The sequence below is a fragment of the Pseudomonas sp. SDO55104_S430 genome, from assembly GCF_054070595.1.
On sequence record NZ_JBSVXG010000004.1, the window covers coordinates 1 to 57,671 of the forward strand.

General features: G+C 62.1%; 47 protein-coding genes and 1 pseudogene (1 of these 48 running past the window's edge). 21 read left to right on the plus strand and 27 right to left on the minus strand.

Annotated elements, in window-relative coordinates; all coding sequences use genetic code 11:
• Window positions 1-131: 131 nt before the first annotated feature.
• Genes ACW9JE_RS01275 through ACW9JE_RS01285 form a run of 3 tightly spaced genes read right to left on the minus strand, consistent with a single transcriptional unit; the run spans window position 132 to window position 4,341 of the window.
• The gene (locus ACW9JE_RS01275; RefSeq protein WP_457431589.1) at window positions 132-1,295 is read right to left on the minus strand and encodes an iron-containing alcohol dehydrogenase; all 1,164 of its coding nucleotides are present in this window, start codon (window positions 1,293-1,295) and stop codon (window positions 132-134) included.
• 35 nt (window positions 1,296-1,330) lie between these two features.
• Window positions 1,331-3,106 (minus strand): acyl-CoA dehydrogenase C-terminal domain-containing protein, encoded by a 1,776-nt coding sequence (locus tag ACW9JE_RS01280; RefSeq protein WP_457431590.1) that lies wholly within the window; start codon window positions 3,104-3,106, stop codon window positions 1,331-1,333.
• Window positions 3,103-4,341 (minus strand): 3-hydroxyacyl-CoA dehydrogenase NAD-binding domain-containing protein, encoded by a 1,239-nt coding sequence (locus ACW9JE_RS01285; protein WP_457431591.1) that lies wholly within the window; start codon window positions 4,339-4,341, stop codon window positions 3,103-3,105. Before ACW9JE_RS01285 ends, ACW9JE_RS01280 begins: the two co-directional genes overlap by 4 nt.
• An 81-nt stretch (window positions 4,342-4,422) precedes the next feature.
• Between ACW9JE_RS01285 and ACW9JE_RS01290 the strand changes: the two genes are divergently transcribed.
• On the plus strand, window positions 4,423-5,340 hold the full coding sequence (locus ACW9JE_RS01290) for a LysR family transcriptional regulator (protein WP_457431592.1): 918 nt from the start codon (window positions 4,423-4,425) through the stop codon (window positions 5,338-5,340).
• Between the two features lie 100 nt (window positions 5,341-5,440).
• Window positions 5,441-7,402 (plus strand): alkyl/aryl-sulfatase, encoded by a 1,962-nt coding sequence (locus ACW9JE_RS01295; RefSeq protein WP_457431593.1) that lies wholly within the window; start codon window positions 5,441-5,443, stop codon window positions 7,400-7,402.
• Window positions 7,403-7,419: 17 nt separating this feature from the next.
• Here the strand turns inward: ACW9JE_RS01295 and ACW9JE_RS01300 are convergent, their stop codons facing one another.
• Genes ACW9JE_RS01300 through ACW9JE_RS01310 form a run of 3 tightly spaced genes read right to left on the minus strand, consistent with a single transcriptional unit; the run spans window position 7,420 to window position 9,387 of the window.
• A complete protein-coding gene (locus ACW9JE_RS01300) occupies window positions 7,420-7,713 on the minus strand; it encodes a DUF202 domain-containing protein (RefSeq protein ID WP_457431594.1) in 294 nt (97 codons plus the stop codon).
• Window positions 7,706-8,092: a YidH family protein gene (locus tag ACW9JE_RS01305; RefSeq protein WP_457431595.1), complete on the minus strand. Its 387-nt coding sequence runs from the start codon at window positions 8,090-8,092 to the stop codon at window positions 7,706-7,708. The genes ACW9JE_RS01300 and ACW9JE_RS01305 overlap by 8 nt, the downstream gene beginning before the upstream one ends.
• Window positions 8,092-9,387, minus strand: a complete 1,296-nt coding sequence (locus ACW9JE_RS01310; protein WP_457431596.1) for a DUF1329 domain-containing protein — start codon at window positions 9,385-9,387, stop codon at window positions 8,092-8,094. The genes ACW9JE_RS01305 and ACW9JE_RS01310 overlap by 1 nt, the downstream gene beginning before the upstream one ends.
• Window positions 9,388-9,674: 287 nt before the next feature.
• On the opposite strand from ACW9JE_RS01310, the gene ACW9JE_RS01315 reads away from it, so the two are divergent.
• Complete coding sequence (locus ACW9JE_RS01315) at window positions 9,675-10,628, plus strand: LysR family transcriptional regulator (protein ID WP_457431597.1); 954 nt, start codon at window positions 9,675-9,677, stop codon at window positions 10,626-10,628.
• 30 nt (window positions 10,629-10,658) lie between these two features.
• Here ACW9JE_RS01315 and ACW9JE_RS01320 read toward each other — a convergent pair whose 3' ends face one another.
• The 3 genes from ACW9JE_RS01320 to ACW9JE_RS01330 form a co-directional block, all read right to left on the minus strand.
• Complete coding sequence (locus tag ACW9JE_RS01320) at window positions 10,659-11,915, minus strand: MFS transporter (RefSeq protein WP_457431639.1); 1,257 nt, start codon at window positions 11,913-11,915, stop codon at window positions 10,659-10,661.
• Between the two features lie 109 nt (window positions 11,916-12,024).
• Window positions 12,025-13,188: an acyl-CoA dehydrogenase family protein gene (locus ACW9JE_RS01325; protein ID WP_457431598.1), complete on the minus strand. Its 1,164-nt coding sequence runs from the start codon at window positions 13,186-13,188 to the stop codon at window positions 12,025-12,027.
• Between the two features lie 13 nt (window positions 13,189-13,201).
• Window positions 13,202-14,749 carry an AMP-binding protein gene (locus ACW9JE_RS01330; RefSeq protein WP_457431599.1) on the minus strand — a complete coding sequence of 516 codons (1,548 nt, stop codon included), beginning with the start codon at window positions 14,747-14,749 and terminating at the stop codon, window positions 13,202-13,204.
• Window positions 14,750-15,038: 289 nt separating this feature from the next.
• Between ACW9JE_RS01330 and ACW9JE_RS01335 the strand changes: the two genes are divergently transcribed.
• Together ACW9JE_RS01335 and ACW9JE_RS01340 are read left to right on the plus strand one after the other, a co-directional pair.
• A complete protein-coding gene (locus ACW9JE_RS01335) occupies window positions 15,039-16,892 on the plus strand; it encodes a DUF1302 domain-containing protein (protein WP_457431600.1) in 1,854 nt (617 codons plus the stop codon).
• An 81-nt stretch (window positions 16,893-16,973) separates the two neighbouring features.
• Entirely contained in the window at window positions 16,974-18,221 is a 1,248-nt protein-coding gene (locus ACW9JE_RS01340) for a serine hydrolase domain-containing protein (RefSeq protein ID WP_457431601.1), read from the plus strand.
• A gap of 199 nt (window positions 18,222-18,420) precedes the next feature.
• Here the strand turns inward: ACW9JE_RS01340 and ACW9JE_RS01345 are convergent.
• Window positions 18,421-18,848 (minus strand): annotated as a pseudogene (locus tag ACW9JE_RS01345) (TOBE domain-containing protein).
• A 75-nt stretch (window positions 18,849-18,923) separates the two neighbouring features.
• Window positions 18,924-19,589, minus strand: a complete 666-nt coding sequence (locus ACW9JE_RS01350) for a M24 family metallopeptidase (RefSeq protein ID WP_457431602.1) — start codon at window positions 19,587-19,589, stop codon at window positions 18,924-18,926.
• 104 nt (window positions 19,590-19,693) lie between these two features.
• Between ACW9JE_RS01350 and ACW9JE_RS01355 the strand changes: the two genes are divergently transcribed.
• From ACW9JE_RS01355 to ACW9JE_RS01365, 3 genes are all read left to right on the plus strand, one after another.
• The gene (locus ACW9JE_RS01355) at window positions 19,694-20,377 is read left to right on the plus strand and encodes a TetR family transcriptional regulator C-terminal domain-containing protein (RefSeq protein ID WP_457431603.1); all 684 of its coding nucleotides are present in this window, start codon (window positions 19,694-19,696) and stop codon (window positions 20,375-20,377) included.
• Between the two features lie 85 nt (window positions 20,378-20,462).
• Complete coding sequence (locus ACW9JE_RS01360; protein WP_457431604.1) at window positions 20,463-20,954, plus strand: MarR family winged helix-turn-helix transcriptional regulator; 492 nt, start codon at window positions 20,463-20,465, stop codon at window positions 20,952-20,954.
• The gene (locus ACW9JE_RS01365) at window positions 20,947-21,705 is read left to right on the plus strand and encodes a class I SAM-dependent methyltransferase (RefSeq protein ID WP_457431605.1); all 759 of its coding nucleotides are present in this window, start codon (window positions 20,947-20,949) and stop codon (window positions 21,703-21,705) included. Before ACW9JE_RS01360 ends, ACW9JE_RS01365 begins: the two co-directional genes overlap by 8 nt.
• A gap of 85 nt (window positions 21,706-21,790) precedes the next feature.
• Here ACW9JE_RS01365 and ACW9JE_RS01370 read toward each other — a convergent pair whose 3' ends face one another.
• Both ACW9JE_RS01370 and ACW9JE_RS01375 read right to left on the minus strand, forming a co-directional pair.
• Complete coding sequence (locus ACW9JE_RS01370) at window positions 21,791-22,267, minus strand: DUF5615 family PIN-like protein (RefSeq protein ID WP_457431606.1); 477 nt, start codon at window positions 22,265-22,267, stop codon at window positions 21,791-21,793.
• Window positions 22,264-22,893 carry a DUF433 domain-containing protein gene (locus ACW9JE_RS01375; protein ID WP_457431607.1) on the minus strand — a complete coding sequence of 210 codons (630 nt, stop codon included), beginning with the start codon at window positions 22,891-22,893 and terminating at the stop codon, window positions 22,264-22,266. Before ACW9JE_RS01375 ends, ACW9JE_RS01370 begins: the two co-directional genes overlap by 4 nt.
• A 186-nt stretch (window positions 22,894-23,079) precedes the next feature.
• Here ACW9JE_RS01375 and ACW9JE_RS01380 point away from each other — a divergent pair, with 186 nt between their 5' ends.
• From ACW9JE_RS01380 to ACW9JE_RS01390, 3 genes are all read left to right on the plus strand, one after another.
• Window positions 23,080-23,709 (plus strand): alpha/beta fold hydrolase, encoded by a 630-nt coding sequence (locus tag ACW9JE_RS01380; RefSeq protein ID WP_457431608.1) that lies wholly within the window; start codon window positions 23,080-23,082, stop codon window positions 23,707-23,709.
• A gap of 132 nt (window positions 23,710-23,841) precedes the next feature.
• Complete coding sequence (locus ACW9JE_RS01385; protein WP_457431609.1) at window positions 23,842-24,378, plus strand: dihydrofolate reductase family protein; 537 nt, start codon at window positions 23,842-23,844, stop codon at window positions 24,376-24,378.
• A 200-nt stretch (window positions 24,379-24,578) separates the two neighbouring features.
• Window positions 24,579-25,025 (plus strand): NUDIX hydrolase, encoded by a 447-nt coding sequence (locus ACW9JE_RS01390; protein ID WP_457431610.1) that lies wholly within the window; start codon window positions 24,579-24,581, stop codon window positions 25,023-25,025.
• Between the two features lie 20 nt (window positions 25,026-25,045).
• On the opposite strand, the gene ACW9JE_RS01395 is transcribed toward ACW9JE_RS01390, so the two are convergent.
• Window positions 25,046-25,579 (minus strand): AAA family ATPase, encoded by a 534-nt coding sequence (locus ACW9JE_RS01395; protein ID WP_457431611.1) that lies wholly within the window; start codon window positions 25,577-25,579, stop codon window positions 25,046-25,048.
• Between the two features lie 247 nt (window positions 25,580-25,826).
• Between ACW9JE_RS01395 and ACW9JE_RS01400 the strand changes: the two genes are divergently transcribed.
• Window positions 25,827-26,267 carry a hypothetical protein gene (locus tag ACW9JE_RS01400; RefSeq protein ID WP_457431612.1) on the plus strand — a complete coding sequence of 147 codons (441 nt, stop codon included), beginning with the start codon at window positions 25,827-25,829 and terminating at the stop codon, window positions 26,265-26,267.
• 316 nt (window positions 26,268-26,583) lie between these two features.
• On the opposite strand, the gene ACW9JE_RS01405 is transcribed toward ACW9JE_RS01400, so the two are convergent.
• From ACW9JE_RS01405 to ACW9JE_RS01435, 7 genes are all read right to left on the minus strand, one after another.
• A complete protein-coding gene (locus tag ACW9JE_RS01405; protein ID WP_457431613.1) occupies window positions 26,584-27,915 on the minus strand; it encodes an LLM class flavin-dependent oxidoreductase in 1,332 nt (443 codons plus the stop codon).
• A 45-nt stretch (window positions 27,916-27,960) separates the two neighbouring features.
• Complete coding sequence (locus ACW9JE_RS01410; protein ID WP_457431614.1) at window positions 27,961-28,722, minus strand: ABC transporter ATP-binding protein; 762 nt, start codon at window positions 28,720-28,722, stop codon at window positions 27,961-27,963.
• Window positions 28,723-28,747: 25 nt separating this feature from the next.
• On the minus strand, window positions 28,748-29,533 hold the full coding sequence (locus tag ACW9JE_RS01415) for an ABC transporter permease (RefSeq protein ID WP_457431615.1): 786 nt from the start codon (window positions 29,531-29,533) through the stop codon (window positions 28,748-28,750).
• Window positions 29,533-30,435, minus strand: coding sequence for an ABC transporter permease (locus tag ACW9JE_RS01420; protein ID WP_457431616.1), 903 nt, complete (start codon window positions 30,433-30,435; stop codon window positions 29,533-29,535). Before ACW9JE_RS01420 ends, ACW9JE_RS01415 begins: the two co-directional genes overlap by 1 nt.
• A 13-nt stretch (window positions 30,436-30,448) precedes the next feature.
• A complete protein-coding gene (locus tag ACW9JE_RS01425) occupies window positions 30,449-31,552 on the minus strand; it encodes an ABC transporter substrate-binding protein (RefSeq protein WP_457431617.1) in 1,104 nt (367 codons plus the stop codon).
• A gap of 33 nt (window positions 31,553-31,585) precedes the next feature.
• The gene (locus ACW9JE_RS01430; RefSeq protein ID WP_457431618.1) at window positions 31,586-32,497 is read right to left on the minus strand and encodes a TauD/TfdA dioxygenase family protein; all 912 of its coding nucleotides are present in this window, start codon (window positions 32,495-32,497) and stop codon (window positions 31,586-31,588) included.
• A 296-nt stretch (window positions 32,498-32,793) separates the two neighbouring features.
• Window positions 32,794-33,567 carry an AraC family transcriptional regulator gene (locus ACW9JE_RS01435; RefSeq protein ID WP_457431619.1) on the minus strand — a complete coding sequence of 258 codons (774 nt, stop codon included), beginning with the start codon at window positions 33,565-33,567 and terminating at the stop codon, window positions 32,794-32,796.
• Window positions 33,568-33,679: 112 nt separating this feature from the next.
• Between ACW9JE_RS01435 and ACW9JE_RS01440 the strand changes: the two genes are divergently transcribed.
• The 3 genes from ACW9JE_RS01440 to ACW9JE_RS01450 all read left to right on the plus strand — a co-directional run bounded on the left by ACW9JE_RS01440 (window position 33,680) and on the right by ACW9JE_RS01450 (window position 36,372).
• Complete coding sequence (locus ACW9JE_RS01440) at window positions 33,680-34,891, plus strand: MFS transporter (RefSeq protein ID WP_457431620.1); 1,212 nt, start codon at window positions 33,680-33,682, stop codon at window positions 34,889-34,891.
• 63 nt (window positions 34,892-34,954) lie between these two features.
• Window positions 34,955-35,629 (plus strand): class I SAM-dependent methyltransferase, encoded by a 675-nt coding sequence (locus ACW9JE_RS01445; protein WP_457431622.1) that lies wholly within the window; start codon window positions 34,955-34,957, stop codon window positions 35,627-35,629.
• A gap of 128 nt (window positions 35,630-35,757) precedes the next feature.
• Entirely contained in the window at window positions 35,758-36,372 is a 615-nt protein-coding gene (locus tag ACW9JE_RS01450; protein WP_457431623.1) for a dihydrofolate reductase family protein, read from the plus strand.
• Between the two features lie 179 nt (window positions 36,373-36,551).
• Here ACW9JE_RS01450 and ACW9JE_RS01455 read toward each other — a convergent pair whose 3' ends face one another.
• Window positions 36,552-37,013: a metallophosphoesterase family protein gene (locus ACW9JE_RS01455; protein ID WP_457431624.1), complete on the minus strand. Its 462-nt coding sequence runs from the start codon at window positions 37,011-37,013 to the stop codon at window positions 36,552-36,554.
• A 366-nt stretch (window positions 37,014-37,379) separates the two neighbouring features.
• The gene (locus ACW9JE_RS01460) at window positions 37,380-37,697 is read right to left on the minus strand and encodes a fe2+ zn2+ uptake regulation protein (RefSeq protein WP_457431625.1); all 318 of its coding nucleotides are present in this window, start codon (window positions 37,695-37,697) and stop codon (window positions 37,380-37,382) included.
• A 112-nt stretch (window positions 37,698-37,809) separates the two neighbouring features.
• On the opposite strand from ACW9JE_RS01460, the gene ACW9JE_RS01465 reads away from it, so the two are divergent.
• Window positions 37,810-38,076 carry a FecR/PupR family sigma factor regulator gene (locus ACW9JE_RS01465; protein ID WP_457431626.1) on the plus strand — a complete coding sequence of 89 codons (267 nt, stop codon included), beginning with the start codon at window positions 37,810-37,812 and terminating at the stop codon, window positions 38,074-38,076.
• Between the two features lie 5 nt (window positions 38,077-38,081).
• Here the strand turns inward: ACW9JE_RS01465 and ACW9JE_RS01470 are convergent, their stop codons facing one another.
• From ACW9JE_RS01470 to ACW9JE_RS01485, 4 genes are all read right to left on the minus strand, one after another.
• A complete protein-coding gene (locus ACW9JE_RS01470) occupies window positions 38,082-41,210 on the minus strand; it encodes a multidrug efflux RND transporter permease subunit (RefSeq protein WP_457431627.1) in 3,129 nt (1,042 codons plus the stop codon).
• Between the two features lie 12 nt (window positions 41,211-41,222).
• Window positions 41,223-42,368, minus strand: coding sequence for an efflux RND transporter periplasmic adaptor subunit (locus ACW9JE_RS01475; protein WP_457431628.1), 1,146 nt, complete (start codon window positions 42,366-42,368; stop codon window positions 41,223-41,225).
• A gap of 67 nt (window positions 42,369-42,435) precedes the next feature.
• Window positions 42,436-43,857: a diaminobutyrate--2-oxoglutarate transaminase gene (locus ACW9JE_RS01480; protein ID WP_457431629.1), complete on the minus strand. Its 1,422-nt coding sequence runs from the start codon at window positions 43,855-43,857 to the stop codon at window positions 42,436-42,438.
• Window positions 43,858-43,987: 130 nt separating this feature from the next.
• The gene (locus ACW9JE_RS01485; protein ID WP_457431630.1) at window positions 43,988-46,048 is read right to left on the minus strand and encodes a TonB-dependent receptor; all 2,061 of its coding nucleotides are present in this window, start codon (window positions 46,046-46,048) and stop codon (window positions 43,988-43,990) included.
• A gap of 268 nt (window positions 46,049-46,316) precedes the next feature.
• On the opposite strand from ACW9JE_RS01485, the gene ACW9JE_RS01490 reads away from it, so the two are divergent.
• The 5 genes from ACW9JE_RS01490 to ACW9JE_RS01510 form a co-directional block, all read left to right on the plus strand.
• Window positions 46,317-47,294, plus strand: coding sequence for a TauD/TfdA family dioxygenase (locus tag ACW9JE_RS01490; RefSeq protein WP_457431631.1), 978 nt, complete (start codon window positions 46,317-46,319; stop codon window positions 47,292-47,294).
• Between the two features lie 7 nt (window positions 47,295-47,301).
• Window positions 47,302-50,736 carry a condensation domain-containing protein gene (locus ACW9JE_RS01495; RefSeq protein WP_457431632.1) on the plus strand — a complete coding sequence of 1,145 codons (3,435 nt, stop codon included), beginning with the start codon at window positions 47,302-47,304 and terminating at the stop codon, window positions 50,734-50,736.
• Window positions 50,737-50,753: 17 nt separating this feature from the next.
• Window positions 50,754-51,800 (plus strand): TauD/TfdA family dioxygenase, encoded by a 1,047-nt coding sequence (locus tag ACW9JE_RS01500; protein WP_457431633.1) that lies wholly within the window; start codon window positions 50,754-50,756, stop codon window positions 51,798-51,800.
• 115 nt (window positions 51,801-51,915) lie between these two features.
• On the plus strand, window positions 51,916-54,978 hold the full coding sequence (locus tag ACW9JE_RS01505) for a non-ribosomal peptide synthetase (protein ID WP_457431634.1): 3,063 nt from the start codon (window positions 51,916-51,918) through the stop codon (window positions 54,976-54,978).
• Window positions 54,979-55,029: 51 nt separating this feature from the next.
• Window positions 55,030-57,671, plus strand: the 5' end (the start) of a protein-coding gene (locus ACW9JE_RS01510) for a non-ribosomal peptide synthase/polyketide synthase (RefSeq protein ID WP_457431635.1). The gene runs 11,314 nt beyond the window's last position; only the first 2,642 of its 13,956 coding nucleotides appear in the window; the start codon lies at window positions 55,030-55,032; the stop codon falls past the right edge of the window.

The following is a 57,671-nucleotide window of genomic DNA, read 5'->3' on the forward strand; positions in this document are numbered from 1 at the left end:
CGCGGGGTACACCTGACACACCGCGTTGCCCGATTTCACGACTGCTTCGCAGCCGGACGCAGGCTGCGCCAGCTGCTACAGGTTTCGAAGATGACGTTGTTCACGTGTTCATAGTGGTTACCCGCAACCCATCAATACGCCGCCTCATAAATCCCTAGCGCATCGGCTTCGCTGACTTCACGCGGATTGTTCACCAGCAGGCGCTGCTGTTGCATGGCGTCCGCTGCCAAGCGGGTCAGGCTGTCTTTGGTGACTGCAGTGTCTCGCAGTCGATCCGGCAATCCGCAACGAGCACCCAGTTGCGCGAGTTCTGCAACGAACTGTTCAGCCCGAGCATCACAATCCCCCGCTTTGAACCGCTCGCCCAGAATCAGCGGCGCCAACTCGGCATAGTCCGCTGCCGCGACGGGCAGGTTGAATTGCAGCACGTGGGGCAGCACCAACGCATTCGCCAACCCGTGGGGAATGTGGAAGTGCCCGCCCAACGGATAGGCCAGTGCATGCACCGCCGCCACCGGCGCATTGGCAAACGCCTGGCCGGCAAGACAGGCGCCGAGCAGCATGGCTTGGCGAGCGGCCAGATTGCTGCCCTCATGTACCGCCTGGTGCAGATTGCCGGACAACAGCCGCAGCGCCTCCCGAGCCAGCAGGCTCGACAGCGGATTGCGCTTGAGTTTGCTGGTATAAGCCTCGATGGCATGCACCATGGCATCGATCCCGGTCGCCGCTGTCACGGCCGGCGGCAGACCCAGTGTGCAGGCGGCATCCAGCACCGCCAGATCCGGTAGCAGCAACGGCGAAACGACGCCCATCTTGGTGGTGTCGCCGGTGGTGACGATCGCGATCGGCGTGACCTCGGAACCGGTCCCTGCAGTTGTCGGCACCTGGATCAGCGGCAGGCGCCGCCCGCGTGCCTTGTCGACGCCATACAGTTCGGCGATGGACTGTGCGCAATCGGGACTGGCCAGCAGCGCAACCAGTTTGGCGACGTCCATCGAGCTGCCACCGCCGAAACCCACGATCAGGTCCGCGCCGATATGCTGCGCGCGTTGCGTGGCGGCCAGTACGCAGGCCTGACTCGGGTCGGCCGATACTTCGCTGAAAATCGCCACCGCGACCTGCGCCTCGGTAAAGCCCGGCAACACGTCATCCAACAGACCCAGGCGTGCGATTCCCGGATCGGTGACGATCAATACACGTCGCGCGCCACGCTCGCGGCAAAGGCCGGCCAAGCGCCGGGTGGAGCCGGCTTCGCAGAGAATCTGCGCGGTGGTGGCAAAGCTGAATGGCTGCATGGCAGCGCCTCCTTATTATTGTTATGGGTCTGCAATCAACAGGCGAAGTCGCAGGCCGGCATGGCCATCAGGCAGTCGGCGCCGCCGAGCAACGCCTCGCGATGTGCCGTGGCCCGTGGCAACACGCGGCGCCAGTAGAAATCGGCAGCGTGCAGCTTGGCCTGGTAGAAGGCTGTTTCGCCGCTGCCATTGGCCAGCTCGGTGCTGGCTCGCAGCGCCGCCTGCAACCAGAAACCGGCCAGCAGGATGTAGGCAGAGTAGGCGAGAAAATCCACCGAGACCGCGCCGATTTCCTGCGGCTCTCGCTGGCAGGCTTCGATGATGGAAGCGCCGAGTGCACGCCATTCTTCGAGTCGTCGGGCGACCGCCACAGCCATCGCCTGCAGTTCGACGTGAGCGCCAGCCGCGTCGACGTGCCGGCCAAACTCCTCGATCAGCGCGTTCAGCTCCGCGCCACCGTCACCCAGCAGTTTGCGGCGAACCAGGTCCAGCGCCTGGATACCGTTGGTACCTTCATAGAGCTGGGTGATACGGCTGTCGCGCATCAGTTGCTCCATGCCCCACTCGCGGATGTAGCCATGGCCGCCGTACAGCTGCACGCCGAGGCTCGCGACTTCCTGGCCGACATCGGTGAAGAAGGCCTTGACGATGGGGATCAGCAGCGCGGCGCGACGGGAGGCCGCGCCGCGGATTTGCGGGTCCTGCGCGGCGTGTTCGAGGTCCAGTTGCCGCGCCGTGTAGATGCCCAGCATCCGGCAGCCTTCGGTGAGGGTTTTCTGGGTGAGCAACATGCGTCGCACATCGGGGTGGACGATGATCGGATCAGCCGGCTTGTCCGGCGCCACGGCACCGGTCAGCGAACGCGACTGCAAGCGTTCGCTCGCGTAGCGCAAACCACCCTGGAACGCCGCCTCGGCGATGCCCAAGCCTTGCAGGCCGACCTGGAAACGGGCGTCGTTCATCATGGTGAACATGCAGGCCAGTCCTTGATTGGCTTCGCCGATCAGCCAGCCTCGCGCACCGTCGAAATTCATCACGCAAGTGGAAGCGCCCTTGATCCCCATCTTGTGCTCCAGCGCCCCACAGCTCAGGGCGTTTCGCTGCCCATCAGGCATCACCTTGGGCACCAGGAACAGACTGATGCCCTTGACCCCTGCCGGTGCATCGGGCAAGCGGGCCAGTACCAGATGAACGATATTGTCCGTCAGGTCCTGCTCGCCGCCGCTGATGAAAATCTTGCTGCCGGTAATCTCGAAGCTGCCATCGACATGGGGCTGCGCGCGAGTGCGCAGCAAGGTCAGATCGGTGCCGGCCTGCGGCTCGGTGAGACACATGGTTCCACTCCACTGGCCGCTGACCATCTTGCCCAGCCAGGCTTGCTTGAGCGCTTCGCTGCCATGGCGATGCAACGCCAGCACCGCACCTTCGGTGAGCCCCGAATAGATGCGAAAGGACAACGACGCCGCCATCAGCATTTCATGGAAACTGGCCGACGCCATTTGCGGCAGCCCCTGCCCCCCGAACTCCACGGGACCGGTCATGCTTGCCCAGCCGTTGTCGACGTACTGACGATAGGCCTCCTTGAAGCCGTCCGGGGTGCGGACATTGCCCTGCGCAAGCAGACAGCCCTGTTCATCGCTGTTGCGGTTAAGCGGCGCGATCACTTCGCCGGCGAATCGCGCCGCTCCTTCGAGAATGCCATCGAGGGTGTCGCGGTCCAGGTCGATGCCCAGTTGTTCGCAGTGACCGCAGACGTCGAACAGTTCGTGCAGCACGAACCGCACCTCTCGCAACGGAGCCTGATAGTTCATGCCAGTTCCCCCGCCACTTCACCGAAATGTTTGTTGCGGGCGCTCAATTGGCCGATCAGCGCCGCAGGGCGCCAGTGCTCACCCAGCACCTGCTGCAAACGTTCGAGGCGAGCGCCAATCGCGTTCAGCCCTTGCGAATCCGCCCAGGCCATCGGCCCGCCGATCTCGGCGGGGAAACCGTAGCCATTGATCCAGACCTGATCGATGTCATGACTGTTGGCAGCGATGCCCTCTTCAAGGATTTTCGCGCCTTCGTTGATCAGCGCGAGCAGGCAGCGCTCGAGAATTTCCTGCGCGTCGATGGCGCGGCGGCGATAGCCAAGGCCATGGGAAACCTTGAGCACCAACGCATCGACCTGCGGATCGTGCTCGGCCTTGCGACTGCCGGGAGCGTAACGGTAGTAACCCTGGCCGGTCTTCTGTCCCAGGCGACCGAGTTCACACAGGGCATTGTCGATTTGCACCAAGGGAGCCTCCATGCCCTGGCCGGCCAGTTGACGGGCGCGCCATTCCAGATCGATGCCGACCACGTCGTACATGCGAAATGGCCCCATGGCGAAACCGAATTGCTGCAGCGCCTCGTCCACCTCGTACGGCAGCGCGCCTTCGAGCAGTAATTTGCGCGCTTCGGCAACATAGCTGCGCAGCATGCGGTTGCCAATGAAGCCCGGGCAATTGCCGGCGATCACCGCCACCTTGCCGATGCGCTGGCCCAGGGCCTGCGCCGCGTGCAGCACCGCGCTGTCGGTGTGCTTGCCGCGCACGATTTCCAGCAGTTTCATGATGTGCGCCGGGCTGAAAAAGTGCAGGCCCAGGACCTGCTCTGCACGACCTGTCACGGCGGCGATGCTGTCGATGTCCAGTGCCGAGGTGTTGCTGGCCAGAATCGCCTGCGGCTTCAGATGAGCATCCAGTTCGCGGAAGATCGCCTGCTTGATTTCCAGATTCTCGTAGACCGCTTCAATCACAAGGTCGGCGTCGGCCAGGCTGGCGTAGTCGGCTACCGACCGGACCCGGCGCAGATTGTCGTCAGCCTGGGCCTGGGTGATGCGTTGTTTATCGACTTGCTGCGCCCAGGTCTGCTCGATCATGGTCAGGCCCGCGTCGAGGGTGGCGGCATTGTTTTCCAGCCACAACACCGACAACCCGGCACTGGCGAGGCTGACGACAATGCCGCGCCCCATGGTGCCGGCGCCAATCACGGCGACCTGCTGGATTTCAAAAGAGTTACTCACGCGCGGCGCTCCTGCTTTTGTGAAAAAAGAACAGCCGTCACCCTAAGCAGGCATCAAGTATTTTTGAAATTTCATTTTCATATGCCATATATTCCCGACATGAATACATTGAATTTCGATCTGAACCTGCTGCGGGTCTTCGACATGCTCCTTCGCGAGCAGAACGTCTCCCGCGCGGCCGAGCGTCTGTCTCTGACTCAACCGACCGTCAGCAACGCCCTGGCACGCTTGCGTGATCAACTGGGCGACCCGTTGCTGGTGCGCGTCGGACGGCGCATGCGCCCTACTCCCCGGGCGCTGGCGTTGGAAGGGCCGATCCGGGCCGCCTTGCAGCAGATCGAGCAGACCCTGGTCATCGGCGATGCCTTCGAACCGCAACACAGCCAGCGCCAGCTACGCATCGCCGTCACCGATTTCGTCGAGCAGATGTGCATGCCGCCCCTGCTGGCACGCCTGCAGGGACAAGCGCCATCGCTGCGAATCGATGTCGCGCACCTGACACCGGACCTGCCGGCCGAGGCGCTGGATCGCGGTGAACTCGACCTGGTGCTGGGTCGCTTCGATGACGTGCCGGCACGCTTCAGCCGGCATCTGTGGCGCCGCGAGACGTTGCGGATCGCGGTGCGCCGGGGTCACCCGGAAATGGGCAACGGCCTGACCCTGGACGCGTTCCTGCGGATGCGCCATCTGTGGGTGCATGGCGGTCAGACCCGCGGCATGGTCGATCAATGGCTGGCCGAGCAGAATCTCGCACGGCAGATCGTCTACACCACCCCCAACTACCTGCAGGCCGCTCATCTGGTGGCGGCCACGGATCTGTGCGCCGTGTTGCCCACGACACTGGCGCAACACTTCGCCACGCTGTTGCCCCTCGACGTTTTCGAATTGCCTTTTGCGCTGGAGACCTTCGAGCTGGAGCTGGTGCACCTGACCCATCGTCAGCACGACCCTGCGCTGGCTTGGCTGGTGGAGCAGATCATGACGGTTGCAGCCCCCTGAGCCATCGCGCAACGCGATAGGTACCATGCCGCTCTGGTATTGGATGCCGTTCGGCCTGCTCCTTAGAGTGGATCGCCCCAACAATAACAAGGACCCTTCCATGCGCTTCACACAGCCTTTGCTGGCACTTGCCCTGCTGGCACCGATCGGCGCCTTCGCCGCGACGCCGGCCAAGGACGCCACCGACGTCACCCGTCACAACAACCAGGCGTGGCTGCAGCGCCTGCCCTTTGCCGACACGGCCGACTTCGACGCGGCACGGCGCGGGCTGATCGAGCGCTACGAGGGCGTCATCGCCAACACAGGCGGCAAGACGGTCTGGGATTTGAGCCAATATGCGTTCCTCAACCAGGAGAATTCCCCTGCCACGGTCAATCCCAGCCTGTGGCGCATGGCTCAGCTCAACACCATTGCCGGGTTGTTCCAGGTCACAGAGGGCATCTATCAGATTCGGGGCCTGGACCTGGCGAACATGACCATCGTCGAAGGTGACAGCGGTTTGATCATTCTCGACCCTTTGTTCTCCGTCGAAACTGCCAGGGCCGGTCTTGAGTTGTACTTCAAACATCGACCGCGCAAGCCCGTCACGACGGTGATCTACACCCATCCCCACGTCGATCATTTTGGCGGTGTACGAGGGGTGATCGACGAGGCGGATGTGAAGGCAGGCAAGGTCCAGGTCATCGCGCCACAAGGCTTCTTCGAACACGCCATCGGCGAGAACGTGCTGGCAGGGCCGGCGATGAAACGTCGCGCGCAATACATGTACGGTGCGCCCCTGCCACGCAGTGCACGCGGCCAGGTGGATGCCGGGCTGGGCAAGGGCGTACCGGCGAACGCGACCGTCAGCCTGATCGCCCCCACCCGGGAAATCACTCAACCACTGGAGCGTCTGACGCTGGACGGTATCGAGGTCGAATTCCAGATGACCCCAGGGACCGAGGCGCCGGCGGAGATGAACATCTATTTCCCTCGCTTCAAGGCGTTGTGCATGGCGGAGAACGCCACCCATGTGCAGCACAACGTGCTCACCTTGCGCGGCGCACTGGTGCGGGACCCGAAAATCTGGGCGCATTATCTGGACCAGTCACTGATGCGCTACGGCCATCAGGCCGACGTGGTTTTCGCCCAGCATCACTGGCCCACTTGGGGCGGTGCGCAGATCCGCGATTACCTCGCCGACCAGCGCGACATGTATGCGTTCATCGACAGTCAGACCTTGCGCCTGATCAACCAGGGCTTAACGCCGATGGAAATCGCCGACACCCTGACCTCCCTGCCGCCGCGACTGGCCAGCAAATGGTACAGCCGCGACTACTACGGTTCGCTGAGCCACAACGTGCGAGCGGTGTATCAGCGCTACATGGGCTTTTACGACGGTAACCCGGCGAACCTCGATCCACTGACACCCCAGGCAGCCGGCAAGCGTTACGTCGCAGCCATGGGCGGCGCCGAAAAGGTGCTGAGCCAGGCGCGCAAGGCCTTCGGCGAGGGTGATTATCGCTGGGTGGCGCAGTTGACCAATCACCTGGTGTTCGCCGAACCGGACAACAGCGAAGCTCGTCACTTGCAGGCCGATGCGCTGGAGCAGATGGGTTACCAGAGCGAGAACGCCACCTGGCGCAACGCCTACCTCAGTGGTGCTCAGGAACTGCGCGACGGCGTGGCCGCGGCGACCGGCAGCGGCGGCAATGTCGATGACATGGTGCGCGCGCTGACGCCTACGCTGTTCTTCGACTATCTGGGTGTGCGCGTGGATGCGCTCAAGGCCAGCGAACATGACCTGACGATCAACTGGCGATTCACCGACCTCGACCAGGACTACGCCCTGACCCTGCGCAATGGCGTGCTCACCCACCGGGATCTGACCCGGCATGAGCAGGCCGACGTCGAGATCAGCATGAGCAAGTCCACTCTGGACCGGATCGCGCTGAAGCAGACGGGTTTCCTGAAAGAAGCGACCGTGGGCGATATCACCATCAAGGGTGAACGGGTGAAATTCCTGCGCTTCATGGGTGGTCTTGAAGAGGCTGACGCACGATTCAATATCGTGACGCCTTGACTGCTGCGGGCGGCGCGTCAGGCGCCGCTCAACAGCGCAAGCATCGCGCTGACACTCAGCAGGCCAACCACCGCACCCAGTGCGAAGATCGCCCGGGGGGCCGCAGCCGCGCGTTCGACCTGCAACATGGCCACCCCCTCTCGGTATCGACGACCCTGCCTGGCCAGCAGTACCAACGCCGCGACGGCCCCCATCGCCGTGGGCAGCGGATCGCCCAACCGTCCGGCGAGCATCACCACGGCAATCAGCGCCAGGAGAGTACGTCGCCAGGCCAGTTCCGTGCGCTCGGCCTGTAACCCCGGATCACCCATGCCAATGCCGCCAGAGCACGCCGCCGACCAACACCGTGGCGACCACACAGCCCAATGCCAGCGACGGTGCCAGCGCCGGCAAAGGCAGTGCGCGACGCTGGCGCAGCGCACGCTCGACCCGCAGCCAGCGCACGCAGGCGCCCGCGCTGACCATCAGGCTCAGCACCAGCAGGCTCACCGCCATGACCATTCGCAGCCGCGCCTCGAACACCTGGGCCGTCAGTGCCTCGATGGCGATCCCGCCACCGAGCAACGCCAGCGATGTGCGAATCCAGGCGAGAAAGGTGCGCTCGTTGGCCAATGTGAATCGCGGGTCGGGCGACTCTCCCGGGCCAAGCAGAATGTCAGTCAAGCCACGGCGCTTGGGCGGCATCCCCATCAGCGCACCCCGAAGCTGCGCAAGGCGCCCGGCGAGAAATACGAGAGGCTGGTGCGCAGGTTGAAGACATAAGGCATGCGCTGCTCATTGATCAGGCCCGAGACGTGATAACGACCGCTCTTCAAGTCATAGGTCGCCTCCATGGCATTGACCGCCGCCTCGCCGCCGGGGTGATAAAAACTGTGCGCGCCTGTGGTACGCCACAGCGCTCCCCGCTGATCGTAAAGGTCGGCCTCGAGAATAGCCCAAGTGTCTTCGTCGATGTAGTAACGGCGCTTTGAGTAGATGTGCTGGGCGCCTGGCTTGAGCGTCGCGACTACTTCCCAAACTCGATGCAGCTCGTAGCGGGTGGGCACGGGATCGACGTGACCCGGGCGGATCAACTCGTTGTAACGCAGATCCGGTGATGCCAGGCGATAGCTGTTATAGGGCACGTGCAGCAACTTCTTGCCCACCAGCTGCCAGTCATAACGATCCGGCGCGCCGTTGAACATGTCGCGACTGTCGGCGGTGCGCAGTCCGCCCGTTCCCGGTCCGGTGGTGTCGTAGGCAATACTGGGCGCCCGCCTGACCCGGCGCTGGCTGGAACTGTAGACCCACGACAGGCGCGGCTCGGCGACTTGGTCGAGGGTTTCATGCACCACCATCGCATCGCCGGCGAGCCGCGATGGCGCGGTCATGCGGTAGGTGAAGTAATAAAGAATGTTGTCGGCCCCCTTCCCCGGCAGTCCGTCCGGGCGGGCAAATTCCTGGCGGGCGCTCATCAGGGTGAAGCGGCCGTTGCCCACTGGCGTGACACTGTCGGAGACCAGGCTGTAACTGGCATTGCGGTTGCGCGTCAGATGATTCCAGATCACTTCCAGGCCGTTGTGCGGCACAGGGAAGGCGACGGCCCCGGCAAATCCGCGCAGGCCGTTGCCCTGGTCCGCCAGCTGCGCGTGGTCAGCATTGCGCGCGGCCGACGCGGCAAGTGGCGCCGGGATCGGGACGCTGCGATGGGTGGGGTAGACCGGCAGTTTCATCGTCTTGGGGTAACGCTTGAGCAAAGCGATTTGCCCGGCCGTCAGCTGGTCTTTGTACTGTTTGTAGTTCTGCGCAGTGATCTCGTACAGCGGGCGCTCCCCGGCATAAGGATCGACTGGTGTGCCGTTGCTTTCCAGTCGCTGCTGAGCAGCCGTGAGCCCGCCCTGCCAAGCCGGAATTCGCCCATCGGGTGAAGCACCGCGTTCGGCGCCTATGGGCGTCAGGTCCGGCGGCAATTGGCCCGTGGCCAGCGCGCCGGTGGCCCACGTCATCGCGAACAGCAGACAGCAGGAGACGGGCCTCAGGGACGGCCGGAATAAACCTCGAGTACGGGTTGTCATCACTCTTAACCTCTTATTGTGTTTATCAGAGAGTGAACAGCTGGAGGTCCCGGCGGATGCCTTGGAAAGGCTGTCGGGACAGGTGGCAAAGCAATCTTCCCGGGTGTTCGGATAGCCTCAGGATGTGTATCAATGGATACTAAGTAGGCCCCTGGGGCCCGACAAATAGCGTCTTCAGATAGTTGCCATAGCACTTCGGCATAGCCAGAGATCTGCCCATGACTTTGAAACAGCTGCGTTACCTGATCGCCATTGCCGAAGCGGGAAGCTTCTCCAATGCCGCACGCCGGGCGTTCATCGCCCAGCCTGCCCTGAGCCGCCAGATCGGTTTATTGGAAAGCGAACTGGACATGCAACTGCTGGCCCGGCAGCACGACGGCATTGAATTGACCGATGCCGGACGGCAGTTGTACGAGGTGGCCCGATCGGTGATTCAACAGATCGATTCGGTGAAGGACGAGCTCAAGTCCAGTCGCGGCAACCCGATGGGTCACGTCTCCATTTCCATTCCGGCCACCGCGTCCGCGCTGCTGCTGCCGCCGATCATCACCCAGGCGCAGGACAAGTTTCCGGGGATCAAACTCACGGTATGGGATGGCTTGAGTCGCGAAGGCGGTCAGGCGATTGAACTGGGCAAAGTGGATTTCGGCGTCGTGCCTAACGCAGAAGAACTCGATCATGTCATTGCCGAACCGGTCTTCACCGAAGACCTGTACTGGGTCGGCACCCCTGCCCTCGAGGCGGACGCCTCGCCGATCACCCTTGCCGAAGCGGCGGCCACACGGCTGGTGATGCCACCGCGTGCGCTGCACCTGCGGCGGCGGATCGAGCAGGCGGCGATGGAGGCCGGGGTGACGCTCGATTCGAGCTATGAGCAGCAGTCGGCGCCGGGTATCAGCAGCCTGGTGCGCGCAGGCCTTGCAGCAACCATCAGCAACTGGCCGCCGCTGACCGAACTGCTGCAACCGATCTCGGCACGTCTGATTGTGGAACCACGGATCACCCGCACCATTTCCCTGGCCCATTCGCAGCACAAGCCGCTGTCGTTCGCGGCCACCTGCATGCGCGACCTGGTGCGCGGACTATTGATCGAGGCGGTGCGCGATGAGCGCTGGAAAGGCAGCCTGATCGAACGCACGCTCGAGGATGAGTTGAGCACCAGTGATGAGTAAGGGCGCTGCATCGCGCAGCGCCCGGCGTTTTCAATTGACCCGCGGCTGCGCGACTACAACGACCTGATTGAGCCGCTCGCGGGTTTTCTGTGGGTCCATGCGCCACAACCCGATCAGCCCCGCCACCACCAGCACCGCGCCGCAAACCAAAAAGCCCTCGCCATAACCGGCCGGATGCTCTGCACCCGCGCCCTGCACCAGGATCCCGGTGACCACCGGCGCCGACAGACCGGCCAGAGAGGCGATGCCATTGCCGATCGCCAGAATGCCCGCGCGCTGGCTGCCCGGCGTGAACTCGGCGAGCATGGCCGGCCCCACCGAATACATCACCAGCGCCAGGCCGCCGCTGAAGGTCAGGCAGACGATTCGTTCAATGCTCGACAGCCCCGGCAGGAACAGCGCGGCGCTGAGCAGACCGCTGGCGATCAGGCAGAACGAAACAAACGCCCCTCGCGACCAGCGCGTCGCCATGCCGCCGCGCATCAGGCGCTGCGAAAGCCAGGCCATGAACAGGCTCAGCGGCGTGGTGACCACGACGAACAGCACGAATACACGGCCGGTCATGATCGGATCGATGCCCAAGCCGTTTTCTAGATAGCTCGGCACCCAGGTCAGGGTCAGCGCCAACGACCAGTTGGCCGCGAAATGGCACAGATAGTTGCTCAGTACTGTGCTGTCGGTGAGCAACCGTCGATATGGCGCACGCTCGTCGTCCTGCTTCAACTGACCCGGGCGGATGCGATCGAGCGTGCCTTCGCGTCCCAGCAGCCACCACAGCACGCACCACACCGCGCCAATGGCGGCCAGCACGATGAAGTTCATGCGCCAGCCGTAATGCACGCTGATCCAGGGGATCATCGCGCCGGCGACCAGCAGGCCGAAGGCACTTCCCGTATGCAGCAGTGCGACCGGCAGGTTGCGCCGGTCATTGGGAAACCACTTGTACAAGGCGTGGGTGGCCACCGGCGACGCCGGCCCCTCGCCGATGCCCAGCAGCACCCGGCAGGCCACGATGGCCCACAAGGAGGTGACAAACAGCATCGGTAACTGGATCAACGCCCAGAATGCGCCCATGCCCAAGAGCAGCGTGCGGGTCGGTCGGCGATTGGCCATGAAGCCACCGACCACGGCGGAAATCGCGAAGAACCAGTGCAAGGCGCCGCCCACCAGGCCGAATTCGGTCGGTGACAGGCCAAGCTCTTTGGACATCGGCACCGCGACCAGGCCGATGACCACCTTGTCGAGGAAGTTGACCAGCATCAGCAGTGCCAGCAGAACCGCAACCATCCAGGCCGTGCCCAAACGTGCGGGGGTGTCAGAGTGAGTCATGGTTGTCTCTCGTTATTGTTCTTGTCTGAGCGTCCGGCCAGGTGCGGCCGGACGTGCGGCGGCACTGCTAGCCAGGCATCAGAACGCCCTTGGCAATGGTGTTGCGCTGGATTTCACTGGTACCGGTCAGGATGCGCATCATACGGGTCGCGCGGAAGATCCACTCCACCGCATTGCCGCGCAGCAGCCCTGCACCACCGTGGATCTGCACCGCACGGTCGGCGATACGGAAAGCGGTCTCGGAGACGAACAGCTTGCACATCGGTGCCTGCGTACGGATATCGCCGCCCGCGTCGTTCACCGCTGCGGTCGCATAAACCATGCTGCGTGCAGCATGCAACTCGGTCGCCATGTCGGCAATCATGTGATTGATCGACTGGAACATAGCGATCGGCTGGCCGAACTGCTTGCGCGTGCGGGCGTAATCGATCGACAGGTTCAGCGCCAACCCTGCCAGACCCAGCATCGTCGGGCAATGCAGCAGACGATTGAGCGTGATGCGCCCCATCGCCAGCTTGAACCCCAGCCCTTCCTCGCCGATGCGGTTGGCCACCGGCACGCGGACGTCGTCCAGGAAAATATCGCCGTGCGCGCCACCACCGGACATCACCGAGTAGTCGCTTTCGATCCGCACGCCTGGCGCCTTGAGGTCGACGAAGAATGCCGAGATGCCCTGGGCGCCGCTACCCGGCCCGGTGACAGCCAGCAGCACCGCGATATCGGCATAGGGAGCACCCGAGATGAAACGTTTGCTGCCGTTTAGGATGTATTCGTCGCCGTCGCGACGGGCACTGGTCTTGATCGCCGTGGCGTCGGAACCCGCCTCAGTCTCGGTCAGCGCGAAACATACGGCCTTCTCCGCGCGGCATACCGGTTGCAGAAAAGCCTCCACCTGGAACGGGCTGGCCACCTTGAACAGATGGCCCACGCGCGGTGGTCCGGACAACTCACCCAGAATATGCGGCGCCAGCATGGAGCCGGTCAGCACGGTGGCTTCCTTCACCGCGCACAGATCCGAAACATTGAGCCCGGCGCCGCCGATGGCCTCGGGTAGCATGATGTTGTAGAAGCCCTGCTCACAGGAGCGCTTCCAGACTTCCTGCAGCACCTCACGCGGATGCGGCTCGGCCCAACTCAGGCCCGCACGCTGCTCAAGCGGCAGGATTTCGTCGCGAACGAATCCACTGATGGCCTCGATGATCTGGCTGGCCTTTTCACTTGGCTGGTACATGGTGATCTCCTGTTCAGATGCGACGGTCGCTGTGTTGCCAGTAGGCATCGCGGATAAGCCGGCGAACGACTTTGCCGTTGGGGTTCTTGGGCAGCTCGGTGACGAAGTCCACGGCGCGGGGTTTCTTGAATCCGGCCAGGGTCTGCGCGCAATGCTCGATGACCTCATCTTCGCTGAGCTCAGTACCCGGCTTGAGCACGATGACGGCTCGCACCGCTTCGCCCCACTGTTCATCCGGTACACCGACGACGGCGGCCTCGTAGACTTGCGGCAGGTTGTAGAGCACCTGTTCGACTTCGGTCGGGTAGATGTTGAAGCCGCCGGAGATGATCATTTCCTTCTTGCGATCGACGATGAACACGTAACCCTCATCGTCGACCGTCGCCAGATCACCGCTGAGGTAGTAACCGTCGCGCATCACCTCGGCGGTCAGCTCGGGTGCCCGCCAATAGCCCTGCATGATGTCCGGCCCTTTGACCACGATCTCGCCGATCTCGCCCGGCTTCACATCCTGGAATTCGTCGTTGACCACCCGCAGGTCGGTCTCGAAATAACAGCGACCGCAGGACGCCAAGCGCCGATAGTCGCCGTTCTCGCACAGATGGTCCTGCTCGGTGAGCACGGTGACCAGCGAACAGGTTTCACCGGCGCCATACCCTTGCGCCAGGATCGGCCCGAACACTTCGATCGCGCGCTTGACCAGCGAAGGCGCCATCGGTGCGGCACCGTACATGACCAGGCGCAGGCTGCTCAGGTCGTATCGTTCCACGCCGGGGAAGTTCACCAGTCGGTTGATCATCGCGGGCACCAGGAACAACCGGGTGACACCTTCGCGCTGGATGGACTCAAGCAGCAATTGATCGTCGTAGCGTTCCAGCAGCAGGTTGCAGGCGCCGACCGCCAGCAACGGCATCAACTGCATGCCGCTGGCATGGGTGATCGGACCGACGTGCGCCATGACATCGCCAGGCACCGCGCGCCGGGTAGGGCTGGCGATGCTCTTGCGGATCAGCGCCTTGCGATTGCCGACGCTGAGCATCGCCGCCTTCAACACACCGGAGCTGCCGGAGGTGTAGTGCAATACGGCCAGCGCATCGTCCGGTGGGTCGCAACTGACCGGCTGGGTGACGCCCAGGCTCAGCAGCGTCGGGTAGGCAACATCGCCGCCCTCTTGCGCCAACGCCACCACCAGACGCAGTGCAGGCACCTGCGCCCGCTGCGCGCCCAAGGCCTGGGCGAACAGCGGCGTAGTGATCAGCGCGACGCTGCAGGAATCGTTGAGAATCTGGATGACTTCATCCAGCGAAAGGCGCGCATTGACCGGCACCTTGACCAGGCCGGCCTTGTAGAAAGCCACTTCGGCCTCGACCAGCTCGACCCGGTTCTCGGCAAGGATGGCGACGTGTTCGCCAGAGCCGATGCCCTGTGCCAGCAACGCAGAGGCCAGCTGATTGGTGCGCTGTTCAAGCTGGGCGAAGGTCACTCGGGTGTGACGATCGATGACGGCCGTTCGCTCCGGCCAGTACTTGGCACTTCGACTGATTATGTTTCCAAGGTTCACGTTGTTGTTCTCGTCGACAGTTAGGACTGGGCCGATCCTAAACAGCGTCGCAACGGCGAACGTAATACCAGTTCCTGATGCCGGGTATAGCTTTTTTAGCTGGGTGAATCGGGTGTGCCGGGCACCCGCGAGCGCCATGCCGAAGTGTTATGGCAACGATCCAGAGACGCTATTTGTGAGCCAATCCAACGCCTCCCTATCATCCCCTCGCAACCGACGACGAACCTGTTCGCTCGGCCTCGGTGCTTCATCCCCCTCACTCTCTAATAAACACAATAAGAGGTTAAGAGTGAACGCTATCGTTCCCGACCGGTTCCGGTCATCGCTGGTTTTACTGTCGTGCAGCCTGCTCGCCGCCCCTGTCGGCGCCATGCAATTCGAACTGGGCGAGATTGAAGGCCAGTTCGATTCGGCCCTGGCATTGGGCATCGGCGTCAGCACCGCCAATCCGGACAAACTGCAGGTGGCAGCCCCCAACGGTAATGACGGCAGGCGCAATTATCGATCCGGTGACGTGTTCTCGACGGTCTTCAAAGGCACACACGACCTGGAACTCAAACACGACAACCTGGGCATGTTCGTGCGCGGTACCTATTGGTACGACACCGCGCAGCGCGATCACAGCCAACGCTTCAAGGAGATCGACGACAACAACCGCAAAACCTCGGCGAAGACAGCCGGTTTCCAGTGGCTCGACGCGTTCGTCTATCGCTTCTACGACATCAATGGTGAGCCGGGCTCGACGCGCTTGGGCAAACAAGTGGTGAACTGGGGCGAGAGCATTTTCATCCAGGGCGGCTTGAACGTCGTGAACCCTTTCAACCAGGCGGCGCTGCGTCGACCGGGCTCGGAGGTCAAGGACGCACTGGTGCCGGTCAACCTGCTGTACGTGACCCAGAACATCAACGATGCGCTGTCCTTTGATGCGTTCTATCAGCTGGATTGGGAACAGACGCAGCTGGACAACTGCGCAACCTTCTTTTCGGGCAACGACTTCATTCCCGAGGGCTGCGAAAGCCTTGACGTCGGTGGCCGGCAGGTCAACCTCGCGGCGGCCAACCGAGGGCTGGGACCGTTTGGCGTGGTCATGACCGAGGAAGGTGTGCGTATCCCTCGAGCGGGCGACAAGGATGCTCGCAACAGTGGCCAGTGGGGTCTGTCGCTGCGCTGGTATGTGGCGCCGCTGGATGCCGAATTTGGTGTGTATGCCGCCAACTACCACAGCCGTTCGCCTTATCTGGGCACCGTCAGCAGCCCGTACTTCAGCAACAACGCTTTCGCCCCGCAGCTGTGCAGCAATCTCGGTGTGCCTTCGGCAGGTTGCGGCGCATTTCTGGCGTCCAGCTCAGGCCAGTCCCTGGCCGGCGCGTTGCGGATGGGAACTTCGCAGTATCTCGCGCAGTACCCTGAGGACATCCGCTTGTACGGCCTGACGTTTTCCACGAACCTGCGCACCGGCACGGCGCTTCAGGGCGAGCTCAGCTATCGCCCGAACATGCCCGTGCAGCTCAACGGCACCGATGTGCTTCAGTCGCTGCTCAACGTCGACGGTCGCAGTCCGTTGTCCGAACCCGGCCTGCGACCGACCACCGACTCGACGCTGTTCAACGGGTATCGGCGCAAGGAAGTCACCCAGGCGCAAGTCTCGGCGATGCATTCTCTTGGCCAGGTGATGGGGGCGAACCAGCTATTGCTGGTGGGCGAAATCGGCGCTACTTACGTCGGCGGCCTGGAAGGAAAAAACGGGCCACGCTATGGCCGATCCGGTGCCTACAACAGTGGCGAACTGGCCGACAACAGCGTTTGCCTGAGCATTTCCAACAGCCCCGAGTACTGCAATAACGAGGGCTTCGTCACGCCGTTTTCCTGGGGTTATCGACTGCGAGCGACCTGGAGTTACTCGAGCGTGATGCAGGGACTGGACCTGCGCCCGAACCTGTCCTGGTCCCATGACGTCAAGGGTTACTCGCCAGGCGACGGTTCGGCGTTCAACGAAGGTTCGCGCTCGGTGAGCCTGGGCCTGGATGCGACATTCATGAGCAAGTATTCGCTGAGCCTCTCTTACACCGACTACATCGATGGCAGCTATGGGACTCGCGGTGATCGCGACTTCGCGGCGATCAGCGTCGGCGCCTCTTTCTGACTCTTATCAAAGGAATACCGATCCATGCGCATTCATTGCGATTTTGCCAAAACCACATCCCGGCTGGTGCTTGGGACGGCGTTGCTGCTCAGCACGGCTACCGCTTCTGCCGTGGCGGCCGGTGACGGCGTCATGCAAGGATTTCCACCTGCCCAGGAGTTTCGTGTGAACAAAGCCAACGCCTTTCAACCGCCCTTTCTGCGCTGGTCGATACGCCATGCGCGGGAAGTGTCTGCGACGCGCAACATCGCTCGCGCCGCCCAGCCGTTGCCATTGACAGGGGAAGAGCCTCGACAGCTTGACTCTGTCGAGTTCAAAGCCGGCGAGGCGAACCTGACACTTGCCCAATACCTGCAGGACACCACGACCGACGGATTCATCGTGCTGCACCGCGGCAAAGTGGTGTTCGAGCGATATCTGGACGGATTCGAGGCTAACCAGCCACACATATGGGCATCGATGACCAAGTCGGTGACAGGTCTTCTGGCGGCGCAGTTTATCGCCGAAGGCACGCTCGACCCCTTGGCCAGGCTGGCCAGTTACGTCCCTGAGCTGAGTGGTACACCGTTCGGAGAAGCCACGGTGCAGGCCAACCTTGATATGCAAGTGGCTGTGGCCTATCCCGAAGCGGTGCCGCCTGATCTGGGCCTGTTTGCCGCCACCGGATTGATCCCGCGCAACGCAGCGATGCCGGACGATATCTATTCATTCCTGAAGTTCGCGCAGAGAGCCCCCGGTGAAAGCCGTTTCTTTTATCAGAACGGTTCACCTGAGGCGCTGGCCTGGGCACTGCGGCGGATCTCCGGATTGAACTGGGCGCAGCTGGTGCAGCAACGCATCTGGTCGCGCTTCGCCCAGGAAGACGCCTATGTCCAGATTGACGAACTGGGCACCGAAATGGCCAGCGGCGGTATCAGCGCGAACCTTCGCGACACCGCGCGTTTTGCCGAAATGGTACGCCGTGAACTCGCTCGCGAGCTCAGCGCCGACAGCTTCAATCGCGCCGTACACAGCACCTTTCAAGCGGGCGATCCGGCGGTTTTCGCTCAAGGCAACCTTGCGCCAGGGCGCCCCGGTTATGCCTACCGCAACTATTGGTTTCAGCGAAATGACGGACAGGGTTCGGTGGAAGCCAGTGGTCGTTTCGGACAAAAAATCTACATCAACCCCAAGCGCGAAGTGGTCATCGTGAAATTGTCTTCCACGGCCGATCAAGCCAGGCGCGCCACCAGCGCTGAAGGTGAAGCGAAGGTGGCTGCACGGGCGATTGATTCAGCGGGGACGTTCAACAGCATGGTCGATTCGGTACTGGTGCAATTGAAGGAGTGAGATGGAGGTTCATACAGCCGCGGGGCATCAGACAGCCAGCGTCATCGTTGACCACCATTCGCGGGCAAGCCACGCTCCCACAGAGGATTTGTGGATGGCATTCGCCCACTGTGGGAGCGAGCCTGCTCGCTCCCACAGGAATTGCGTCCTGAACAAAACCTGGAGTTGTCGAAGGCTGCGATCTTTTAAAGCCATCGAATCAGGCCGGCACAGCCAGAATAATGTGAGACGCCTTGATCACCGCCGCAGCGCTCACCCCCGGCTTCAACCCCAACTCCGCCACGGCATCACGGGTCACGATCGAATAGACTTTCGACCCACCGGCCAACTCGATGACCACCTCGGAATTGACCGCTCCGTCATTGACGCTCAGCACCTTGCCCTTCAGGCAATTACGCGCGGAGAGGCGGATGTCGTCGGACTCGGTCATCAGCATGACCCAGGGCGCCTTGATCAGGGCGATGGCTTCCTCGCCCACGGCAATCGGCAGGTTGCGGACGCTTTCCAGGGTCACCACGGCGACGAGTTGCTCGCCGCCGGACAACTTCAAGCTGACTTCCGCATGACCGCCCCTTCCTGGACCTGGGTGACCTGGCCTTTGAGGGCGTTGCGTGCACTGACTTTCATGAGGTGCTCCTGGTTGGTGTTCGGGTTGGTTGGAACAACCTTAGACCGTCCCCCACAAGCCATCCGACATTCCGATCAGATGAGCAAATCCTCGTAAAACGCACCAAACGCCCGCTCGGGATGGGCGAGCTGGATTTCCAGAATCCACAAGCCGTTGTTCGGGTACTGGTCCAGGTCGCCAAGATCACCGCCGCGATAAATCGCATGGGGAAAGTCACTGACCCGGTGGCCCTTGATGTCGAGGTTGAGCTTCCAGCCCATGGCATTTGCCTCGGCGGCGGCGAAATCGTATAGCGCCACGCCGGAAACCCGTTCGCTGCGCCAGAAGCGCTCGACGCGATCGAACAGCTCCTTGGCCGCCGCGGCGCAGGCGGCCATTTGCGGATCGGAGCCAGTGGTGAAGGTCGCGCCGGCATCCCCTTCATGCCCCTGCCAGACCACGCCCATGTCGATAAAGAAAATGTCGTTTTCACCCAGCTCGGGATCGCCCTCGGAGCGCTGCTTGAAGGTCTTGAGAGTATTGGCGCCGAAACGCACCAGCAGCGGGTGCCAGATACGGTCCATGCCCAGTTCCGCCAGGATTTCCTTGCCGCGCAGCTGCGCTTCGGATTCGCGCATGCCGGGCGTGATGACCGCGGCAATGCGCTCGATGGCCTTCCAGGTCATCTGCTGGGCGTAACGCATGGTTTCCAGCTGGTAACGCTCACCGACTGCTTCTTTGTTTTTCAGGACCGTATTCATCATTCCTTCCCTTGGTAAGAAAGCGCAGGCCAAGCGCTATATATTTTTGTATATTGCGACACTCAATAACAAAGATAAAGCCGCGATCCAGGCTCGAACCCGACATGATGAACATTTCCAGCACCCAGATCGGCGATCCCTCCAGCGCGCTGGACCAGTTCCTGAAGAAGCCCAGCATCCGCCAGAAAAACCATCTGCTGATCCTCAAGGCTGCCAGCGAAGAGTTTTCAGTGTCCGGCTTCGACGCCACCCAGACCCGCGATATCGCGGCGCGCGCCGGTATTCCCAAGGCCAACCTCTATTACTACTTCCAGACCAAGGAAAACCTCTACGCACACGTGCTGCTGAGTTTCGTCGGCCCGCTGCTCAAGGCCTCGGCGGCGCTCAGGGAAAGCGACGATCCGGCGGTGGGCTTGCAGGCGTACATCAAGGCGCGGATCCGGATCATTCAGGAGAATCCGCTGAGCTCGAAGGTCTTCAGCCACGAATTACTGTTCGGCGGCAAGCACCTGCCCGACAAGTACAAGGATCTGCTGCACGAAGAGGCCCAGCGCAACATCGATCACCTGCGTGGCTGGATCGAACGCGGCCTGATTGCGCCGGCCGACCCTGAGCATCTGATGCTGTTCATCTGGTCGGCGACCCGGACCTATACCAACCTGGGGTGGCAGATGTCGCTGATCCGGGGGGCGGACAAGCCGGATGATGAGGATTATGAGCGCGCGGCGGGGACGATTACGCGGATGGTGTTGGGAGGGGTTGTGCCGAATATCGGCGTGCCTTTTTGATCGTGTCAGCTCCATGCATCAGGCCGGCTTGCAAATTACATTAGCGCTAATGTAACTTGCCTCCCAAGCCTTGTGGAGTAACGCCATGAACAGATTGAACGAGCCCGGCCTCGGCGAGCTTCTGCGTTATGTTTCGGAACTGGTGGAGGTCGGCGCCGAGGAGCATTACCAGCAAATGGGCCTGACCTACCGGGCGCGCTACACCCCGATATTGCGTGCGATCCGCTCCGGCGCCCAGACCGTCACCGAGATCACCACCCGCACCCACCTGACCCAAGGTGCGATCAGTCAGACCGTGAGCCAGATGGACGCCGACGGCCTGATTTCCCGCCAGCGCGGCGTCGATGGCCGCAAGACTGTCATCCAGCTGACCCCCGCCGGCAGCGCCGTGGTGAAGCAATTGAAATCCCACTGGTTCGCCACCTTCGAAGCCATCGAGCATCTGGAGGAGGAAATCGGCTATCCGTTGCGCCGGGTCCTGGAAGAAGCGGCGAAAGCCCTTGAAAACCGCGGATTCTCCGAGCGCCTGAATCAAGCCAAACAGCAACTCACAGCGGACGTTGCCCACCATGAATAATCTCAACCGTGAATCGAAGAACTGGTTCGACCAGGGCGGCCAGGCCTACGCCCGCTTTCGCCCGGAATACCCGCCACAACTGTCGGCGTATCTGGCGTCACTCGCGCCCAACACGTTCCTCGCAGTCGATGTCGGCTGTGGCAACGGCCAACTGACCAAACAGCTTGGCGGGCATTTCCGCGAGGTGATCGGCTTTGACCCAAGCGCCGAACAGGTTAATCACGCCCAGCCACAAACCAATGTCAGCTACGCCTGCGCCCAGGCCGAAGACCTCCCCCTCCTGAGCCGCAGCGCCAGCCTCATCACCGCCGCACAGGCCGCTCACTGGTTCGACCTGCCAAGGTTCTACGACGAGGTCCGCCGCGCGGCCGAGCGCGACGCGATTCTCGCGCTGATCAGCTATGGCGTGCTGCGCATGGACGGCGAACTCGGTGCCCGCTTCGAGCAGTTCTACTGGAACGAAATCGGCCCCTTCTGGCCCGCCGAACGCAAGCTGGTGGACACCGGATACTCGACGATCGACTTCCCCTTCACCGAGCTTGAGCCCCCCGAGATCGCCATCCACCTTGAGTGGAACCTCGACGAATTTCTCGGCTACGTCTCCACCTGGTCGGCGATCCGCAGCGCCAGGGAATCGGGCCGAGAGGATCTGCTTCACACCTTCGCCACCGACATCGCCAATCTCTGGGGCACCCCCGAGACCCGGCACGCCATCACCTGGCCCATCAACATGAGGATTGGGCGGCTATGAGCGACACAGGCGCAAGTGGTCGATCACAAAACCTGTAAACGCCCAAAACCCTGTAGGAGCGAGGCTTGCCCGCGAATGCGTCAGGTCAGCCAGCATCATTGTTGAATGTGCCGACCTCTTCGCGAGCAAGCTCGGCTCCTACAGCCTGTGAACCACAAGGTATGGGGTAGGTTTGCACCGTTAGCGAACCATCCTCACTGTCCCACACCTCGAGCGCCCTATTGACCATATCGCCAGGCATCACATCGAGTGCATGCTTGAAAAGCGCTTGTTGGCGAAGCATGCCCAGACCACGGCCATGACCATTCAGGCAAACCAAACCGGCATGCAGTGTCTCGCGAGCGTGAAGTCCGGCCACCGGACCGCCCGCAGGGCCGCGAAAGTCACGGGAATTGATTGTTACCAACGTGTAATCACCCTCAATGACCCGCACCATCAATTGCTGGTCCGTCAGCCCGTTCCACCCCATATCGCGGACCGACGTGGCGACATGGCCTGCCATGTGGGCAATCGTCGTGAGCGAAGGTGACAGGCACTCATCGATCAGAAAGCGGAAACTCATTCAGGCTGCTCAAACCTGCGCGGGCGGCCTCGGCGCGGGTGGGTCTGCTGATAAAGACGGGCGTGTTCAATCATTTCCGGAGTGAGGAACGGATAGTCGTCCTGAATAATGTCGAATGGCACGCCTTCGTCGACCGTAGCCAGCAAATTCTCAATCGGCAGGCGTGAACCCCGGATGACCGGCAAGCCGCCGAGAATCTCTGGATCGCAGATCACGGTTTCGTGTACCCGATGGATTGTCTTGAGGCGATCAGCCATGCGTCCCATTGAACTCTCAAGGTTGACGCTCAGCGTCCCCATGTCAAATGAGCTGACTGCCATGACCACATCGTCGGAAATGGTCTTCCCTGGCTGCTGATACTCAGCGAGCAGCACGCTGTAATGACTCTCCATCCACGTTTCAATGGCTACCTTTCGTGCATTACGAGTCAGCAGGTGCTTGAGATCGTGGTTTATGGTCACTGAGACCGAGGTGCCGACCAGATCGAACTCTCGACGCTGGCTCCGCTTGCAAAAGCGTGATGGCAGCATCCCGTCGTCGACAAGGCGGTCGACCTCGGATTCCGATGTCTGGGTTACAAAGGCCACCTCGGAGCTGGGGGACCATGCGATCTCAGAATTGGTCATGAGAAAATGTTTCCGTGTTTTCGGGAACATTATTCTCTGCCTCATTTCCCGGGCATGCAATGGCTCGTAAGGCCCCTGTTCCAGCCTCGCGACGAATTGAGCCGAGTGGGTAACGGAGTGCTTCAAATCCTGGTCGCGTCACCCAAGACCCTTGAGGAAAGGAGCCGACGCCAATGGAATGCACGCATGAGCGATAGAGCCGTGCGCTATATGATCACCAGCGAGGAATCGCTGAACGCCGCCGGAGATGCTCATCTCAATTACATTCCCGGCAGCTATCGGCCACCTCTGGGTGACGGACAAGACGCTTTGAACGAGGCGGAACAGGATTTCCTGAATCGCAGTAGCCAGTTTGCTGCCACCGAAGGTGCGTACGCTGCGCTGCAGAGCACGAAACCACAAACCCTGGCTTTCGCACTGACGGATTCACCGATAGGTCTCGCAGCCTGGATGCTCGAAAAGTTTCAGTCCTGGGCCGATCATCCCGACGATCTGGAACAAGTCATATCGCTCGATACTCTTCTGACCAATATCGCGCTGTACTGGTTTAGCGGGAACGTCCATGCAAGCTTGCGTTTGTATAAGGAAAACAGACAAAACCCGTTAGTGTTCGAGCCAGGCGAGCGAGTCGATACTCCGTTGGGCGTCTCCCTCTTTCCAAAGGAAATCCCCATGCCGCCCCGTAGCTGGGTGGCACGCGTTTTCGATGTGCATCGCTGGGAGCACATGGCTCGCGGAGGTCATTTCGCGGCGCTGGAGCAGCCGCAGATTCTGGCTGAGGAAATCCGGGCGTTCTTCAGGCCGTTTCGGGTTTAGCCACGCGAAGAGAAGAGCAAAAATGGGGTTGGATTTGTTCTAGAGAAACAGTTCGGCCCCCTTGTTTCGTCCCAAAAAGCCTCGGCAAGTATGATCCCGCCTCAACAACTGCCCCATGAATAAGGAAATCCCATGGCCACCGCCCATGTTTTCATCGCCACCAGCCTGGACGGCTTCATCGCCAGACCCGACGGCGACATCGACTGGCTCCTGCAACGCGATGACCCAACCGAAGACCACGGCTACAACGACTTCATCGCCGACAAGGACGTCATCGTCATGGGCCGGGGGACCTACGAAAAGGTGCTGACCTTCGACACCTGGTTCTATGACCGGCCCGTCGTGGTGCTCTCTGCACAACTGGCCGACACACCGGTGCCCGAGACCCTCAAAGGCAAAGTGCGCTTCTCCAGCCTCTCGCCTCGGGACGTGATGGACGAATTGACGAAACAGGGAATGCACCGGGCGTATGTCGATGGCGGGCAACTGGTGCAGTCATTCCTGCGCGAGGGACTGATCGCCGAGATGGTGATCACCACAGTCCCCGTGCTGATCGGCTCGGGAAAGCCGCTGTTCGGCGCCCTTCCCCGCGACGTTGATTTGAAGCTGGTCTCCAGCCGTTGCTTTGCTTCGGGGCTGGTGCAGTCGACCTATCGGTTGATCCGCTAAACCAATACCGGAGACCGCAAACCCTGTGGGAGCGAGCCTGCTCGCGATGATTTTGAACGATAACGCCTCCATAACTGGATGAGCGCGGTGATCCGGAGTCCATCGCGAGCAGGCTCGCTCCCACAATTTACGGGGCATCGATTTGGAACTGTGGCAGCCCCCCTTTTCTTCTCTACTTCTGCGCCGATAAGGAAATCGTGATGTTACCCAACAAAACATGCCCCGTGTTGCTTTCGAGTACACCTGAGCCACGCATCCTGCTGTTTCGCCATCCACTGGCAGGTGTGCAATTGGTCAAAGGCACCATTGAGTCCGGCGAAACACCTGCGCAGGGCGCACTAAGGGAGTTGAGAGAAGAGTCCGGTATCCACACAGCTTTCCTTGTCCGCGATCTCGGCTGTTGGAATGCCGGCCACCTGAATCAGATCTGGTCGTTTCAACTGTGTGCATCGCATACGTCCTTGCCGGAGCAATGGACGCATCAAACACTCGACGACCATGGTCACATCTTTAGTTTCTTCTGGGCTTCTTTTGATGACCTGCCATTTGCAGAGTGTCATCCAGTCTTTCAGCGGGCGCTGCGGTATTTGACCTCAGTGATATCGAAGGGCGACTTCCTGCTGGCTGATGATCAGCACCTGAGTTAGTTGCCCTGCACCCTCGGCTATTAAAGACAGCTTTCCGGGGTTGCCGGCAAGCTTTCGAGAAAAGCAGCAATCTGCCGGCGACCTCGTAAATGCACAGTAGGTACATGAGGACCCGTGCGTTTGCGCACCGCTTCGATACCGGTCCGGTAGCCGTGATCAAAACTCCACACGAACTTCAGAAAGGTCATGAACACCCGGTTAATTTTTTCTGAGCAACCTGCCGGAAGGTCAGCACGAGGGCGGTTCATGACGTTGCGCCTGATCACCCGGCTCAAACAAATAAGCCGCGGCGTATCAAGCCAGATGATCAGGTCGGCACGCGGCAAGCGCAGGTCGAATGTTCGGCGGGCATAGTTGCCTTCGCAGATCCAGGAGCCCCCTGCGACAGCCTCGCCTACACGATTACGGAATTGTTCGGCATCCGGCTCGACCCAACCGGGTTCCCAGAACAACGTGTCGAGGTGTACGACGGGCAGGCCAAGGCGCTCGCCGAGAATGCGAGCCATTGTGGATTTGCCGCTACCGGCATTGCCCAGAATTACGATGCGCTGCATGGTGACTTCCTGTCAGAAAAAGGCCGGCGATTTTGCGGTTTTTTGCCTAGGGTAGGAAGCCCTCCCCGATACTTTCGAAGCGAACAATGGAGGCACCTAGTAGGCAACGCCGAACAGTTAGCAATGAACTACTCGGTCGTTGGAGTAAAAGGGCAAACAATCTTATGAAGAAGTTTTTCCCCATCCGATTCAGGAATAGAATCGCCACCCACTTTCCAACAACACTCGCTTTCAACAAGGAAATCTCATGACAAGGATGGTTGCTGTTTTAACCCTATTTGGTTGCATGACGTCGACCTCGGCATTGGCGGCGTCTGATTGTCCCCTTCCGCAGGGAATGCAGGCGTCCATTGGTGCGTCGAAAGAAGCTATCGCGGCCAGGCAGGCCGGGGTCGCCAAGGATGTTTTGCTTGCCAGGATTACCCCTTCTGCCGACGGACAGATGTCTCGGATGCTCAAGAATATCGTCGACGAGGTTTACGACTATCCGGCGTTGCGCCCCGAGGTGTATGCGGCCTACCGGTTCGAGCATTGCTTCGTTTCGCAGCAGCACGCCGAACAGGTGTCGGCACTGAAGTTTGCCGACGTCTATCCGCTGCTGAAGAAATGTGAACAGATCGATCCGGAAGGGGCGCGAGCGCCTTGTGCGATGCGTGTCGTGCACACCGTAACAGGCATTCCCGAGTAAGCGGGTGGCAGAAAAAAACGAAGGAAAAAGAAGTCGGCACACCAGACTATCAATGTTGACTGAACCACCGCCTTCGCGGGCAAGCCCGCTCCCACAGTGTCTGGTGTCGTTCGCAATTTCTGTGCTCGACAAATAAACCTGTGGGAGCGGGCTTGCTCGCGAAGAGGTCGGCACATTCAACATTGATGGCGACTGATACACCGCTTTCGCGAGCAAGCCCGCTCCCACAGGGGTTCTGGGGTGGTAACAAATATCGCGCCACCACCGACCACTGTGGAGCCTGCTCGCGATGATCCTGAAAGGATCCTCTAAAGGCTCACGCCGACTTCAACGCAAACCGCGAAACCGGCCGACTCAAGCCGTAATGCTCCCGCAGCGTCGTCCCCGCATATTCCTCCCGAAACAGCCCCCGCTTGCGCAGGATCGGCAGCACTTCATCCAGGAACACTTCAAACCCCTCAGGAAACGCCGGTGGCATCACGTTGAAGCCATCGGCAGCCCCACTGCGGAACCACTGTTCGATCAAGTCGGCGATCTGCGTTGGCGTTCCCACCGGCACCCAATGCCCGCGGGCGCCGGCCAGGCGGTTGATCAGTTGGCGCAGGGTGGGCTTCTCGCGGTCGACGATGTCGATGATCAGTTTGAAGCGGCTGGCCTGGCTTTCGTCGCCGTCGAAGTTGACCAGGTGTCGTGGGAATGGTGCGTCCAGGTCCTGATCCGACAAGTCAACGCCCAGCAAGCGGCGCAGTTGCCCCAGGGCGACGTGTGGCAGTACCAGTTCGTTGAGTTCGTCGAACTTGCGCTGGGCCTCGGCTTCGGTGCTGCCGATGTAGGGGCTGATGCCGGGGAGGATTTTCAGCTGGCGGGGATCGCGCCCCACGGCCCTCGCGCGGTTGCGGATGTCGTTGGCGAATTCGGTGGCGCTTTGCAGGGTCTGGTGGGCGGTGAAGATGGCTTCGGCATGGCGCGAGGCGAAATCCCGGCCGTCCTCGGAAGAGCCGGCCTGCACCTGCACCGGCCGGCCCTGCGGCGAGCGTGGCGAGTTGAACGGGCCCTTGACCCGGTAGTGGGTGCCGACGTGGTTGATCGAATGCACCTTGGCGCCGTTGGCAAATACGCCTGCGGTCTTGTCCAACACCAGCGCGTCGTCCTCCCAGCTGTCCCACAGGTCGCCGACCACCTGCACGAATTCCTCGGCCTTGGCGTAACGGTCTTGGGCCGGTGGATGCTGGTCCAGGCCGAAGTTGGCGGCTGCGGCGGCCAGGGAAGTGGTGACGATGTTCCAGCCGGCGCGGCCCTTGCTCAGGTGGTCCAGCGCGCTGAATGAACGGGCCAGGTTGTAGGGTTCGCTGTAGGTGGTACTGGCGGTGGCGATCAGGCCGATGCGTTCGGTCACCGCGGCAATCGCCGCCAGCCAGGTGATGGGCTCGAATCGAATGCGCAGGCCTTCACGGTCGCTTTCGGCCAGGGACGGCGAGTCGGCGAAGAAGATCGCGTCCAGCTTTTCCCGTTCGGCGCGTTGCGCCAGTTGCTGGTAGTAGCCGATGTCCATGGACGCTTCCGGCACCGACTGCGGGTGGCGCCAGGCGGCTTCGTGGTGACCGTTGGGGTAGATGAACAGGTTGAGGCTGAGCTGGCGTTCGGACATTTCCGTTCCTTAAAAATGACGATTAAAAAGATAAGGCGGTGCGCCTCAGTGCAACTCGGCAAAGTCGCTCAGCACGTCATCGCGCAGGTTGATAAAGCGGCTGTCACTGCGATTGCGCGGACGCGGCAGATCGATGTCGAGAATGCGGCGGATGCGCCCAGGATTGGGCTGCATCACCACCACCCGATCACCGAGGAACACCGCCTCGTCTACATCGTGGGTGACCAGGATCATGGTGATTTTTTCCTTGGCCCAGATGTTCTGCAGCTCGCCCTGCAAGCGCGCGCGGGTCAAAGCGTCGAGGGCGCCCAAGGGTTCATCCAGTAACAGCACGCTCGGCCGATTGACCAACCCGCGAGCGATGGCCACCCGCTGCGCCATGCCGCCGGAAATCTGATGCGGGTAGGCCTCGATGAAGTCCTGCAGGCCCACCAGTTCGATGTGCTCGCGCACGGTGTCGCGTTTCTGCGCGGCGCTCAGCGGCGAGTTCTTCAGGCCCACGGCGACGTTCTGTTCGACGTTGAGCCAGGGGAACAAGCGGTGATCCTGGAACACGATGCCGCGCTCAAGGCCCGTGCCCTTGATCGGTTTGCCATCGAGCAGGATGCGCCCGTCGAACTCCTCGTCCAGGCCGAGGATCAGCCGCAGCAGCGTGGATTTACCGCAGCCGCTGGCACCGACGATGCTGATGAATTCGCCGGGGGCGATGTCGAGATCGATGTTGTCCAGCACCTGCAATTGCGTTGAACTGCCCGGTCGCGAGGTGAAGCGCTTGCTGATGTTTTCCAGAGTGAGGCTGTTGTTCATGCTGCGATCCTTTTCAATGTTTCAATCAGCGAGGAGCGATGCCATACAAACGCTGCATCCGTCGTTCGAGTGTCCGGGCCAACGCGTTCAGTCCCCATCCCACCAGGCCGATAATCACCATTCCAAACAGCACCAGATCCATCATGAAATGCTCGCTGCCATCGATCAGCGTGTTGCCGATGCCCTCCCCCGAGACCAGCAGGTACTCGGCGCCGATGGTCGCCAGCCAGCTGTAGACCAGCGCCAGATACAGCCCGGTGAAGATCGACGGCAAGGCGGCAGGCAGCATCACCCCGACGATGGTTTGCCAGCGGCTGAAGCCGTAGACCCGCGCCACTTCCAGCAGATTCGGCGGGACGTTGCGCAAGCCGTCGCAGGTGTTGACCACCACCGGCACCAGCGCGGCCAGCGACAGGAACACCACCTTGGCCACGTCGCCCAGGCCGAACCACACCGAGATCAGCGGGATCCAGGCGAACAGCGAGATTTGCTTGAAGGTATTGAAACTCGGGCCGACCAGACGCTCGAAGTGCCGCGAAAGACCCAGCAGGCAACCCAACACCAAACCGAGCGCTGTGCCAATGAAAAAGCCGCTGAGGTTGCGCGCCAGACTCGCCGAAATCGCCCGCCAGAATTTTTCCGAGGTGATCTGATCCCAGGCCGTTACCGCGACTTTTTCCGGCGAAACCAGCAGCCCCGACTCGCTCCAGCCGAGGTTCGACGCGAGCCACCACAGGGCGACCACGGAGATCGGCAAGACCCAACCGCGATAGCGATGGCTGCCGTTGGAAATCGAAAGAGTCGCACTCATCACCGCTGCCCTCCGAGGGTTGGCCGACCACGATTGAGGCGCTTCTCGGCGTAATCGAAACCCCGATCGATCAGCAGTCCGAGGGTCCCCACCACCACTACAGCGGCCATGACCAAATCGAGTTGAAACAGCTGACGCCCATAGACAATCAGGTATCCCAGCCCTTCACTGGAGGCCACCAGTTCGACTACCACCAGCGACAGCCAGGCCTTGGTGAAGCCCAAGCGAAAACCGGTGAACAGCGTCGGAATCGCCGCCGGCAGAACGATGGAAGTCACACTTTGCCGACGGCTGAAACCGTAGGTCCGCCCGACTTCCAACAGATTTTTCGGTGCCTGACGGAACGCCTGCAAGGTGCACAGGGTGATCGGCACCAAGGCCGCCTTGGCAATCAGCACGTACTTGAGCGTCTCGCCGATGCCGAACAGCAGCAAGGCGAACGGCAGCCAGCCCAGCACCGGAATCTGCACCAGCGCATTGAAGGTCGGCAGCAGATAATCCTCCAGCGTCCGCGACAGTCCCATGGCCAGGCCCAGCGCTACACCGAGCAAGGCGCCAAGACCGAATCCGACTACAACCCGTTGCAGGCTGGCCGATGCGTTGAGCCACAGATCGCCGCTGCTGACCAGGTCCGACAGCGCCTGATAAACGTAGGCCGGCGGTGGCAGTACCTGCTCCGACAGCCAGCCACGCTCCACTCCCAGGTACCACAAGCCCAGCAACAGCAGCGGCAACAGCCAGGGCAAGGCCTTGTCACCCAGGTTCAGGGACCAGGCCGAGGTGCGCTGCACCTCGACCTTGCGCACCGGGCGAACGGGTGACGGTGGAAGACGTTTGACGTTGTCGCTCGGCAATGCCGGCGCCCCATACTTCTCGAGTCTTGCGGTCTGTGCCCTGGCCATCTGCTTAGCTCCTTTATTTGGCGGTCGTCGTGGCCGCTACTGCATTACCCGCTGGCTGTTTGCCGTCCGGGCCGTAAGACGTCCAGTAGCTTTCCAGTCCTTTGGCCTTGAGGGATTTCTGCAGGTAACTGGTCTCGAACCAGCCATCGATGCTGATCGGCCGGCGGATGAGTTTTTCTTCCTTGGCCTGCTCCGCCACCGCCTGGTATCGACTGATCAGGAAGTTATCGACCAAAGGCGATGCCCTGTCCCTGAGGGTGACGCCGGTGAAGTCGGCACGCAGTGAATCCGCGGGGTCGTTGCTTTTGGCCCACTCGGTGAAGACCGCGTCACGATTGCTCTCGTCCGACGTCCATTTCGCCGCATCCACCAGCGTATCGACTACCTTTTGCACGTTGGCCGGGTGTTCCTTTTCATAGGCACCGCGCACCACCAGCGCCGTCTGCCGGGTGTAGCGCACGTTCTGCTCGGGGTTGTCGTAGACGATGTCGATCAGGCCTTTGTCCCGCAGCTTGAACAACTCGCGACCACCGAAGGCGGCATCCACGCCATTGGAAATGAGAGCCGCCTGTGAGCTACCGGTATCGAGGTTGATGACCTTGATATCGCGCTCGGTGAGGCCGTGTTCCGCCAGCAGATTGATCATCACCAGATGGCCGTTGGTGCCGCGGAAGATCGCGACTTTCTTGCCCTTCAGATCCTCGATGGTTTTGAGCGGCGAGCCTTTGGGCACCGCCAGGTAGAGGTTGGCGCGCACGCCAAGCGCCGCCAGCAATTTGGTGTCCAGTCCGTTGGAGCGCCCGACCACGGCCGGCAGATCGCCCTGATAGGCGAAGTCCAGCTGCTGATTGGACAAGGCCTCGTTGACCGCAGGCCCAGCGCCCTTGAAGAAGAACCACTGCACTTCAGTGCCGGTTCCGGCGAAGGCTTTTTCCAGCAGTTGCTGATTGCGCACGATGCCCAGAGGCGAACCGCTGAAGGTCACCGGATCACCGCCACCGGCTGTCGCGACACCGATGCGCAACACATCGGCTTCAGCCACGGGGATCGCAAGTACCGCAGCCAGTGCTGCAGCGATGCTGCCTTTTTTGAACAGACGAATGCCGTTGAGCTTCATGTGAGCCTTCCTTGTATCGATGAGACTGGCCTGTCAGGCGGCGAGGTGTTTTTTGTCGGCTTCGGTTTTCGGCGAGCGGGCATCAGGCGTCGGCTTGAGCGCCTGGCTCAGGCGCCCGTCCACGCCCACCGGGACATCGCCGTCGATGGTGGTGCGACGCACGATGCGCTGGGCATCGCCGTAATCGTTGATCGCAATGTGCTGGGTGGCGCGGTTGTCCCAGATCACCACATCCCCTTCATGCCAGCGCCAGCGTACGGTGTTGTCGACATGGGTAATGCGGTCATGGAACAGGCGAATCAGTTGTTTGGAGTCGTTAGTGTTCAACCCCTGGATCTGTTTGACGAAGTGCCCCAATAACAAACTTCTTTCACCGGACTCCGGATGGACTCGTACTAATGGATGTTCGGTTTCGTAGATCTCGGCGGTGAACTGTTCGCGATAACGCTTGAGCCCGGATTCGTCGGTATTACGCGGTGCGGCGTAGTCATATAAGTTGGTATGAAGAACCCGAAGATTATCGGCGAGTTGTTTTAATGGTTCGGGTAGGTCGGCGTAGGCCGTTGCCGTATTGGCCCATACGGTGTCTCCGCCGTAAGGTGGAATGACTACACCACGCAAGATGGACACTTTCGGGTAATTGGCGACAAAGGTGACATCGGTGTGCCAGGAATTGGCGCGGGTTTCCTTGGCGTCCAGGTGCAGGATCGCGGCGCTCTGTTCCGCGGATCTAACGGTGGGATGTGGGACCTGATCGCCGAAACGGCGGGAGAAGGCTTCATGCTCGGCATCGTTGAGATGCTGGTCGCGGAAGAACAGCACTTTATATTTGAGCAGTGCCTGGTTAATGAATTCGAATTGTTCGGGGCTGATATCGCCGCCCAACTTTACGCCTTCGAGTTGTGCCCCAATTCGACCTGCAACCGGTTTGATTTGAATAGTCATCGAGCTACCTCCTGTCTCACGAGTTGTTGTGGGACAGATCATAAAGACATAAAAGCAGTGATGACTAATCACAAATTATTCTAAAGATAGAAGTTTGGCCATATAACAAATGAGCGATGTGATTTAATAAAAAGACATAAGTTGTTAGTTATTACGTAATAACTAAACATGCCCTCCTGTAGGAGCGAGCATGCTCGCGATGGTGGCGCAGGCACCGAGGGGTGTCAGGCAGCCAACGTTATCGTTAACGACCATCGCGAGCGTGCTCGCTCCTACAGGGTCACCGGGTTACGAGGTCATTTGAAAAAATGACTCGGCGTAGTCCCGAACTGCTTCTTGAACATGGTGCTGAACGCACTCGGGCTGTCGTAGCCCAGCACTCCGGCCACATCGATGATTTTCTCGCCCTGCGCAATACGCTCCAACGCCGAGAGCAACCTTGCCTGCTGACGCCACTGGCCGAAAGTCATGCCGGTTTCCTTGTGGAACAGGCGCTGGATGGTCTTGGCATCCAGCCCCAGTCGCGCGCTCCAGTCCGACAGGGTCGAACTGTCGCCGAGGTCCTGGCGCAAGGCGTCGCAGATGGCCTGGATACGCTGATCGACCGGTTGCGGCAAATGCAACGGCAAGGTCGGCAGCAGCGTCAGTTCATCGACGATCAGACGCATGATTCGCGCTTCCCGGGAGTCCTCGTCGACAGGGCCGGCGATGCTCACCGAGGTTTTGATCAGCTCGCTCAACAGCGCTGAGATACTCACCGCCCGGGTCTCATCCGGCAGTTGCGGAAAACATTCCTGTCGCACGAAGACGCTGCGCATTTTCAACGCACCCACGCAGCGGATCGAATGCACATGGCCGCTGGGCATCCAGATGCCGCGACTCGGCGGAACTGTCCATTGGTTCAAGCCTGAATGCACCACCATCACGCCCTCGATGGCGTAGATCAGCTGATGCTTGATGTGGCTGTGGGGCTTGATGAACCAGTTTTCCGGGTAATCGGTCGCGCTGGTGCACACCGGCCAGTCCACTTCGTCCATTGCGAGCACAAATTCTTCGAGTGATTTGTCCATGATGCCCTTTTTACGAAAGTCAGCGCCCGAATCGCGCGAGACAGGCAATTTCGCGAAATCTAGCATAGCGGCTGATCTACGCAATGCTCTTACTCAGCCTGGATGACGTGCAATGTCCTCAATTACGACCCCTTCTGCGACCGCTTCGGCGGCCAGCCAGACCAGCCCACTGGTCATGCGAGTGATCGGTGCCTGCGCCCTGGCGCACCTGATCAACGACCTGATCCAGGCCGTGCTGCCTTCGATCTACCCGCTGCTCAAGGCCAGCTACGGCCTGACCTTTACCCAGGTGGGTCTGATCACCCTGACCTTCCAGCTGACCGCATCGCTGTTGCAGCCGTGGGTCGGTTATCACACCGACCGTCATCCCAAGCCCTGGCTGCTGCCGGCCGGGATGGTCTGCACGCTGATCGGCATTTTGATGCTGGCGTTTGTTGGTAGCTTTCCGGCGATTCTGGTGGCTTCGGCGTTGGTGGGGATCGGCTCTTCGACCTTCCACCCGGAAACCTCGCGAGTGGCGCGTCTGGCGTCGGGTGGTCGTTATGGTCTGGCACAGTCGACCTTCCAGGTGGGCGGCAACGCCGGCACCGCTTTCGGTCCGTTGCTGGCCGCGGCGATCATCATTCCTTACGGCCAGGGCAACGTGGCCTGGTTCGGCCTGTTTGCGGTATTCGCGATCCTGGTTCTGTTCGGCCTGAGCCGCTGGTACCGCGCGCACCTGAACCTGTTCAAACTCAAGCAGGGGGGCAAGGCGACCCACGGCCTTTCCAAGCGCCGCGTGACCTTTGCCCTGGTGGTGCTCGCGCTGCTGGTGTTCTCCAAGTACTTCTACATGTCCAGCTTCACCAGCTACTACACCTTCTACCTGATCGAGAAGTTCGATCTGTCGGTGGCCAGCTCCCAGCTGTACCTGTTCCTGTTCCTCGGTTCGGTGGCAGCGGGCACTTTCTTCGGCGGGCCTATCGGTGACAAGATCGGCCGCAAGAAGGTGATCTGGTTCTCCATCCTGGGCGCCGCGCCCTTTACCCTCGCCCTGCCCTATGTCGACCTGTTCTGGACCAGCGTGCTGAGCGTGTTCATCGGCTTCATCCTCGCCTCGGCGTTCTCCGCCATCGTGGTGTTCGCCCAGGAACTGGTGCCGGGCAACGTCGGCATGATTGCCGGTGTGTTCTTCGGCCTGATGTTCGGTTTCGGCGGCATCGGCGCCGCGCTGCTGGGGCATCTGGCGGACATTCATGGCATCGAATACGTCTACACACTTTGCTCCTTTCTGCCGCTGCTCGGCATCATGACCATCCTCCTGCCGTCGACCAAAGGGGTTTGACGAGGACGGGCCACCTTCGGGTGGCCTATCCTGTTGATTCAACCCATCACGCCGGTCGTTCCCATGTCCTCCCCGGAAACCAGCCTGCTGCAGAGCTGGCAGCACAACGCCCAAGCCTGGATCGAAGCCGTGCGCAGCGGCGCTATCGAAAGTCGTCAGCAGGTGACTGATCGGGCGATTTTGCTGGCTATCCAGAGTCGCCAGCCCGAGCGTGTGCTGGATCTCGGCTGCGGCGAAGGCTGGCTGTTGCGGGCGCTGGCGGAACGCGGGATCGAGGCGGTCGGAGTGGATGGCGATGCGACGCTGGTGGCGTCGGCGCGGGCAGCTTGTTCTTCGCAGGTGCATTTGGCGAGCTATGAAGCGCTGGCCTCAGCACAGGTGGATATCGGCAGGGATTACGACGTGATCTGCGCCAATTTCGCCCTGCTGCACCAGGACATCATTCCCCTGCTCGCCGCCATGAACGCCTTGCTCGCCCCCGGCGGCGCGTTGGTGATCCAGACGCTGCATCCATGGACCGCAGCGGCGGGCGATTATCAAGATGGTTGGCGAGAAGAAACCTTCGCCAGCTTCAAGGGCCAGTGGCAGCCCATGCCGTGGTACATGCGTACCCTGTCCAGCTGGATCCGGGCGCTGGACATGGCCGGCCTGCGCCTGGCCGAACTGCAGGAACCCCAGCACCCGCAAAGCCCCGTCCCGCAGTCTTTACTGCTAGTGGCCACGCCCCAAACCCTGTAGGAGCGAGCACGCTCGCGATGGAGGCCCAGACACCGCGGGGCATCAGGTAGCCAGCGTTATCGATCACGACCATCGCGAGCAGGCTCGCTCCCACAGGAAGCGGGCCCAGATCCAATCAGGAGATCACCATGCGCAAACTCATCGTCGCCGCCTTCATGTCCATCGACGGCGTCATGCAAGCCCCCGGCGGCCCCGAGGAAGACCGCAGCGAGGGCTTTCGCTTCGGCGGCTGGATCGTGCCCTACGCCGACGAAGTGTCCGGCGAGGCCGTGATGGATCTGTTCGCCGAGCCTTTCGAATTGCTGTTGGGCCGGCGTACCTACGACATCTTCGCGGGCTACTGGCCGCAGATAAAACCCGAAGCCGAAAACCCCATCGCCGACCTGTTCAACGCCGTGCCCAAGCACGTGGCCACCCATCGGCCGGATTCGCTGGATTGGCATAACAGTCGGGTGCTGGACCCGGATGTCGTCGGAGCCGTGCGCGCGCTCAAACAACAGAACGGTTCACAGCTGCTGACCCAGGGCAGCGGCGATCTGGTGCGTCAGTTGTTGGCGGCGGGGTTGGTGGATGAGTTAAGGCTGATGATTCATCCCGTTCTGCTGGGGAGTGGCAAGCGGTTGTTCGGGGATGATGCGCAGGCTTCGGCGTTTGCTCTGGAGCATTCCATCACCACGCCCGGTGGTGTGCTGGTAGCGCGGTATGTGCGTAGTGGGGAAGTGGAGGTCGGAACCTTCGGTTAAACCCGAATATCGGGTGCAGCCATAACCCTGTGGCGAGGGGGTTTACCCCCGTTGGGCTGCGAAGCGGCCCCTGTGTTCTTCCAGACAATGCGTGCATTCAGGTTTTGCGACGGCTTCGCCGCCGAACGGGGCGGTGCGACGTTTCGCTAAACCCCCTCGCCACAGGGTCCCGATCAAGGTCAGATATCGAGCAAGGAAACCAATCGCGATTCCATTACATCAGGCAGCACGTCCAGCAACGCCACCGTCACCGGCAACCTGAACCGCCTGGGCCCCGCACTCCCCGGATTGAGAAACAACCGCTCCCCCCGCCATTCAATCACCGGCTTGTGCGAATGACCGGTAATCACCAGCCTCGTCCCCTCCTCCAGCAACGCCGGCACATCCGCTATGTCATGCACCAGCAGCACCTGCCACCCCTCAAGCTCGAACCGCAGATGATCGGCAATCCGCCCCGCCCAAGGCAGCTTCAGGTCATTGTTCCCACGGACTACATACAGCGGCGCAATGGCCTCCAGTTGCTCAAGAATCTCCGGCTTGCCAATGTCCCCCGCGTGAATGATCCGCTCACAACCCTGCAATGCCTCAAGGGCCTCGGCGCGGAGCAAACCATGGGTATCGGAGATCACGCCCACCTTCATGCAGAACTCCATGACCGATTCAAAAACATGCCCTGATTATTCGTCTCCACCTAGCATCCTGCAATCACACAAAAACCTGTGCGACCTGAGTACAGCCGGGTAAATCAGTTCGGCTATCCGGCCGCCATCGCGGGCAAGCCCGCCCCCACAAGGGTTTGTGCCGACCACAAATTTCGCAACCGACACAAAAAAATTGTGGGAGCGGGCTTGCCCGCGAAGAGGGAGTGTCAGTGCCGTAGATGTTGGCTGACACACCGCTTTCGCGAGCAAGCCCGCTCCCACAATGGGACTTTCTGTACATCTGGGGAATTTGGTTGGCTACAAGGCCGTCTTCGCGGGCAAGCCTTGCTCCTACAGGGTTATGCGTCAGGCCGAGGGACGCATCAGAATCGCCCAGGCCTCGGCCGTAAAGCTGTAGCTCTTGTCTACCTGGTAATCGATGACCCGCTCTTCGCACAAGCGCTTCAACACTTCACGCACGCTGATGAACGAACACTCTACCGCCGAGGCCTCAAGCCAGGCGTGGGTGCCGTTCACACCGATGCTGCGGCCTTCCCGGGCGGCGACCAGCAAGGCGTCGATGACTTTGAGGCGGATCAGGCTGGTGCGCAGACCGTAGAATTCCAGCAGTTCGCGGATCGGTTTGTTGGTGCGTGGAGCGGTCGGGGCCTGGAGGTGGTACATGCGAAGAGTCCTTTTCGAAAACGTTTGGCATTTGAATTGGTGATGTTGTTTTTGACGTTTTTTTACCAATTGCTCCGTTAGAGTGCTGCATCGGTCACACAGGTAATGGTTGATGAAACCCTCTAACCCTCAAGATTCAGAAGACGAGATCCTCACTCAGGCCGCGCACTGGTGCCTGCGTCTGAATGATGAAACCTGCACCGCCGAGGAGCGGGCGGCGTTTCAGCAATGGGTCCAGGCCGATCCGCGGCACGCGTTCGAGTACGCGAAGATGCTGGAGATCTGGGATCTGAGCGACGAGCTGCCGAACGACCCGCGCACCGCGAAAAAGCTGCTGACCGATCCGCCCTCCCGTCACCACGGTGTGCGCAAGATGTAACCCGCTCACAACACACCTTCCTCGACCTTTACCGAGCGACGCTTGCGCAGCCGTTCGGCCAGGGTCAGCACCGAAACAAAGAACACCGGCACGAACAACACCCCCAGCACCGTCGCCGCCAGCATCCCGCCGATCACCCCGGTGCCGATCGCCCGCTGACTGGCAGCGCCCGCACCCGTGGCCAGCGCCAGCGGCACCACGCCAAGAATGAACGCCAGCGACGTCATGACAATCGGCCGAAAGCGCAAGCGCGCCGCCTGAGACGCCGCCTGCGCTAGGCTCGCACCCTGCGCGTGCAACGCCTTGGCGAACTCGACGATCAGGATGGCGTTCTTCGCCGCCAGGCCGATGATGGTGATCAGCCCGACCTTGAAATACACGTCATTGGGCATGCCCAGCACCGTCACCGCCGCGACCGAGCCGAGCATGCCGATGGGCACGATCAGCAGCACCGCAAAGGGAATCGCCCAACTCTCATAAAGCGCCACCAGCACCAGCAGGACCATGGTCAGCGACAGGCCCACCAGCATCGGCACCTGGTCGCTGGCCTGCTGTTCCTGCAACGACAGCCCCGACCATTCCAGGCTGAAACCGGCCGGCAACTCTCGGGCGATTCTCTTCAATTCCGCCATGGCTTGCCCGCTGCTGTACCCCGACGCCGCTTCGCCGGAAAAACGCAGCGACGCCGAGCCGTTGTAGCGGCCGATCTGCAATGGCCCCACCTGCCACTCGAATCGGCTGAAAGCTTCCAGCGGCACCAGTTGGTTTTGCCGATTGGGCACTTGCAGGCGCAGCAGCGCCTCAGGCGTTTGCCGACTGCTGCCATCGGCCTGGACGATCACCCGCTGCATGCGCCCCTGATTGGCGAACTCGTTGATTTCCTCAGAGCCCAGCGCCGAGGCCAGCGCGGCGCTGATCACATCGAAACTCACGCCCAGGGTCTCGGCCTTTTCCCGGTCGATGGTGACGTTGATCTGCGGTGCATCGGCCAGTGCATCCTCGCTCAGATGCCCGATCACCGGCGAAGCCTTGGCCGCCGCCAGCAACTGAACCCGCGCCTTCTGCAGCGCCTCGTGCCCCTGCCCCGCCAGATCCTGCAGGCGCAGGTCGAAACCGCTGGCGGTACCGAGGCCGTCCACCGGTGGCGGCACTACGCTGTACAGCGTGCCGTCGGGCACGTCTTCGAAGGCATCGTTCGCCTTGCGCGCCACCGCCTTGCTCGACTCGCCGCTACCGCGCTGCGACCAATCCTTGAGGGTGAGATAGGACATCGCAGCGTTCGCGCCTTCCCCTGAAAAACTGAAACCCAGGATCGCCAGCACATGATCGGTCGTCGGTTGTGCCAAGGCATATCGCTCCCAGGCCTGCAGCGTCACGTCGGTGCGCGACGCCGAAGCCGCCGGCGGCAGCTGGATATCGGTGACGATGTAGCCCTGATCCTCTGAGGGCAAAAATGAAGTCGGCAGTCGCGCGTAGGCATATGCCAATACCAGCAACAACAGCAGGTACAAACCCATGCTGCGGGCGCTGCACCTGACCCAGCTCGCGCCCAACCGCTCATAACGTTGAGCCAGTGCCTCGAAGCGTCGATTGAACCCGCGCATCCAGCGGTTGCCATGGGACTGATGCGCCGGATCGAAAGGCTTGATCACCGTGGCGCACAAGGCCGGCGTCAGGGTCAGCGCAAGGAACCCGGAAAACAGGATCGACACCGACAACGTCATGGCGAACTGCTGATAGATGATCCCCACCGAACCACCCATGAACGCCAGCGGCAGGAACACCGCCGACAGCACCAGGGTGATGCCGACAATCGCTCCGCTGATCTGCTTCATCGCCTTGCGGGTCGCGGCCTTGGGCGACAGATGCTCCTGGCGGATCAGGCGCTCGACGTTCTCCACCACCACGATGGCGTCGTCCACCAGAATGCCGATGGCCAGCACCATGCCGAACAGGGTCATCATGTTGATCGAGAAGCCCAGCGGCGCCATCACCGCAATGGTCCCCAGCAGACACACCGGCACCACAACTGCCGGAATCAGCGTGTAGCGCAGGTTCTGCAGGAACAGCAGCATCACCAGAAACACCAGGACCATGGCTTCGATCAGGGTGTAGATCACCTGATGGATCGCCACGTCGACGAAGTACGAGGTGTCGTAAGGCACGCTGACGGTCATGTTCGCCGGCAAGGTGCTGGACAGTTGCTCGAGCCGCAACTTGATCGCCTCGGCGGTTTCCAGCGCATTGGCCCCCGGCGCCAGCTGCACGGACATGGCCGCCGCCGGCTTGCCGTTGAGCCGCGCGTCGAAGCGGTAATCCCTGCGCCCCAGTTCCACCCGCGCCACATCGCGGATGCGCACGCTGGAGCCGTCGTCGTTGGCGCGCAGTACGATGTTGCCGAACGCCTCCACCGACTCCAGTTGCCCCTGCACCATCACCGTCGCGGTGATCTGCTGGTCGGCCGGCCCCGGTCGTTCGCCCATGCTGCCGGCGGGCACCTGGGCGTTCTGCGCGGCGATGGCCTTTCCGACATCGGCCATCGACAGGTTGTAGCCCACCAACTTCGCCGGATCGACCCAGATGCGCATGGCCCGTTCGGAGGTGTACATCTGCACCCGGCCGACGCCGTTGACCCGGCGGATTTCATTGTTGACGGCGCGGGCCGCGTAATCGGCCAGGCCGATGGAGTCCTGTTGATCGTCGGTGTAGGACAAGGCGTAGACCAGCAGGAAATTGGAGCGCGCCTGATCGACCTTCAGGCCTTGCTCGATCACTGCCCGGGGCATGCGCCCGATCACCCGTTGCAGGCTGTTCTGCACGTCGACCTGTGCCAGGTCGGCATCGGTGCCCGGCTTGAAGGTGATGGTGATGCCGGCTCCACCGTTGGCGCTGTTGGATTCGTGATAGATCAGGCCCTTGAGGCCGTTGAGTTCCTCTTCGATCAGACTGGTGACGTTCTGGCTGACGATCTGTGCCGAGGCGCCGGGGTAGTTGGCGCTGACGGTGATTTGCGTCGGCGCCACGTCCGGGTATTGATTGACCGCCAGCGTCCCGAGGGTCAGCAACCCGGCGAGCGAGATGAACAACGCGATGACCCAGGCGAAGTTCGGACGATTGATGAAAAATTCCGGCATCGAAAACTTCCGTCAGTTGCGGGCCTGTTGCCCGGCCAGTGTGATGACGTTGACCTGCATGCCGGCGCTGACTTTGTCAACGCGCTCGACCACCACCTGATCCCCGGCGGACAGCCCCTGGGTGATCTGCCAGTCCGAGCCCTGCATCGCGCCGGTGCTCACGATCCGCTCGCGCACCACGCCACCGGCGTCCACCAGCATCAACCGCGCCTGACCATCGGTACCGCGCTGCACCGCCTGTTGCGGGACGAACAAGGCTTGCGGATCGACCCCGGCCGGCGCCACCACGCGCACGTACAGGCCTGGCAGCAGCAGATTGTCGGGGTTGGGGAATTCGCCGCGCAGGGTCACCTGACCGGTGCCGCGATCGACGGAAATATCGGAGAACATCAAGCTGCCGCGACGAACCTTCGGCGGATTGCCCACCTGCAGCGTGACCTCGGCGGCGCCTTGACCGTTGAGGCGCCCACTGGCCAGAGCCTGTTGCAAAGCCACCACCTGATCGGCGGACTGGGTGAAGTCGGCGTAGATCGGGTCCAGTTGCTGAATGCGCGCCATCTGTGTCGCCTCGTCCTGCCCCACCAGCGAACCTTCGCTGGCCAGCGCGCGGCCGATCCGGCCGCTGATTGGCGCGCGCACCTGGCAGTAACCGAGGTTGAGTTTTGCCGTGGTCACATCGGCCTGGGCCGTCAGGCGATTGGCCTGGGCGCTCTTGAGGTCGGACATGGCATCGTCGAAGGCCTGCTGGCTGACCGCGTTGATCTCCACCAGTTGCTTGAAGCGTTGGACCTGGGCATTGGCGCGATAGGCATCGGCCTCGACCTTGGCCAGTGCGCCTTCGGCGCGCATCAGCGCAGCTTTGAACGGCGCCGGGTCGATGCTGAAGAGCAATTGGCCGGCCTTGACGTCGCTGCCCTCCTGAAAGTGCCGGGTCAGCACCACCCCGGCCACCCGCGCGCGCACCTCGGCAATGCGCACCGGCTCGATCCGTCCCGGCAGATCGATGGTCATGGCAAAGGCCCGCGGCTGCACCGTCAGGGTCTTCACTTGCGGCACCGCCGCACTGGTGGCTGGTGGTTTGTGTTCACCACAAGCGCTTAATCCAAGCACCGCCAGCAACAGCCAGGCGGGCTTCATGGAGGCGAAAACCTTGTGCATTGTCACTCCCTGTCCAATGAAAAAAGGCCTGCCGATTGCGGTCGGCAGGCCCCTCTGTCGCAGTGCATCAGCGTAGCGGACGCTCGTTGATCGTGCTGGCCGCGCGGAACAGGATCTGCGCGACGAAATCGATCTCCTGTTCGGTGATGATCAGCGGCGGCAGGAAGCGCACGGTGGCGCCGTGACGACCGCCCAGCTCGACGATCAGCCCGTGTTGCAGGCACGCCTGCTGGAAGGCCTTGGCCCGGGCGGTGTCCACCGGCGGATGGCCTTGCGCATCGCGCTCGCCCTGCGGGTCGACGATTTCCATGCCGAGCATCAGGCCACGGCCCCGCACATCGCCGATCCAGTCGAACTCGCTCTGCAGCGCCAGCAACTGTTTGCGCAGGTGCGCGCCAACGCTTTCGGCGTGGGCCACCAGGCCTTCGTCGCGGATGAAGCGCAAGGTCGCGGTGCCAGCAGCCATCGCCAGCTGGTTGCCACGGAAGGTGCCGGCGTGGGCGCCCGGTTGCCACACATCGAGGGAATCGTTGTAGACCATCACCGACAACGGCAGGCCGCCACCGATGGCCTTGGACAGCGTGATCACGTCCGGGGTGACGCCCGAGTGCTCGAAGCCGAACATGCGGCCGCTGCGGGCGATGCCGCACTGGATTTCGTCGACGATCAACGGAATGCCGTGGGCCTGGGTCAGGCGCCGCAGTTCCTGCAGCCAGCGATCCGGCGCGGTGATCACCCCGCCTTCGCCCTGGATCGGTTCGAGGATCATCGCCGCCGGCGCGGTCACGCCGCTTTCCGGATCGTTGAGCAGGTGCTCCAGGTAACGCACGTTCAGGGACACACCCTGCTCGCCACCCACACCAAATGGGCAACGGTAATCGTGGGGGAACGGCAGGCGTTGCACGCCGGCCATCAAGCCGCCCAATGCATTTTTCGGCGAGAGGTTGCCGCTGATCGACAGCGTGCCCAACGTCATGCCGTGGTAGGCCCCTTCAAAGGCCAGTACCGAATGCCGGCCAGTGGCGGTGCGGGTCAGCTTCAGCGCTGCTTCCACCGCATCGGCGCCACTGGGGCCACAAAACTGGATGCGCGCATTTCGCGCAAAGTCGGCTGGCAGGCAGCCGAAGATTTCCTGGACGAAAGCGTCCTTGACCGGCGTCATGAGGTCCAGGGTGTGCATCGGCAGACCCGAGGCCAGGACCTGGGTGATGGCTTCGACGATCACCGGATGGTTGTGCCCCAGCGCCAGGGTGCCGGCGCCCGCCAGGCAATCGACGAACACCTGTCCGCGACTGTCCTGCACGTAGATGCCATGAGCCCGTTCCAGCACCAGTGGAATGCGCCGCGGGTAGCTGCGGGCGTTGGATTCCTGCTGTTGCTGACGTTCCAGCAGCGGCGTCGGATCAAGGCAGTACGGGTTCGACAGACCGGTGTGCAACAGGCGTAGCTGTGGCGCGCCACCGGATGTGGCATTCGAAAAAGCACTCATGATTTCCTCCACGGAGGCTGGGTTTGGACAGGACCAGAACGGCCTGAAAGTGAAAGCTTTCAGGTAACTAAAGCCTTGAGACCGGATGCGGGGAATCCTTTCCCCTTGTCCATGGTTTACCGGGGTTGCGTTACATGTCGTAGCGCAGGATCAGACCGGCGGTACGCGGTGCGCCAACATCGATGATGTCGCCGCTGCGGTTGTTGGTGACGTATTCCTTGTCGAAGGCGTTTTTCACGTAACCGGATACCGAGACGTTCTTGGTGACCTTGTACTCGGCGTTGAAGTTGGCCAGCCAGTAGTTGTCGGCCTTGCGCTCATTGATAACCTGACCGGCATCGTTGAACTCATACTCGGACGGGGCGGTGCTCTGCCAGACGACGTCGGTGTTGAGGGTCACACGCTCGTTCCAGCGATAGGTGGCGCCCATGGTCATCTTGTATTTCGGCGAGAAGAGGAAATCTTCGCCGCTCATGTCGCGACCGTCGCTGGTTTCGAAGTCCTTGTACTTGCCGTCGGTCACGGCGGCACCGGCGTTCAGGGTCAGCTGTTGGCCGAAGTCTTTTTCAACGGAAACTTCCAGGCCCTTGATATCGCTGCGGCCGGCGTTGAATACGTCGAAGAACTCGGTTTGCGGGTTCACGACGCTGACCTGCTGATCCTTCCAGTCGGTGTAGTACAGGTTGGCGCGGGTACGCAGGGTCTGATCCATGAACGAGCCACGGTACGACAGCTCGTAGTTGGTGGTGTACTCCGGATCGTAGGAGGTGTGACCGCTGCCGGCGCGGACGTTGACGCCGCCGCCGCGATAGCCACGTTGCACCATGAAGCCCACGAACTGATTGTCCGCCAACTCGTAGTCGATACCCAGCTTCGGCAGCACGGCATCGGACTTCTGAGTGTCTTTACCCGGCTCGGAGAAGTCATCGGCTTCCACGTCGGTGTGGTTGCTCTCGTGGTCGTAGCGCAAGCCGGTGATCAAGGTCCAGCGCGGGGCGAAGGTCCAGTTGACTTCACCGAACACGGCGCTGTTTTCGATCGAGGTATCGCCCTTGACCGTACCCAGCAGACGCGAGCCGTTGAACAGGCGATCGTGAAAGTTGTTGGTGTTGTGGCCGTAGTAGAGACCGGCGAAGCTCTTCACGTCGTCCGAGTTGTAGTTCAGGCGCAGTTCCTGACTGAACAGGTAACCATCCTGCTTGCGCAGTACCACCTGGTTGGCGGTGGACGACTGATCGAAGTCCAGGCGCGCATCGTAGTCGGAGTCGGTGTTGGCGGTGAGGCTGGTGATGGACCAGTCGTCATTGAGGCGATAATCGACCTTGGCGCTGACCGTGTCCTGCTTGAGCTTGTCGTAGGCTTCGGTGTTGGAGTCGATCTTGTAGTAACGGATCCGGTCGCCCTGGCGAACCACCGAGTTGTCGCCCTTGCGGCTTTCACCGTGGGCATAGGTCAGCAGCACATCGGTGTCGTCGTTCGGCAGGATCAGCAACTTGCCGCGACCGTTGGCGGTGCGGGTCGGGTTGGCGTCATCGCCGTTGAACAGGTTGTCGATGTAACCGTCGCCTTCCTGGTAATCCAGGGCGATACGGCCGGCAATCTTGTCGTCGACGATCGAACCGCCACCGGCGATCGCGCCACCGCGCTCACCATAGGTGCCGCCATTGGCCTGTGCCGAAAGGCTCGGCTCGAAGGTTGGATTCTTGGTCTGGATGACCACCGCACCGGCCAGCGAGTTGCGGCCTTGGGTGGTGGATTGCGGGCCGAGGAACACTTCGACCTGCTCGACGTCCCACAGCGGCATCGGGCTCAGGGTCAGCGCGCGGTTCGGTTGCACTGCGCCGTCGACGAATACCGACACGGCACCATTGAGTGCGGCGGGGCCCTGGTCATCGAAACCGGAAACCGGTACGCCACGGATACCCCAGTTTTCGTTGCCGGAGGTGTTGTAGATACCCGGTGTGCGGGCAAACACATCGACCAGGCTGTGGTCTTCTTTCTCGCGCAGTTGCTTATCCGTAACGACGGCTACACTCGTCTGGGTTTTCTCCAGGGAACGGTTGATTTTTTCACCCGTTACCGTGATTGGAGCAATCTCCACAGTGTTCGTTTGTTCGGCTGCCCACGCATTGTTGGTCAGGTAGATGGCCGACCCCACAGCCAGTGCAATTGTAGTTTTTTTGTAATTCACGCCCCGCTCCCCTGCGACAAAATTTGGTGTTTTTCTCAATGTCCAGAACGCTGATTTTCCCCAGCCGGCGGGAGTCTAATCCAAAAAAAAAAATAAAGGAATAAGATTGATAATGGCTCTCATTTGTAATAAATATGCCTCATTGTATCGGTGACAATACATTTCAGCGGCGCCCCTCAGCGCAACCAGCGTAGCCACCTTTGCCCGGTTTTCCAGGTGGTAAACGCCCTTTTGCTGGACTGAAAAAGATAAAAAAGGATGCACCCGGATGACATCAATCGAACCCCTCAGCGTGCGTTCCGAAGCCTTGTCCCCTGCTCCAGTCGTCGACCATTCGTCGACGCTGCCGGTGTTGGTCGAGGGCAAACCGGGACAGTCGATCCACGATCTGGACGCCTGGATTCGCGCCACTCTGGATCAGGCGCTGACCACCGTTGGCGGCGTCCTTTTTCGCGGCTTCAACGTGCCCACCCCAATCGATTTCAAGCGTTTCGCCGCCAGCTTCGGCGCGCCGCTGGCCAGTTACGAATTCGGCTCCACGCCGCGCAGCAAAGTGTTCGCCGGGGTCTACAGCTCCACCGAATATCCGGCCCACCAGTTCATCCCCCTGCACAACGAACAGGCCTACACCCGGCCCTGGCCTTCGCGCATCTGGTTCCACTGCATCAAGGCCAGCGAGACGGGCGGCGAGACGCCGATTGCCGACAGCCGCCTGATCTACCAGCGCATGCCTGCCGAAATCCGCGAGATGTTCGAAAGCCGCGAGCTTCTATATGTGCGCAACTACAGCGGCGCGCTGGACCTGCCATGGCAGAAAGTCTTCAACACCGAAGACCGCGCCCAGGTCGAGCGTTACTGCCAGGACAACGACATCCAGTGGGAATGGAAAGCCGACGGCGAATTGCGCACCCGCCAGCGTTGCGCGGCGGTGCTGCAGCATCCCGATACCGGCGAATGGGTGTGGTTCAACCAGGCGCACCTCTTTCATGTCTCGGCCATCGAACCGTCCGTGCGCGAAAGTCTCCTGGCTGTGGTGGGCGAAGAAAACCTGCCACGCCACGTGTACTTCGGCGACGGCTCGGCCATTCCCGATGCGGTGCTCGACACCGTGCGCGAGGTCTATCGCCAGACCGCCATCAGCTTCCCGTGGCAGCCCGGCGACGTCCTGATGCTCGACAACCGACTGGTCGCTCACGGCCGTAATCCTTACACCGGTGACCGCAAAGTCATCGTTGCCATGGCGTGAATTGCACATGTTTTCTTTTGAACACTGGATCGAAGTGCTGGAAACCAACGCCCGGCATTTTCCACAGCGCGCGGCCCTGCACTTTTTGCCCGATGGCGTCGAGATCGGCGAAACCCTGACCTTCGCCCAACTGCACGAACAGAGCCAGTCGCTCGCGGCGGCCTTGCAGGCGCGTTACGCGCCGGGTGACCGGGTCCTGTTGATGCTGCCCAGCAGCCTCGACTACGCCCGCGCCTTCTGCGCCTGCCAGTACGCCGGGCTGATTGCCGTGCCGCTGTTTCCTCCACCGTCGCGCAAACCGCGTCACCTGGATCGCGTGCGCAATGTGGTGGTGGATGCAGAGCCCGCGCTGATCCTGGCCCCGGCCGATCATTGCGACAACCTGCGCGAACTGGTCGAAGGCCGGGTCGATGTGTCGACGGTCGAGGACCTCGGCATGCCGCCTGCCAGCGAGTGGAAACGCCCGGACATCGACGGCGCGACCGTATCCTTTCTGCAATACACCTCCGGTTCCACCGGCACGCCCAAGGGCGTCGAAGTGCGCCAGCGCAACCTGATCGCCAACGTCGAACTGATGCGTCAGGCCTATGGCTTCGATGAACACGGTGCCATGGTCAACTGGCTGCCGCTGTACCACGACATGGGCCTGATCGGCGGCATGCTCGCGCCGCTCTATAGCGGCATGCCGTGCTACCTGATCGCCTCGCAGACGTTCGTCAACGCACCGTCCACCTGGCTCCAGGCCCTGAGCCGTTATCGCGCCACCGCCAGCTTCGCGCCGAATTTCGCCTACGCCCTGTGCAACCGCGTGGTCAGCGACAACCTGATCGCCCAGCTCGACCTGAGCGCCTGGCAACACGCGATCAACGGCGCCGAGCCGATTCACCCCGGCACCCTCGATACTTTCGCCCAGCGCTTTGCCGCCTGCGGCCTCAACCCGCTGGCGATCAGCCCCGGTTACGGCCAGGCCGAAGCGACCCTGTGCGTCAGCGCCACCCCAGCCGATGCCCTGCCGGTGGTGCTGCGCCTGGACAAAGCCGTGCTGGAAAGCGGTCGCGTGGCCCTGGCGGCAGACGATGCCCCGGCCGTGGAATTCGTTGCCTGCGGTTACCCGCAAGCCCTGCACAGCATCGCCATCGTCAATCCGCACAACCACGAACGCTGCGACGCCGATCAGGTCGGCGAAGTCTGGCTGCAAGGCCCGAGCAACGCCGAGTCCTACTGGAAGAATCCCGAAGCCAGCCGCGAGGCCTTCGAGGCCTGCATCGTTGGCGAAGAGGGCCACTACCTGCGCTCCGGTGACCTGGGTTTCATGCACGAAGGCCAGTTGGTGATCTGCGGGCGGGTCAAGGATCTGCTGATCCTCAACGGTCGCAACCTGTATCCCCACGACATCGAATTCGCCATCACCGACGCCGAGCCGGGCATCCGCACCGGGCGCATCGCCGCGTTCTCGGAAATGGACCCGGTGCTGGGCCGCGAGAAGCTGGTGATCGTCGCCGAGCCGCATCGCAAATACGTCAAGCCGGCGCAGCATCCGGCGCTGTTCGCGTCGATGCAAAGCGCCGTGCGTGAAGCCGCCGACTGCGGCATCGACCAGATCGTGCTGGTGGAAGCCGGCACCATTCCGATGACCACCAGCGGCAAGATCGCCCGCCAGGGTTCGCGCAAGCAATTGGCCGCGGGCACCTTGAGCATCATTGCCCAGTACGGTGGCGCGACGGTCGACGACGCCGAACAGATCGAGCGCGCACAACTGCTGGAACGTGTTGCCCTGGGCGATGAAAGCGCCCTGCCCGCTTGCCGCCAGTGGCTCAAGCAGACCCTGCGCGAGGTCAATCCGTACATGGCGGTGGACTTCGACCACAGCCTGATCAGCCTCGGCCTGGACTCGATTGCCGTGGCCGACTTTGCTGCCCGTCTGCACCGGGATCTTGGGTTGAACCTCGACACTCAGCGTCTGTTCGGTGAACAGACGCTGGCCGATTGGGCTCAGGCATTGCTGGATTTCCTCACCGAAACCGCGCCGCAAGCCACGGCCTCGACCGAAGACTCCGGCGTCGACAAGGATCACGGCCGCCAGTCCTTCGCCCAGAGCCGTCTGTGGTTCCTGCGTCAACTCGATCCCACCGACACCCGCCATAACCTGGTGCTGCATCTGCGTCTGGAAGGCACGCTGGACACCGAAGCACTGGCCTCAAGACTCAACGCCCTGATCGACCGTCACAGCGTGCTGCGCACCGTGTATCAGGACGACGTCGCCGGACCGCAACAGCGAATCCTACCGGCAACAGCGGTGCCGCTAACCCTGCACGATTTGCGCGATCAGCCGTCCGACATCCAGCAAAAAGCCCTCGCCGAGCGTCTGGCCGAAGAACACGCCACCCCTGTCGATCTGCAAAACGGCCCGTTGCTGCGCGCCGTCTTGCTCAGCCGCGACGACCAGCAACACGACCTTTTGCTGACCCTGCACCACATCGCCTTCGACGGTCGTTCGACGCAACTGTTGCTGGCTGAACTGGCGGGCGCCAACACGGCAGAACGTCCGCAGCAGTATCTGGATTTCGCCCGCTGGGAAGCCGCTCACTGGAGCGCCGAACGCATCGCCGCCGAACAACAGTTCTGGCACGAGCATCTGGCGAACGTGCCGCAAACCCTGGCCCTGGGTGGCAGCGGAAAAAATCCGGGCGAGCACCACCTCAACTTCACCCTGCCCCAGGCCGCTTGCGAGCCGCTGACCGCACTGGCCCGCGAGCAAGGCATGACCCTGTTCATGCTGTTGCTGGCCAGCTATCAACTGGTGATCCGGCACATCGGCGGCCAGCAGCAGTTCCTGCTGGGCACCGACGTCAGCGGCCGGCCACTGGCGGCGCACAACGACGTCATCGGTTTCTTCGTCAACCAGCTGACCCTGCGTTGCGACCTGAGCGGCGAACCGACCCTGGCCGGTTTCTTCGCTCAAGTGCGTGACGAGGCTCGACTGGCTTATGCCCACCAGGGCCTGCCGTTCGATCTGGTGGTCTCGGCCCTGGCGCCGCAACGTCGCGCCGGTCACTCGCCGCTGTTCCAGGTCAAGCTCAACTACCAGCCATCACGGGTGAACCCGACCGCCATCGCCGGCGCGCACATGTCTTCGCTGGTATCGGCCCAGGATCCGGGGGATTTCCATCTGGTGCTGGACCTGACCCACGGCAGCGCGGGCATCGAGGCGAACCTTAAATTCCGCGGCGAGTTTTTCGATCAGGACCGCGCCCTGCGCCTGCAACACCTGTGGACGCTGCTGCTGGGCGAAGCCCGTGATCTGCTGGACTTGCCGTTGCCGGCACTGGCCGAACGCCTCGAAGCCTGGGATCAGGCGTTCCAGCGTGAACGCCAGCAGTCCCAGGCCTCGGCCGGCCGCGCCCAGATGCTGCAAACCAAACGTCGCTCAATGCCCCTCTAACCGAGTTGGATGCCTTTATGTCTATCGTGCCCCCACCGTCTCGCGCCCTCGGCGGCGTGCGACGCAAAGCCATGAACGTCTCGGAACGGCAACTGGTCAGCGAGCGCCTGTTGAACCCGGATCACGCCCTGCCGCTGGTGATCGAGCCTGCGGTGGCGGGCGTGGATCTGGTTGCCTGGGCGGCCAGCGAACGGGAAAACCTGGAGAAGAAACTGCTGCAATACGGCGCCCTGCTGTTTCGCGGCTTTTCCGTGCAGTCGGTGGAGCAGTTCGATCAGGTGATCGCCGCGCTCTCCCCCGGCGCCCTGGAATACATGTTCCGCGCCTCGCCGCGCACCCGGGTCGGCGGCAACATCTACACCTCGACCGATTACCCGGCCGACCAGATGATTTTTCCGCACAACGAACACTCCTATTCCCCGCGTTTTCCGTTGCGTCTGTTCTTCTACTGCCACCTGCCGTCCGAGACCGGCGGCGAAACCCCGATCGGCTCGACCCGCGCGGTGAAGGCCGGCATCAGCCCGGAGATCGAAGCGCGTTTCCGGGAAAAAGGCGTGATGTACGTGCGCAACTACGGTGACGGTTTTGGCTTGCCGTGGCAGAGCGTGTTCCAGTCCGAGGACCGCGCCGAGGTGGAGGCCTACTGCGCCAGCGTCGGCATCGAAGTGGAGTGGAAAGACAATAACCGCCTGCGCACCCGCCAGCGTGGGCCCGCCGTGGTCCGTCACCCGAGGACCGGCGAAGAAGTCTGGTTCAACCACGCCACGTTCTTCCACATCAGCACCCTGCCGCCGAGCATTCGCGATTCACTGCAAAGCAACTTCGGCGATATCGACCTGCCCACCAACACCTTCTACGGCGACGGCGAGGCCATCGAGCCACACGTCCTTCAATCCCTGCGGGCCGCCTACCTCGATTCACTGGTGCGGTTCAGCTGGCAACAGGGCGATGTGCTGTTTATCGACAACATGCTCGCGGTCCATGGCCGCGAACCCTTCACTGGCAAGCGCGCGATCATGACCGGCATGGCGGAAGCCCTGCTGTCGAGTGACGTAGCGGTCTGATTTTTCAACGGGTGTCTTTTCAGTTGATCACACAACTTTCTGCCGGCGTCAGCCGGTGGGTTGGCGTGGCGCTGTCCGCACCCTGGTTCAAGCCCCTTTTTCAGTCGAGTTGAACATGAGCGGACTCCAAGGTTTTCGTATCTCGCCACAGCAGGCGTCGGTTTATCAGTACACCAACGGCGTCGCCGAACACCCATTGAGCTGCCGCTTGCAGTGGTCGGTCGCCTCGCCCGTCACCGTCGACGTGCTCAATCAACGCCTGCGCGCCCTGGTCGCCGACAGTGAAATCCTGCGCACTCGCCTGACACCCGTGCCGGGCCTGCGCTTTCCGGTGCAGGTGATTCACGACAGCGTCGAGTTGCCGGTCGCGGTGCAGGATTTGCGTGGCCAGGACCAGAACCAGCAAAACGCCGCCCTCAACCACCTGGCCACACAGGCGCGGGACTGGACGCTGCCGCTGGCGGTGACCTTGGTACAACTGTCGGACACGCAAGCGGTGCTCGACCTGGCCGGCGCCAGCAGCCACTTCGACCTGGGTAGCCTGAAACTGCTGGCGATCGCGCTGCTGCAAGACGGCAATCCGGCACTCACCGAAGCCCTGCAATACGCCGACTACGCCGAATGGCGCTGGAGCCTGACCGAAGACGAGCCGGATCATCCGGGGGTGAATTTCTGGAAGCCGCTGGCCGAGAGCGAACAGCCGGCCCTGCAACTGTCGCTGGAATCCCCGTCGGGTGAGGGTTTTGCGCCGCAGCGCGTTGACCTGACGTTGCCACCCATCCTTGCCGCCGATCCGGCCCTGACCTCGAACCTGATGCTCACCGCCTGGGCCGCCCTGCTCAGCCGTCTCGCCGGGCAACAGCAGGTCGCACTGACCGTCATCCACGAAAGCCGCGGCCCGGAACTGGAGAACGCCCTGGGCCTGTTTGAACAGTGCCTGCCGGTGCGCTTCGATCTGGACCCGCAAACCAGCCTGCTGGAACAGAGCAAGAGCATCGCCGCCAGCGTCGAACTCGGCGCCGGCTGGCAGGACTACTACACCCACGACCTCAATGGCGGTTATGGCTTCGCCTGGCGTCAGGCCGATGTCCGCGAACGACACGCCAGCGCCGTGCTGAACCCGGTCAAAGCCTGCCTGAACGTGCAGCAGAGCACGGACGCCATCCAGGCCCACCTGATTTACGACCGCAATGCCTTGAGCGCCAACGCCGCCGCGTGCCTGGGCGAACAATGGCTGCAACTGCTGCAAGGCGCGCTGGCCGAGCCGCAACTGCGCTGGGCGCAACTGCCACTGAGCGGCCCGCTGCAAGTGCGGACCATCGACAACGCGCCGACCCAGCCTGCGATTGAACCGGTCACGCTGGTGGAACTGATTGCCCGTCAGGTGCAGCAACAACCCAACGCCATCGCCCTGAGTGACAAGGACGGTGACCTCAGCTACGCCACCCTCGACGCCTGCGCCACACACCTGGCTCATCAATTGCGCGAGGCCGGCATCGATGCCGGTGTACCGGTGGGCATCCTGTTTGCCCGTGGCAACGCCGCCATCGTCGCGATGCTCGCGGTGCTGAAAGCCGGTGGCGCCTACGTGCCGGTCGACCCGACCTACCCGGCGGACCGCCGCGCCTACATGCTCGCCGACAGCGCCATCGCCCATATCGTGGTCAGCGCCGAACTGGCCGACAGCGTGCCGGCCAGCCTGCAACGCTTCGTGCTCGACGACCTGTCGGTGCCCGATAACAGCGCCCTCTCGCCGCTGCCTTTGCCCAAGGCCGAGGATCTGGCTTACCTGATCTACACCTCCGGCTCCACCGGCGCACCGAAAGCCGTGGAAATCAGCCACGGCGCCCTGAGCTATTCGACCCAGGTGCGCATGGCCGCCTACGCCACGCCGGTGCGCGCCTACCTGCTGCTGTCGTCGTTCGCCTTCGACAGTTCGGTAGCGGGGATTTTCTGGACCCTGGCCCAGGGCGGCCGCCTGGTGCTGCCGGCCACCGGTGAAGAACTGGAAATGCCACGCCTGGCGCAGCTGATCGCGCAGCATCGGGTCAGCCACGGCCTGTCGCTGCCGTCGCTGTATCAGGCCCTGCTCGACCAGCTGCAACGCAACGCCGACAGCGCCAGCCTGGAATGCTGGATCGTCGCCGGCGAAGCCTGCCCGCCCGCGTTGATCGCCCAGCACAGCCAGGCCTTGCCGAACACGAAGCTGGTCAACGAATACGGCCCCACCGAAGCCACGGTCTGGGCCAGCTTCGAAGTGCTCGACCCGAGCCGCGCCCTGAGCATCGGCCGACCGATTGCCGGCATGGACCTGCGGGTGCTGAACGAACACGAAGCCGCCTGCGGCGTCGGCGAGCCGGGGGAAATCGTCCTCGCTGGCCCGACCCTGGCCCGGGGTTATCGCAACAAACCGGAAGAAACCGCCAAGGCCTTCGTGACCCTGGCCGACGGCACCCGCGCCTACCGCACCGGCGATCTGGCCTGCTGGCTGGCGGACGGTCGCCTGGCGTTCCTCGGACGCAAGGACCATCAGGTCAAGTTGCGCGGCTACCGCATCGAGCTCGGTGAAATCGAGCGCCAGCTGTGCAGCCACAGTGACGTGCGCGAAGCGGCGGTGATCGTCCAGGAACACGCCGCCGGCAAGCGCCTGCTGGCCTATGTGCTGGCGGCCCACGGTTATGCGCCGGACTCGGACGCGATCAAGGGTTTCCTCGGCGAGCGCCTGCCGTCGTACATGGTCCCGGCCCGTGTGCTGACCCTGGCGAGCTTCCCTCGCACGCCCAACGGCAAGCTCGACCTGCGCCAGCTGCCCGACCCGGACCAGTTCGACGAAAGCGCCTTCGTAGCCCCGCGCAACGCGATGGAAAGCACCCTGCACGCAATCGTCGCCAAAGTCCTGAAGCTTGAAACCGTGAGCGTCACCGAGAATTTTTTCGCCATCGGCGGCGACTCGATCCTCAGCCTGCAAGTGGTGGCCCAGGCCCATGAGCAAGGCATCGCCCTGTCCGCCAAGCACGTGTTCGAAGGCCAGACCATCGCCGCCATGGCCGAAGTCGCCCAACTGGTGACCGCCGAGAACGCGAAGCCCGAAGCTGAAAGCACCGCGTTCAGCGCCTCGGGCCTGTCCGATGACGAGATGCAGGCATTGATGGCCGAGCTCGACGAAAACGAATTCTGACCCGCCGCTGCCTTTGCCGCGCCGTCGCCCCTTTTTTGCAGGACGTTTTTGATGACCACCGAAAAGAACAACAGCAACCCGATCGAAGACATTTACCCGCTGTCGCCGTTGCAGCAAGGCATGCTGTTCCACTCCCTGCTGCACGAAGATTCCGGCGTGTACCTGATGCAGGACCGCTACCGCATCGGCGGGGCCATCGACGAAGCGGCGTTCCTCGAGTCCTGGCGTCAAGTGGTGGCGCTGCACCCTTCCCTGCGCGCCTCGTTTCAATGGAAGACCCAGAAGCAGCCGGTGCAGGTGATCCACCGCGAGGTCAAGGTGCCGCTGGACACCATCGACCTGCGTGGCCTCACGGCGGATGAGCAGGAAGCGCGAATCCGCACCCTGCTGGCGGACGAGCAGAAGGTGGGCTTCAACCTGTCCAAGCCGCCGCTGATTCGCTTTCGTCTGGTGCGCCTGGGCGATGAGTCCTACGAATTCATCCGCAGCTTCCACCACATCCTCATGGACGCCTGGTGCATCTCGCTGGTGACGGTGGACTTCCTCAAGGTCTACGAAGCGTTGTGCAATGACCGCGAGCCGCAGCTCAAGGCACCGCGTCCGTTCCGCGATTACATCCAGTGGCTGCAGCGCCAGGACGCGGGCAAGGCCGAGCAGTTCTGGCGCGGCCAGTTGCAGGGACTCAACGCTCCAACGCCGCTGACCGTGGACAACGGTGCGACCCGCGACCGCTACACCGATGCGGTGCTGGTGGACGATCAACTGGTGCGTCTGAGCGAACAGGAAACCCAGGCCCTGGCGACGTTCTGCCGGAGCAACCGCATCACCCCGAACACCTTCTTCCAGGGCGCCTGGTCGCTGCTGCTGTCCCGCTACAGCGGCCAGCGCGACGTGCTGTTCGGCGTCACCGTGGCCGGCCGTCCGGCGGAGCTGACCGGCGTGGCCGAGATGATCGGCCTGTTCATCAACACCCTGCCGCTGCGGATGTCGGTGGACCCGGACGCGAACCTCGGCCTATGGCTGAGCGCATTGCAGGGGCTCAACGTCGACATGCGCGACTACGAGCACACCCCGCTGACCGACATTCAGGGCTGGAGTGATTTCCCGCGGGGCGAAACCCTGTTCGACAGCATCCTGGTGTTCGAGAACGCGCCGATCGACGAACAGATTCTGGAAGGCGGTTTCCAGTTCAGCCTCGACGGCATGGACCACAGCGTGCACACCCACTACGGCCTGACCGTGGTGATCCTGCCGGAAACCGAGCTGGGCATTCGCGTGTCCTACGACCGCGAGCGTTTCGACGCCGCCGCCGTGCAGCGCCTGCTCGGGCATCTGACCAGTCTGGTGCGCGGCATGCTCGGCGCACCGAACGCGAAGCTGGGCAGCTTCGAACTGCTGGCCAGCGACGAGCGCCAACAGTTGCTCGGCGAATGGGCGGTCAACCCTCACGAATTCCCGCTGGATAAAAACTACGCACAGCTGTTCGCCGAACAGGTGGCCCAGCGCGGCGATCAGGTGGCCGCGATCTGCGACGGCGAGTCCCTGACCTACACCGAACTGGATCGCCGTGCCAACCGTCTGGCCCACGCCCTGCGTGAAGCCGGTGCCGGCGAGGATCAATTGGTGGCGCTGGTGGCCCCGCGCGGCCTGCCGTTGCTGACCATGATGATTGCGGTGTTCAAGGCTGGCGCGGCGATGCTGCCGCTGGAAGTCAATCATCCGCCGGAGCGTCTGCGGGAAATCCTCAAGCTGTCCCGGGCGCCATTGCTGGTGGCCAGCGAAGGTTGCAGCGGCTTGCTCGATCAACTGCTCAGCGGCCTGGATCAGGCGCCGAACGCGCTGTTCGCCGAAGCCTGCTGGCAGGCCGGCAACGATGCTCCGCTGCCACTGCTCGGCGGTCCGGACAGTCTGGCCTACGTGCTGTTCACCTCGGGTTCGACCGGTACGCCCAAGGGCGTGATGATCGAACAACGGGGCATGCTCAATAACATCTTCGGCAAGGTGCCGGCCCTGGGCCTGAGCGCCGACGACCGCATCCCGCAGACCGCCTCGGTGGCCTTCGACATTTCCGTGTGGCAGTTCCTCGCCGCGCCGGTGCTGGGCGCCACGGTGCAGATCCTCCCCGACGAAGTGGCCCACGACCCGCAACGCCTGCTGCAAGTGCTGGCCAGCGAACGCCTGAGCGTGCTGGAAATCGTCCCGAGCCTGATGCGCACCCTGCTTGCGCTGTGCCCGTGCGGCCTGCAACTGCCGGACCTGCGCTGGGTACTGCCCACCGGTGAGGCCCTGCCGCCGACCGTGGCCCGGGACTGGTTCGCACGTTTCCCGGGCATCGCCCTGATGAACGCCTACGGCCCGGCCGAATGCGCCGACGACGTGGCCTTCCAGCCGATCTTTGAAGCGCCGGACGCCGACGTCAGCCACATGCCCATCGGCCAACCGACCGCCAATAACCGCCTGTACGTGCTGGACGAAGCCCTGCGCCCGGTGCCGGTGGGCGTGGCCGGGGAAATCTGCGTCGGGGGTGTCGGCGTCGGCCGTGGCTACCTGCACGATCCGCAACGCACCGCTGATGCCTTCATCGATCATCCGACCTTGGACGGGCGCATCTACCGCACTGGTGACCTGGGCCGCTGGCGCGCCGATGGCGTGATCGAATACCTCGGTCGTCGCGACCAGCAGGTCAAGCTGCG

Excerpts from the sequence above, each read along its gene's own strand:
- ACW9JE_RS01450 (WP_457431623.1), top strand. The coding sequence starts at position 35,758 with ATGCGCAAACTCATCGTCGCCGCCTTCATGTCCATCGACGGCGTCATG.
- ACW9JE_RS01310 (WP_457431596.1), bottom strand. The coding sequence starts at position 9,387 with ATGACGTGGGCCACCGGCGCGCTGGCCACGGGCCAATTGCCGCCGGAC.
- ACW9JE_RS01420 (WP_457431616.1), bottom strand. The coding sequence starts at position 30,435 with ATGGCCAGGGCACAGACCGCAAGACTCGAGAAGTATGGGGCGCCGGCA.
- ACW9JE_RS01470 (WP_457431627.1), bottom strand. The coding sequence starts at position 41,210 with ATGCCGGAATTTTTCATCAATCGTCCGAACTTCGCCTGGGTCATCGCG.
- ACW9JE_RS01495 (WP_457431632.1), top strand. The coding sequence starts at position 47,302 with ATGTTTTCTTTTGAACACTGGATCGAAGTGCTGGAAACCAACGCCCGG.
- ACW9JE_RS01305 (WP_457431595.1), bottom strand. The coding sequence starts at position 8,092 with ATGGGGATGCCGCCCAAGCGCCGTGGCTTGACTGACATTCTGCTTGGC.
- ACW9JE_RS01395 (WP_457431611.1), bottom strand. The coding sequence starts at position 25,579 with ATGCAGCGCATCGTAATTCTGGGCAATGCCGGTAGCGGCAAATCCACA.
- ACW9JE_RS01500 (WP_457431633.1), top strand. The coding sequence starts at position 50,754 with ATGTCTATCGTGCCCCCACCGTCTCGCGCCCTCGGCGGCGTGCGACGC.
- ACW9JE_RS01325 (WP_457431598.1), bottom strand. The coding sequence starts at position 13,188 with ATGTACCAGCCAAGTGAAAAGGCCAGCCAGATCATCGAGGCCATCAGT.
- ACW9JE_RS01300 (WP_457431594.1), bottom strand. The coding sequence starts at position 7,713 with ATGGGTGATCCGGGGTTACAGGCCGAGCGCACGGAACTGGCCTGGCGA.
- ACW9JE_RS01275 (WP_457431589.1), bottom strand. The coding sequence starts at position 1,295 with ATGCAGCCATTCAGCTTTGCCACCACCGCGCAGATTCTCTGCGAAGCC.
- ACW9JE_RS01400 (WP_457431612.1), top strand. The coding sequence starts at position 25,827 with ATGACAAGGATGGTTGCTGTTTTAACCCTATTTGGTTGCATGACGTCG.
- ACW9JE_RS01460 (WP_457431625.1), bottom strand. The coding sequence starts at position 37,697 with ATGTACCACCTCCAGGCCCCGACCGCTCCACGCACCAACAAACCGATC.
- ACW9JE_RS01355 (WP_457431603.1), top strand. The coding sequence starts at position 19,694 with ATGATGAACATTTCCAGCACCCAGATCGGCGATCCCTCCAGCGCGCTG.
- ACW9JE_RS01280 (WP_457431590.1), bottom strand. The coding sequence starts at position 3,106 with ATGAACTATCAGGCTCCGTTGCGAGAGGTGCGGTTCGTGCTGCACGAA.
- ACW9JE_RS01290 (WP_457431592.1), top strand. The coding sequence starts at position 4,423 with ATGCCATATATTCCCGACATGAATACATTGAATTTCGATCTGAACCTG.
- ACW9JE_RS01295 (WP_457431593.1), top strand. The coding sequence starts at position 5,441 with ATGCGCTTCACACAGCCTTTGCTGGCACTTGCCCTGCTGGCACCGATC.
- ACW9JE_RS01465 (WP_457431626.1), top strand. The coding sequence starts at position 37,810 with ATGAAACCCTCTAACCCTCAAGATTCAGAAGACGAGATCCTCACTCAG.
- ACW9JE_RS01405 (WP_457431613.1), bottom strand. The coding sequence starts at position 27,915 with ATGTCCGAACGCCAGCTCAGCCTCAACCTGTTCATCTACCCCAACGGT.
- ACW9JE_RS01380 (WP_457431608.1), top strand. The coding sequence starts at position 23,080 with ATGAGCGATAGAGCCGTGCGCTATATGATCACCAGCGAGGAATCGCTG.
- ACW9JE_RS01360 (WP_457431604.1), top strand. The coding sequence starts at position 20,463 with ATGAACAGATTGAACGAGCCCGGCCTCGGCGAGCTTCTGCGTTATGTT.
- ACW9JE_RS01475 (WP_457431628.1), bottom strand. The coding sequence starts at position 42,368 with ATGCACAAGGTTTTCGCCTCCATGAAGCCCGCCTGGCTGTTGCTGGCG.
- ACW9JE_RS01480 (WP_457431629.1), bottom strand. The coding sequence starts at position 43,857 with ATGAGTGCTTTTTCGAATGCCACATCCGGTGGCGCGCCACAGCTACGC.
- ACW9JE_RS01430 (WP_457431618.1), bottom strand. The coding sequence starts at position 32,497 with ATGACTATTCAAATCAAACCGGTTGCAGGTCGAATTGGGGCACAACTC.
- ACW9JE_RS01505 (WP_457431634.1), top strand. The coding sequence starts at position 51,916 with ATGAGCGGACTCCAAGGTTTTCGTATCTCGCCACAGCAGGCGTCGGTT.
- ACW9JE_RS01365 (WP_457431605.1), top strand. The coding sequence starts at position 20,947 with ATGAATAATCTCAACCGTGAATCGAAGAACTGGTTCGACCAGGGCGGC.
- ACW9JE_RS01390 (WP_457431610.1), top strand. The coding sequence starts at position 24,579 with ATGTTACCCAACAAAACATGCCCCGTGTTGCTTTCGAGTACACCTGAG.
- ACW9JE_RS01375 (WP_457431607.1), bottom strand. The coding sequence starts at position 22,893 with ATGACCAATTCTGAGATCGCATGGTCCCCCAGCTCCGAGGTGGCCTTT.
- ACW9JE_RS01320 (WP_457431639.1), bottom strand. The coding sequence starts at position 11,915 with ATGGTTGCGGTTCTGCTGGCACTGCTGATGCTGGTCAACTTCCTCGAC.
- ACW9JE_RS01350 (WP_457431602.1), bottom strand. The coding sequence starts at position 19,589 with ATGAATACGGTCCTGAAAAACAAAGAAGCAGTCGGTGAGCGTTACCAG.
- ACW9JE_RS01385 (WP_457431609.1), top strand. The coding sequence starts at position 23,842 with ATGGCCACCGCCCATGTTTTCATCGCCACCAGCCTGGACGGCTTCATC.
- ACW9JE_RS01415 (WP_457431615.1), bottom strand. The coding sequence starts at position 29,533 with ATGAGTGCGACTCTTTCGATTTCCAACGGCAGCCATCGCTATCGCGGT.
- ACW9JE_RS01455 (WP_457431624.1), bottom strand. The coding sequence starts at position 37,013 with ATGAAGGTGGGCGTGATCTCCGATACCCATGGTTTGCTCCGCGCCGAG.
- ACW9JE_RS01490 (WP_457431631.1), top strand. The coding sequence starts at position 46,317 with ATGACATCAATCGAACCCCTCAGCGTGCGTTCCGAAGCCTTGTCCCCT.
- ACW9JE_RS01370 (WP_457431606.1), bottom strand. The coding sequence starts at position 22,267 with ATGAGTTTCCGCTTTCTGATCGATGAGTGCCTGTCACCTTCGCTCACG.
- ACW9JE_RS01425 (WP_457431617.1), bottom strand. The coding sequence starts at position 31,552 with ATGAAGCTCAACGGCATTCGTCTGTTCAAAAAAGGCAGCATCGCTGCA.
- ACW9JE_RS01435 (WP_457431619.1), bottom strand. The coding sequence starts at position 33,567 with ATGGACAAATCACTCGAAGAATTTGTGCTCGCAATGGACGAAGTGGAC.
- ACW9JE_RS01410 (WP_457431614.1), bottom strand. The coding sequence starts at position 28,722 with ATGAACAACAGCCTCACTCTGGAAAACATCAGCAAGCGCTTCACCTCG.
- ACW9JE_RS01445 (WP_457431622.1), top strand. The coding sequence starts at position 34,955 with ATGTCCTCCCCGGAAACCAGCCTGCTGCAGAGCTGGCAGCACAACGCC.
- ACW9JE_RS01440 (WP_457431620.1), top strand. The coding sequence starts at position 33,680 with ATGTCCTCAATTACGACCCCTTCTGCGACCGCTTCGGCGGCCAGCCAG.
- ACW9JE_RS01315 (WP_457431597.1), top strand. The coding sequence starts at position 9,675 with ATGACTTTGAAACAGCTGCGTTACCTGATCGCCATTGCCGAAGCGGGA.